Below are 54,643 nucleotides of genomic sequence, written 5' to 3'. Positions count from 1 at the left end.
GATGCCTGGAAAGCGGGCCCGTCCGGTTCGGAGGGAGGCCGCGCGGAAAAGGACCAGCACACCTGGCACCTCGCCGCGCGGCCGACCCTACCCAGACCGAGAAGGGGCTGGCGGGACTCGATGAGGTCCGCCGCTACCCCTCCTGGAGCCGCTGGGTCACCCTCTGCACGGCACCCGCCCCGCGGCGTTGGCCGGGCGGGTGCCGTGCGTTCTGTGGCTGGTCAACGGCCTCTACTGGTGAGCTCGCGTATTCAACTGTCGTCAGTTCGCCGTGGTGTCCAGCCGGATGGTGACCGTAGGTGGCCACCGGCGGCGTACCGGCTCCCCGTGGCACCGGTCTACGAGGCGAGCTTGGCGGTGGTGACCTGGTGGTAGCCGAGGGCGTCGGCAACGAAGGGTGCGGGCATCTCCAAGACGTGCTGACGGATGGCTGCTGCCCGGCCGGCGGTTGTCCCCACCCCTGAGACAGCCCGGTCCAGCTGCGCGAGTCCACGTCGAGCCGGACTGCCGAGCCGGTCCACGATACCGTCGAGAGCAGTGCGCACCGGTGCTGGCGCAACCGGGCGCCGATCCGCCGCGCCAGCGCGGGCGACGGCACCCGCGGCCTGCTGCTGGAGGTCTTCGGGATCGACGGACTCTGATGGGCGAGGCGGGATGCGGGCGGGGCAACGCGCCGTATCAGATGCCTGTAATGGATCTCGAAGAGACGGTAGCCTGCAACGTCGAGATGTCTGAATCGCCGGGGGACGGTCGCATGGACAGGTCCGAACTTGTTCAGGAGAAGGGCGGGGCACCGGACGGAGTGGAGCTGCCGCATGCCCGTGTGGCTGTCGGGCCGCCGCCTGCGGAGTCAGGTGACGTCGACTTCTGCGGCGACGCCCTGCTGCTGCTGACCGGGCCCTTCTATCCGGGGTCCGTGTCGCTCACGGACCGTCCCAGCTTCGCCGTTCCGGTGGACGGCGCGCTCGAGCCGGAGAAGCGCCTCACGGTGGTGCAACGGTCCCTGGATCAATTCCTGCGTGGCTCGCTCACCTTCGGCAATCCCCCCGTCAACCTGCTCACGCACCTCGCCGGCTCTGATGCGTTACACGCGCGGCTGACGACGATCGTGCAGGAGGCGACGCTGCTCCCGGTGGAACTGAACGTCACCGGCATTCTGTTCCCGGACGGCTACGGCTCGGTGGCCGTGCACATGCGCATCGCCGACGGGTGGTCCGAGGTACGGCGGGAGCGGCTCATCGACGGCTTCGGGCCGAAGGGCCGCGACGATGTCACCGCGCGCATCAGGGACGAGCTGCTGCCAGCCCTTACCGCGATGTCCGACCGATGCCGACAGGGGCCGCCGTGTCCCACGGTCCTGCCTTATTTCAACCTTGCCTACGCGGGTAGCACCAGCCACCCGGCTCCAGGCCGGGCGATGCTCTCCGATTCCCTACGGCACCTGATCTACCCCCGCTCCGCCGAGCCGATCCCCTCCGAATCGACGTGGCCGGAAGAGTTCTTCTACCCCGGGTACGCCTTCTTCCTGTTGGCCTCCCGGAACCCTCACGACACGCTCGGCCAGCTTGAGCACCTGCTAGGTCAGCTGAACGTGCACTACGCCCGGCTGGAACACTCCGCCAACGCCGCGGAACGGATCATCCGCGAATCGGCCCTGGACGAAGACCCCGAATTGCTCATCAGGCTGGAACGACGGCTGCGTGCCGACTATCAGGCGTTAGTGCGGCCCACGTTCAGCTACGACTTCCACGTCCTCAAGTTGCGTGACAGCGTACTGAAGGCGTGGGAGACCGAAAAGGTGCGCGAGCGTACTGACACCCTGCTCGAAATGGCGCGGCACGCGGTGGAACGGAAGCTGGAGCACGAGCAGCTGCGCCGGGTAACGCGAGTCAACCTGGCCGTGACGATCGTGGCTATCCTGAGTTTCGTCCAGTGCGTGGACGCGGCGGCCAGCCTGTGGTCGAGGTTCTTCGGGTAAAGGGGGAGATCATGCCGGTGGACGTGCAGATCTGTGTCGCGGACGGGCTGATCTACGACGGTCTCGACTACGCCGACCGGATCGAGCAACGACTGACCCGGGCCAGCCTGAGCTGTGGCCGCCTGAACCTGCTGGCCGAGGCGGCCGATCCGGCCGCGCGCTTGCCCCGACCGACCCTGGCGTATGTGTTCACCGGAGGCCAGACCTCGGTGCACTCGGACGCCGAGTGGATGCGCGCGACCATCGCGCTGGTGCGGGAGCTCATCGCGGACACGGACAAGCGCGACGGGGGTGCCGAGCCCGCAAGCCCGGGCCCCGCGGTGATCGGCGTGTGCCTTGGCTCGCAGTTGATCGCCGAGGCACTGCGTCCGGATTCGATCATCGGCACCTCGGGCATAGAGGTCGGCCTGACCCCGGTAAGCCGAGCTGGCGACAGCCACCGCAGCAGGGGCGGCGACCACGGCATTGGTGTCGTGCCGTCGTTCCACTATCAGGCAATCAGTCCGCAGATCGAGGAGGTCGACGGGGTGCGCATTGAGTACCGCAACGAGCACACCCCCGTCCAAGCACTGAGCTTCGGCGAGCGGGTCTTCGGATGCCAGTTCCATCCCGAGTTGACGCCGGACGACGTACACCGCCTGATCGACTTCAACAAGGACGTCATCACTGACTGGAACGGGGACACGGTGGCCGCGCACCGGTCGGTCGAGCAGTACCAGCTGCACGACGACCTCTTCGAGCGCTTGGTGATCGACCGGATCACGCGCTGAGGCCGACGGAGTACGCCGCCGCTCGACGGGGCGGAAAGAGGCTCGACGTCGCACACGGCCACCTCGCTGCCGATGCCCCCGTCGTCAGCCGCTCGGCTATCGACCCCGCACAGTCGCCAGCTGAGGCCAAGGCCGCCGCCGACAGGCATGTCCCCCGAGGCCGGCTCCTGCCGGCAGCGGCCCGTCCCGAGCCAAGGCCGAACGGCACCTGGCAGCCGCACGACCTCATCTGGCCCCGGATGACGAGGAGTTCGTGCGCGACGGGCCTTGACCCTTGACCGTGGACACCGGTTGTCATGCGGCAGCGGCCAGCGTAGTTGATCATTGTTCGAAGGCGATCGGGCTGATCTGGCCGAGGCGGGAGTGCCTTCGCCGGGTGTTGTAGCGGGTCGCCCAGCGGAAGACCGCGAGCCGGACCTCGCGCGCCCCGGTCCACCGCTTCTTCCCCTGCAGCGTCTCCCGTTTCAGGGATGCGTTCAGCGATTCCGCGGCGGCGTTGTCCGCGCTGGTGCCCACCGCACCGCGCGACCTGACCACACCGAGGTCCTCGCAGACCTGGGCGAACTCCTTGGAGGCGTATTGCGCCCCGTTGTCGCTGTGGAAGATCGCCCCGCGCAGGCCGCCGGCGCCCCGGACCGCGGCCGCGGCCTTGAGTGCGTCGGTGACCAGCGAGGTGCGCATGTGGTCGGCGATCGACCAGCCCGCCAGTCGCTTCGAGCACAGGTCCAACACCGTTGCGAGGTAAAGGAATTGGCCGTCGCCGATGGGCAGGTAGGTTATGTCGCCCACCTACCGGGTATTCGGTGCGATCGCAGTGAAGTCGCGCCGCAGCAGGTCCGGCACCGGCGTCGCCGCCGGCTCGGGCATGGTGGTGCGGACTTTCTTGCGCAGGTGCAGCCCGACAATGTTGAACTTCTGCATGACGCGTGCCGCCCGCTTGTGGTTGACCCGCTCGCCCTCGTCACGGAGCTCGGCTGTCACGCGTGGAGCCCCGTAGGTGCCGTCGGACTCGGCGTGGATATCGGTGATGCGCCCGGCGAGCTCGGCGTCGGCCCGGGCCCGCTCCGCCCGCGCGTCCGCGCCGGCCAGCCACCGGTAGAACCTGGACCTGGAGACAGCCAGGATCCGGCACAGCCGCTTGACACCGAAGGCGCCACGATGATCGTCAACGAACTGGAAACGGCTCACCAGCTGGTCTCGCCCGCAAAATACTTCGCGGCCCTCCGCAGGATCTCCCGCTCGAGCTCGAGTTCTTTCACCCGCGCCCGCAGTTGCCGGTTCTCCTTCTCCATCGTGGTGGCCTCGCCCGCCCCGGGCCGGGTCGCCTGCTCGGCATCCCGCACCCACGTGCGGAGCGTCTCGTGGTTGACACTCAGGTCCTTGGCCACCGACGCATACGTCCCACCCGGACTGGCGTGGTACAGCGCGACGGCATCCGCCCGGAACTCAGGCGAGTACTTCGACGTCCCCAACGGGAACTCCTGTCCTCCGGATCCTCACGATCCAATGATCAGGGTGTCCACGATCAAGGGGTAACGCCCAGCGGTGCCGATCCCCAAGAGCGGGGGTGGCACCAGGATGTTGGCGGTGCCGACCGTCGCTGACAGGGTCGCGCAGACGGTGGTGGCCGGTCACCTGTCGGAGCGGGTGGAGCAGATCTTCCACCCGGACTCCTTCGGGTATCGGCCGGGCAAGTCGGCACTGGACGCCGTCGCGTCCTGCCGGGAGCGGTGCTGGCGGTTCGATTGGCTGGTCGAGTTCGACATCCGGAAGTTCTTCGACACCGTCCCGTGGGACAAGGTGGTGGCCGCGGTCGAGGCGCACACCGACGCCGGTTGGGTGGTGCTGTATGTCAAGCGGTGGCTGGCCGCGGGGCTGCGCCTGCCCGACGGGTCCACGACGGAAAGGGGAGGGCACGCCACAGGGTCCTGCGGTGTCGCCCGTCTTGGCGAACCTGTTTTTCCAGGATGGCCGAGGTCGGTCTGGAGCTGCATCCGGACAAGACCCGGATCGTGTACTGCAAGGACGACAACCGTCGGGGCCGGTTTCCGGTCACCGAGTTCACGTTCCTGGGGTTCACGTTCAGGCCGCGAGGAGCCAAGGACAAGCGCGGAGAAATGTTCACCGCGTTCCTGCCCGCGATCAGTAACCAAGCCCTAAGGAGACTGAGCAAGACAGTGCGGTCCTGGAGACTGCACCGGCGCACGGCGCAGGAGTCATCTGACCTGGCACAGACGGTCAATCCGGTGGTCAGGGGATGGATGAACTACTACGGGCGCTTCTACCGCTCAGCTCTGTATCCGCTGCTCGATCGCATCAACACCTACTTGCTGCGGTGGATCCAGAAGAAGTACCGGGTCGGGATGAAACAAGCCCTGCGACGGTTGGCCCGAGGCCACACGGTGCGCCCAAAGTACTTCGCTCACTGGACCTGGGCGGCCCCGGCAGGGGCGAGGCCCAGAACGACAAGAGCCGTATGACGGGAGACTGTCACGTACGGTGTGCGCCGTGAGGCGCTTCGTTGTATCCCCGGCGCAGTCGGGAGGAACTTGGAGGGAGGTTCTTGGGTCGCCTGACCTACCTGGAGGCGAAAGCTGAAGGGGACGACAGCATGTCAGGGAAGCGGTGGACGTCTCGGAGGCGTTCAGGGCGTGGCACCGCGAGGCCCGCGCGATATGGCCAAGGCTGGATTGCTTGAAGCCCAATCCCCAGGGTGAAAGTGACGCGCCGTCGGAATGACGCCTGTAACCGACGCTGCGCTGTGTCCGGGTGTGAACCGTGGGCCCGGGCAACCTCCACGGCGTGGAACGCCGCCCAGCGAGGGCGGTCAAGGGGATGAGTGGGCGGCCTACGTCGTGCTCGATACGTACAACGAAGACGTACCGCGGGATCGCCTACGGGGCGCGAGCCCTATGGCGACGGAGTGCCCGTAGCAGTCGCAGGAGTGACGACCTGCCAGGGAGGCCGGGAAAGCCGGGCCGCAGGGCGAAGGGGCACAGGTGATCAAGGGGTTCAGTCGGGGAGGGATGCGTAATGCAGAGCGCTGAAACCGTGCTGGGCGTCATCCGGGAGCGCGGCAGGCGCGGCCTGCCGCTGGAAAGGTTGTACCGGCAGCTGTTCAACAAGGAGTTGTTCCTGCTGGCCTACGGGCGCATCTACGCCAACAAGGGTGCGATGACGCCGGGGGTCACCAGCGAGACCGTGGACGGCATGTCCCTGGCCAAGATCGACACGATCATCGGTGCTCTGCGTGCGGAGTCGTACCGGTGGTCCCCGGCCAGGCGGGTCTACATCCCGAAGAAGATCGGGAAGCGCCCGTTAGGCATGCCGTCCTGGAGCGACAAGCTGGTCGCCGAGGTGTGCGTCTGCTGCTTGAGGCGTACGTTCAGTTCTCGGATCGCTCGCATGGTTTCCGCCCCAAGCGGGGCTGCCACACTGCGCTGACGGAGGTGGTGGAGGTATGGAAGGGGACGCACTGGTTCATCGAGGGGGACATCTCCGACTGCTTCGGGAGTCTTGATCATTCGGTCCTGCTCTCGACGCTGGCGGAGAAGATCCACGATGGCCGCTTCCTGCGGCTGATCGAGCGGATGCTCAAGGCCGGGTACTTGGAGGACTGGCGGTGGCACGACACGCTCAGCGGCGCGCCGCAGGGCGGGATCGCATCACCCGTCATGTCCAATATCTACCTGGACCGGTTCGATCGGTTCGTGGAACAGCAGTTGATACCGGGTTACGACCGGGGCAGGCGTCGGGGCAAGCACCCCGCGTATCAGGACGTCAACAACCGGATCACGAGGGCGAAGCGGCACGGCGACCGGGAGGCGGTGCGCGCGCTGCGGCGCGAGCGCCGCACCCTGCCGAGCCAGGACCCGAACGATCCCGGCTACCGGCGGCTTCGATACGTGCGGTACTGCGACGACTTCCTGCTCGGGTTCGCCGGTCCCAGGCACGAAGCCGAGGAGATCAAGGCCAGGATCCGGGCGTTCCTGCGCGACGAGCTCAAGCTGGAGCTGTCCGAACCCAAGACCCTGATCACCCACGCCACCAGCCAGGCGGCGCACTTCCTCGGCTACGAGATCAGAGCTCAGCACGCCGATACGAAGATCACCCGGAACCGTCGGGCGGTCAACGGCGCCATTGGCCTGTTCGTGCCCAGGGCTGTCATCCGGAACAGATGCGCCCGCTACATGAGCAAGGGAAAGCCCGCCCAGCGCGGGCCGCTGCTGCACGACGAGGACTCCACCATCGTCGCCAAGTACGGGTCCGAGTATCGCGGGTTCGTCCAGTACTACCTGCTCGCCCAGGATGTTTTCCGCCTGGCAGCGCTGCGCTGGGTCATGGAGACCTCGATGCTCAAGACCCTGGCCGGGAAGCACAAGTCGACCGTCGCGAAGATGGCCCGCAGATACAAGGCGTCCATCGACACCCCCGACGGCCGGCGGACCTGCTTCCAGGTCACGGTGCAGCGGGACAAGGGCAGGAAGCCGCTGGTCGCCCGCTTCGGCGGGATCCCGCTCAAACGCCAGCGCACCACCGTCATCACCGACCTCCGGCCGGTCATGGCCACCGCCCGGCGCAACGAGCTGATTCACCGGCTCCTCGCCGGGCAGTGCGAGATGTGCGAGGGATGCACCGGACTGCAAGTCCACCACGTCCGCAAACTCGCTGATCTCAACAAGCAAGGACGGCCGGAACGGCCGCCGTGGGCGCACCTGATGGCCATGCGCAAGCGCAAGACCCTCGTGGTCTGCGAACGCTGCCACCAGGACATCCACGCGGGACGGGCCACAGTCACCACCCGGAAATGACCACTGGAGAGCCGGGTGCGGTGAAAGCCGCCTGCCCGGTTCGGGAAGGGGCCGTTGGAAAAGGACCCGAGCCACGGGCACCTCGTCAGCGGCCTACTTCACTCCGTGGGAGCCCGGGGTGAGAATCCCCCGGGCGACCCGACTACTAGAACGAAAATCACACCCGAATCACCGTGAATAGACCGGCAGAGTCGCTACCCGGGGAATCATACGCACCTGTAGAAGCTTGTGACGGTGTGTCCATCTTGCCTGACGGTGAAGTGGAGTGTTTCCTTCGCAGTTACTGTTCTGCCGTCGGAGTAGGTCGCGGTCGTGAATCCGTTGAACGTCTCTTCGACCGCGCTGCCCTGGTGGGTGTTGCCATGGGCGGTGCCTTTGATGGTCCCGGTGACGGTCGGTAGCGGCGAGTCGAGCGGATGTCCGGTGAAGGAGACGTCGAGGGTGATTTGCTCGTGCCGGGTTTGGCCCGAGGTTGTCACCAAGTGGTCGGTGATGGTGACGTTCTGGGTCTGGGTGTAGGTTGGCCCGCCGTCGCAGGTCACCGGGCCATAGAAAGGGAACGTGCCGGTGTATGTTTCGGTGCTGTGCTGAGCCGGGTCTGCCAACGCGGTGTCGGCCGGGCTGACGATTCCGAAGAATACGACTGCGGCTGCCGCCGTTGCGCGGAGCACGCGGTGACGGGTGCGGTCGCCGACTCGCGAGAAACGAATGAGTGTGACGCTCAATTGTCTGACTCCTTAAAACGGTGCGCACCACGGACGCCTGGTCGCGATTCCTCAATGGCTGGCGCATCTCACGTTCATAATCGGCCCGATACCTGGAGGCTGTAATACTCCACCGGAGCGACGACCATCGGCTCAGCTGAACAGTCACCTTGATCGGGACTGACGAGAGCGACCAGCGGCAGGCGTGATGCGTGCTCATCCGGTGAGACCGAGTTCGAGTAGGGGTCGGCGGGGTGGTTGCGGTAGTGGTCGTGGGCGGCGGCGTTGTTGGTCCATCCGGCGAGGTGGGCGGGGCTGATCGCCAGGCTGCGGAAGGTGGCCAGGGCGCGGGGCAGGTTGCCGGTGCGGGTGCGGCAGGCGTGTTCGCCGAAGGTCACGTCGCGGACGAAGTGCTGGGCCTCGATGGCCCATTGGCCGCGGACGCAGCGGGCGAGGACGGCCGTGTCGGCGACGTCGGACGGGGCGGTGGTGATGTCGAGTTCGGCATCCGCGTGGATCTTTCCGTCGCCGCGTCCGGTGGTGTACCGCTCGATGAGCAGGGCCCGGGTGGCGTGCGGGAAGTTCACCTGCCCCGGCGCGAGGGGCTGCACGCGCACGATCCTGATCTCGTGGCGGCCCGAGTTGGTCTCCTCGGTGCGGTGCACGGCGATGGTCGCATTGGTGGTCTCGTTCCAGTCGAGCGCGTCCAGCTGGGCGAACAGCGCGGAGCGGTTCTCCTTGACGGGGGAAGAGGCCGAAGGCGCAGCGGCGGTGGAGGTAGTGGGCATGGTCGGCGACGGTGTGCAGGGCGTCGGCGGTGACGATCGCGCCGGTGATGTCGGCGATCAGGTCGAGGGCGGCGGTGAAGTGCAGGGTTTTGTGCGGTTTGTGGCGCATCTCCCGCTGGGCGAGCATCACGCCCGGGTCGACCTGGTAGACGCCCAGCAGGTGTAGCTGCAGGCCCTCGCTGTCGCGGGCGCCGTGCACGGTCTTGCCGTCCGCGGCCAGCGGCAGCACGGGCGGATCTTCGGCGATGCCGGCCAGAGGATCGACAGCGTGGGCCTGGACGAACGCGCCGACGGCCGCGTCCAGCGCATCCGCGTCCACCCGGGCCAGCGCACGGGTGAGAGTGGTGGCCACCGGGAGCTTGTCCGCGTCGCCATTGGGGACTTCAAGGGCGGTGAGGATGCCGGCGCCCTGGCCGCTCGCCCAGCGGATTACTCCTCGTACCGAGCGCACCCCGCACAGCATTGCGCAGGCGACTAGGGTCTGTGTGACGTCGTGATCAATCGGCTGCTCGTAAGAGGTCTTCGAGCCAGATCATCGAGGCGCGAAGTTCGAGGCCGGCGAGGTAGCTCTCGGGCATCTTGTCGAAGCGTGTGGCGATGCCGCGCCAGTCCTTGAGCCGGTTGATCAAACGCTCGACGGTGTTCCGCTCTTTGTAGAGGTCTGCGTTGTGGCTGACGGGCCTGCCTCCCCGGCTGCCCTTCTTCTTGCGGTTGGCGGCCTGGTCCTTCTTCTCTGGGATCACCGCCTTGATGTTGCGTTTCCGCAGGTAAGAGCGGTTGCCGCGGGACGAGTAGGCCCTGTCTGCCGCGACGGCACCCGGCCGGGTGCGAGGCCGGCCGGCAGGCATGCGGACGCGGATCTTCTTCAGGACATGGATGAACTGCGGGCTGTCCGCGGCCTGACCGGCGGTCAGGACGAACGACAGTGGCCGGCGCTTCCGGTCGGCGGCGAGGTGAATCTTGCTGGTCAGCCCACCACGGGACCTGCCGAGCAGGGCTTCCTTCAACCGGAGCCTGCGCCATCGCCGAACCCGTCGCTGCTCTTCTCGCTCGGGGTCGCGTCCGTCCTCCTGCCCGTTCTGTCCCGCCTCGCCGCCCCCTTTTTTTGCCGGGCCTGTTCCTCCTCGGCGGCGACTTCCTCCAGGGCGTCCATGACCTCCTTGCCGATGCGCAGCCCGGCGGCGTCATGGTGGCCGCGGACGGTCGTGGAGTCCACGCTGACCAGGGACAAGTCCGTCTTCCCTTGGCGAGCGGCCTCGGCGATCAGACCCTCCAGAAGCGCGGTGAAGACACCGGCGTTCCGCCAGACCCGAAAGCGTCCGTAGACGGTGGACCAGGGCCCGAACTCTCCCGGCATCTCACGCCACTGGGCACCGGACCGGAACCGCCAGATCACCCCCTCGAGCTGAATCCGCAACCGCTCGGGGTACGGGCCGTACTCGCCGATCGGCAGATACGGCTCTGTCGACTCCACTGATCATCAGTGAGTTGCCTGTGCGTCACAATGTCCGTTCCTGCCAGATACGCCCTCCCGACGGATCCGGAACGGCAAGATTGATCACGACATCACGTAGGCCCTAGGCGTGTATTTCTTGTCGCTCGGCATCGCGGATGGCGCGAGCGGCGTTGATGAGCCCGATGTGACTGAAGGCTTGGGGGAAGTTGCCGAGGGCCTCTGCTGTGGTGGAGTCGGTCTCCTCGGCCAGCAGGCCGAGGTCGTTGGCGTGTGCGAGGGCGGTTTCGAAGGCGTGTCGTGCACGGGTGGTGTGGCCGGTGAGGGCGAGGGCTTGGGCAAGCCAGAAGGTGCACAGCAGGAAGGTGCCTTCTTCTTCCTGTAGTTCGTCGGTGAGGTAGCGGCGGACCAGGCCGTTGTGGTCGGTCAGTTGGGTGGCGATGGCCAGCACGGTGGACTGGATACGGGGGTCGTGTGGTGGCAGGAAGCCGACGATGGGCAGCATCAGTGCGGAGGCGTCGAGGTCGTTAGTGTCGAATGCCTGGGTGAAGGAGCCCAGGTCGGGGTTCCAACCGCGTTGTTCGATGGCTTGGCGGATCTGGTCGCGCTCGTGCTGCCAGTGGGGCAGGCGTTCGTCGGCCTGTAGGGCAGGGGCCATGCTGATGGCGCGGTCCAGGGCGACCCAGCACATCAGTTTCGAGTGGAGGAAGTGTCTGCTGGGTCCGCGTCTTTCCCAGATGCCTTGATCCGGTTGGGTCCACCGCTGGGCGGCTGTCTCGGCTGCCTGGAGCAGGAAGGTGCGGGTGGCTGGGTCGAGAGGCTCATCGGGCGGAAGGGTTTGGGCGGCGGCGTCGAGGAGTTCGCCGTAGACGTCGAGTTGGCGTTGGCGCCAGGCGTCGTTGCCGATCCGAACGGGGCCGCTGTTGCGCCAGCCGGTCAGGTGAGGCAGGGGCCGCTCGCTCAGATCACGTTCTCCGCCGATGCCGTACATGATCTGCAGGTCGACGCCGCGGTCGAGTTGGGTTGCCGCGGCCCGGGCGAGGAAGCCGAAGAACCGGTTCTTCTCCTTCTCGCAGGCGGCCGTGGCCAGTGCCTGAATGGTAAAGCTGGCGTCGCGGACCCATGTGTAGCGGTAGTCCCAGTTGCGCATGCCACCCGTCTTCTCGGGCAAAGATGTGGTGGCCGCGGCGACGATGGCCCCGGTGGGAGCGAAGGTCAGGGCCCGTAGCACGCGTCCACTGTGGCTCACTTCGTCCTGCCAGGGGCCGACGTAGCCGCGGTGGAGCTTCGACCAGGAGCGCCAGCCTTCGACGGTGTCGGACATGCGACGCCGGATCCGTCCCGTCCGCCAGGCCACCGGCTCCCTTTCCCACGCCGTCCCGACGTGCAGGGCGAATCCGAGGCGGTGCCCCGCCGAGAGCGGGATTCGGCCGTGAGCCGTGGAGCCGCTCATCCGCAGGTCGACGGGGCTCGACAGCAGCAAAACATGGGCGCCCCCGTACGCCGCAAGCCCACCTGGCACGGCTGAGAGGAGTGGGTGGACGAGTCCGAACTCCGGGCGCGGCGCGTAGGCGATCTCGATGTCCACCCGCCCTTCGGTGCAGGTGATCTGCCGCAGCAGCATTCCGGGGGAAGCGGTGCCGAGCGCGTGCCCGCGTTCGCGCCGTCCCAGGGCAAGGGCATCCCGCAGGACCGCCGTGCCCCCGGTCGTGCGGAAGACCGTCTCCAGAACTAGGGTGTCCTCGACGTAACGGCGGCTGATGTCGACCGGGCCGGTGACAGGGCGGATGGACCAGTGGCCGGCGTCCTCGTCGAGGAGCCGGGCGAAGATCGCCGGGCTGTCGAACCGGGGCAGGCACAGCCAGTCCACCGAGCCGTCGGAGGTCACCAGCGCGGCCGAGCGGCAGTCGGACAGCAGGGCGTGGTCACCGATCGGTCGCGCACTCATGCGTCGCAGCCCGTCCACCTTGGGCCGGACGCGGCCCGGCCGAGACGACGTGAGCAGTCGCCTGCGCCGCAGGTCTCTCCAGGTGCCTGACGGGTGACATGGATCCCAGCCTCCCTGAACAGCGGATTCACCTCCAGCCAATCAGCACGATCGGTGGATCGCACGTGCCGGTTGCCGATGGTTGCTCCGACCGAGTGGCACGAGCTGGTGCCGCGCTCGGCGTCCGGTCGGCGTACGTCGTGTCTCCCCGCCGCCGCGTGGCCGACCCCGCGTCATCAGCGAGGTCCCGAGGCCGAATCCGGGCGGCCGAGGGCGAGGAAGCGTCGGTGGCCGTATCCCCACTGGTCGGTGACGCTGAAGGCAAGGTCTTCGGCGATCCTGTGGAGCGCTGGTCGTCCGAGCCGTGCCCAGGGAAAGAACGGGCCGCTCTGGCCCTGGAGGTTCTCGAACCGGGCGGTGCACAGCTCTTCGACGTCATGGGGGTCGACCTCGACGACGAGGAGCCCGGCGGGGGCGATGAGTCCGCCGCAGCGGCGCAGCAGGCCATGAGGGTCGCCTCCGATGCCGATGTTGCCGTCGATGAGCAGCACCGTCTGCCAGCCTCTCTCGGCCGGCAGCCGTTCGAAGACCGATCGGCACAGTGCGAGCCCGCCCTGGGCGGTGGTCAGGGCGACCGCGCGAGGTGCTATGTCGACCCCGAGGGCGAAGACTCCTCGGCTCAGGAGTGCTCTGCACATGCGGCCCGGGCCGCAGCCGACGTCGAGGACGGGGCCGATGCAGCGTGCCAGTACGGTCTTGTCGGCCACTGTGGGCTGCTCGTGCCAGCGGTGCACCGGCATCTGGATCCGGCGCCCGTCGGCCAGCCGCAGGAACACCGGTTCTCGGCCGGGTCGAAGGGCGAGCGCGTAGGGGTCCTCGTCGGCGTCGTACAGCTCGCCCTCGTCCGTTGTCACGGTGCTGCGCCATGCCCTGCGGCCGGTCGGTTCTTGTCGCCGCGGCCGGGCCGGCGCGCGCGGCGCAGTCTCATCGCGAAGGCCACGGCGGAAGCTGCGAAGAGCACGCCGGTGATCGCCAGCCATCGGCCGAGGTAGACGCTGTCGGACAGGCCGGTGTCACCGGGGTAGGGGACCGCCAGACGGAAGACGAGGGGGAACCAGACCAGCAGGAGCAGACCGGACAGGAAGGCGGGAACGCGCAGGTAGTTGATCCACGGCACCGTCGGTCCGTCGGCGGATCGGTGCCGCAGTACGGAGAGGGCCGACAGGTCGGCCAGCGAGTACAGGGGCAACAGGATGAGGTCGTGGAGGATCGCCGCACCGACGAACCAGATCGCCACTTCCCAGGGCTGGACGGCGAACAGGCGCACCATGGCGTAGCCGGTCAGGGCGAACGAGGCAATCAGGACAAGCAGGTGCAGCGGTTCGGAGCCGTACCAGCGGACGAATCGTGCCATGGTCACGCCCTGAAGGTGAGCCGGTGAACCCACTTCGTGTTGTTCACACCGGGGTTGGCCGGAACGATGATGCGGGCCGGGTAGCCGTGGTCGAGCGAGAGGTCCGCGCCGTTCACGCGGAGGGCGAGCAGCGCTCGGGGATCGTGGATCTGGTTGCCCCGGAGCACCACCCTGATGAAGGGGCCGGGGGGTTGGATGGACTCGACCAGGACGCTTGCGGCATCGGGCAGGCCGGCCAGAGCGGCGAGGTCGGCCAGCCGGAGGCCGCTCCAGTGCTGGTCCTCGGTGGACCATCCCTCCACGCAGGCGATCGGCAGTGCGGCGGCGTGCCGGGGCATCGCCAGGAGCTGCTCGCGGGTGAAGACCAGTGCCGCTCCGCGTCCGTGCACCTCCAGCCGCCAGTCGGGGCCGACGAGCGCGGGGGTGACGCCCACTTTCGCCGCCGTCTTGTTGATCTGGAAGCTGTTCGGGCCGCTGCCCGGATCGCGGTTGTGGGGCGCGAGCAGCGCTGTGCCGCGCAGCCGGCCGCCGATGCTCTGTCCGGCGGTCACGACGAGGAGGAGCAGAGATCCCGCTCCCACCATGCCCACCGCACCGCGGCGGGTCATTGTCGGCGGGGCCGGAGCGGCTGCCACCAAGCCGTCAGGATCCGGTGGTTCGGGCACGGTGTGGGCAAGGTCGGTGCGCAGTTCGGCGCCCAGGCTGCGCGAGCGCAGGGCCCGGGCCATCCGGCCGAGTCTGAGGCACACGTGGACGACGAAGGCGGCGATGAACACCCAGGCGCCGTAGAAGTGCAGGCGGTAGAACGAGCCCGGGAAGACGTAGTAGAGCTGGATGTTCAAGATGCCCGTGACGAACTCGAAAATGACGCCGCCGACCAGCATCAGCAGGGACAGCCGCTCCAGGCCGTGGGCGACGGAGCGCACCGGCAGCCATTCGAACAGCTTCGGGATCACCGACCACAACTTGGCCAGCAGCACCGGCACCAGCACCACACCCAGTGTCACGTGCACGCCCTGGAGCAACCGGTACAGCCAGTACGGATGGGTGGGCCAGCTGAAGAGGTAGAAGCCCATGACACCCTTGTCGGGAGTCTCGTCGTTGAGGGGGCTCAGCCCGGGGTTGTAGGAGGCGTAGGAGAGCAGCCCGGTGACGAACAGCATCGGAATGCCGATCAGCAGCACCAGGCCGAATACCGAGGTCAGCCAAGGCCCGCGGATCGGACTGCGCCAAAACCCGGGACGGAACGGCCCCGGGGGCGGAGGAGTCTGCTCGACCCGGCGCACGAGGGCCCTGGTACGAGCGGCCCCCTTGGTGGCCCGCGCCGCCGCGGCAGCGCGAACGCGCTCAAGGCGCCCCTGCGCGTGACCCTCGTCCGATCCCCGCCGCTGCGGGCCGCCGGAGCCCGCAGCCGGCGGCCGTCCGCCACTGTCCAACGACTGCCTCCCCTATCCCCAGACCGTCTCTCAACGTGTGGATCGAACCCCACCGCTCCGTCAGTGCCCGTCAAATCGTCAGCCACAAACTGGCACAGATCGGGTCGGCTCTCCGTGCCTGTCGTGCATGCGGGCGTCTGTCGTCAACCGAACGGTTGAATCGGCGCTCCGCACGGCTCGACGGGTCGCACGGTGGTCACATGATGGTGGGGTGCGACGCCTCAGCGCACGGCGCAGCGCCGCCACCTGGCTCGGCCGCACCGCGCTGACCAGGGAAGTGCTCTGGTTCGTCGTGATCGGCGTCGCCTCCACGGTGGCCCAGGCCATGCTGTACTGGGTTCTGCGCCAGTGGTCGCCGCCCATCCTGGCCAATTTCACCTCCCTACTTGTCGTCACCGTCCTCAACACGGAGGCCAACCGCCGGCTGACCTTTCACGGGTCCCCGGTCCGGGTCCTCCAGGCGCATCTGACCGCGGGTGGCCTGTTCGTCCTGGCGTACCTGGTCACCACAGGCGCTGTCCTGCTCTTCCGCCACTACCGGCCCACCGCCTCACCAGCAGCGGAGACCCTGGTACTTGCGCCGAGCTTCGCCCTGGTGACCGTGGTGCGCTTCACGGTCCTGCGGACGGTCGTCTTCAGACGCCGCCACCAATGACCCCCTCGTGCCCTATGCGACCGACACGCCTGCTGTTTTCGGCAGGGTGAAAAGGAGCCACTTGGGCAACGGGGATGAGAGCCACTCTGGTCCGTTCGCGAAGGTGGTGGAGCCCGCTACCTCGCCGGCCTTGAACTTCGCGCCTCGATGATCTGGCTCGAAGACCTCATACGAGCAGCCGATTGATCACGACATCACACAGACCCTAGGCCGAGCAGCATCGGCCAGGCGTGCGTGACCAGGCGAGCCGAGCGCGGATCGGGCACGGCCCGGACCGCCTCCAACAGCGATGGCCGTCGCTCGGGCGTGCACAACTCCTCAAGAACGAGGCAGCGTTGATCGGCGAGTTGGCGCGACGTGGGCAGGGTCGGGCAGGATGACATGCGGGCGCGGCCTTCACGATCATGCTGAGTGATGTCAACGTGATCATGAACGGCCGCGCCCCTCGACGTTCAACCGGCCCATGTCCCAGATCCGAGCACGCATCACGCCTGCACGTCGATAAGGACCTTGCCCACCGCTCCCTCCTCGACCGCGGTGTGCGCGTCAGCGGTGCGTTCCAGCGGGAAGCGGTGCAGCGGCAGGCCCGCCTCCTCGCCCACGCGCAGCGCCCCGTCGGCGAGGGCGGCGGTGATTGCGGCGATGGCATCCCGCTTGGCCTCGGCCGGCATGGTGTAGACGAGCACGCCCTGGAAGCGCAGGTTGCCGAAGAAGGTCTCCCAACGAGGCAGTGTCACCTGGGACCCACCGTCGTCGTAGTACGCGACGGCGGCGTTCTGGGCGGTCACCGAGACGTCGAGTCGCGCGTTCGCCGCCATGGCGACCTCCACGACGATGTCGACACCGTCCGGGGCCACCCGGCGGATCGCCTCCGCCGCGTCCTCGGCCTTGTAATCGACGACGTGGTGTGCGCCGGCGGCCTCGGCCAGACGCGCCTTGTACGGACTGCTGACGGTGGCCACCACTCTGGCCCCCGCCCAACGCGCCAGCTGGATCGCCATGTTGCCGACCGCGCCCGCGCCGCCGGCGACCAGCACCGTACGGCCGCCGAGCGCGCCGGGGCCGAGCCGGGCCGGATCGCCGTCCCGCACGGTGAGGGCGCGGTGGGCCGTCATCGCGGGGATGGGGATGCTCGCGCCGAGGTCGAGGGAGGCATTGTCGGGCAGCGGTACGGCCTGTTCCTCGGGGAGCACCACGTACTCCTGCGCCGTGCCCTCCGGGCGCTGCCAGGCGGCCTCCCAGATCCAGACGCGCTGACCGGCCCTGGCCTCGTCGACACCCTCCCCGACCGCGTCGATCACTCCGGCGCCGTCCTGGTTGGGCACCTGCTCGCCCTCACCCTGCGGCCCGGCCGTGCGCGACTTCCAGTCCGTCGGGTTCACCCCGGACACCTCGACCCGTATCCGTACCTCGCCCGGTCCCGGCTCCGGCAGGGGACGCTCGGTCAGGCGCAGCACCTCAGTGCCGCCGCCTTCCGTGTACACGATTGCTTTCATGATCTGCATAAGGTCCGGCCAAGCCGGATTCTTCCCGGCCCCGCTCAGGCCCCTGGCACGGGCCTTCACCCCGAAAAGCGGTCCGTTGTCCGGTCTCGGTTTCGGCGTCGCACGGCGGCGGTCCTTGCCGACGGCCTCGCGAGCGGCAGTGCGGACGGCGAAACTCCAGCCCGCCCTCGCCGTACGGCAGTCGGGCACGGCCCGGACCGCCTCCAACAGCGATGGCAGTCGCTCGAGCGTGCACAACTCCTCAAGAACGAGGCAGCGTTGATCGGCGAGTTGGCGCCACGTGGGCAGGGTCGGGCAGGATGGCACGCGGGCGCGGCCTTCACGATCATGCTGAGTGATGTCAACGTGATCATGAACGGCCGCGCCCCTCGACGTTCAACCGGCCCATGTCCAAGATCCGAGCACGCATCACGCCTGGCGACCAGCGGCCAGACACGGAGGCCTGGCACCCCACAGGGATGCTGTTGGCTAATTCGGGCCTGGTTGCTTCGCCCCGTCGTTATGCGGCGGGGCGGAGTGCTGGCAGGGGGCTGGTGCGGGTTCGTGCGTGGGTTGATCGGTGAGCCAGGCGTTGATGCGGATGAGGTTGACGGCGGCGCCGGTGAGCTGGTGTTGGAGGCTGGTCTTGGTGAGACCGAGGTAGCGGGATCTGCGCAGGCCGCAGGCTTGCACGGCTTGGGAGATGGTCCCCTCGACTCCGGCGCGGATCTTGTAGCGGGCCTTCCAGTCGTCGGTTTCCTGGAGTTTGCGGGCCTGCTGGAGGGCTTCGTATTCGTCGTGTGGCCGCAGGTTGATCTCCCGGCGCTGGGCTTTCGGAGAGTTGACGCATACCCGCAGCTGGGGGCAGGTGCGGCAGTCGGACGGGGAGAACCGGACCCGGATGGTCGGCAGCCCGTCTTCCGAGCGGCGCTGGTGCCACTGCGTGCTGGTCACCCCGGTCGGGCAGGTCACCTGCTGGTTGTCCCAGTCGATGGTGAAGGCATCCTGCCCGTGGGCGGTGGCGCCGCGGGCATGGGGGACGGTCACGGATTTCATCGGTCCGTGCAGTTCGATGTGATGGTCACGGCGGGCGGCGACCAGAGCGCCGGAACTGGTGTAGCCGGTGTCGACCCAGTGCTCGTCGGGCAGAAGATCCCGCCTCGCGAGGCCGGCGTGCACGACAGCGGCCATCCGCTGGTCGGCGACGGCACCGACGGTAGTGGTCACGTTCGTGACCAAGTGCACGTTCCCGGGCTCGCATCTCTCGGTGAGATGCACCTTGTAGCCGTCCCAGAAAATGTCGCGCTTGCCGCCACTGCGGGCCTCGGTGTCATACGGGGTGACCAGGCGCATCGCGCCCGGCGGCCGGTCTTTTGGGTCCCGTCGTCGCACCTCACCCTCCACCAGGTGGAAGTGCTGGACCCATACCTGCCGCAGCGTGTCAGCCTCCGGCAACTCCCGCAGTGCCGGTGGTGCGTCGTCTGCCCAGATCATGCGCAGTAGGTGCATGCCGTCCGCGCCGATCCGGCGTCCCACTTCGACACGTTTGGCCTGGGCTTTAGGGAAACGGGAGTCCTCGATCCGGGTGGCGTAGTGCTTGAACCAGTCGGGCAGGGCATGCCCGGTTAGCCAGGCCTACTCGGCGCGGGCCACCGCGTTCAGTGCCGCCCGCAAGGTCTCACCGACCTGCTCCAGCCAGTTCAGCTCACGCGCCGAGGAGAGAACGTGTGTGGAGTCGGTCCGTGCTTTCCCGCCCGAGCCGACCAGTCCACGGTCGCGGGCCGCGGCCAGGACCGCGTCCAGGATCCCGCTCCCGGCGTCCGCGCTGATCAAACGGGCCCTGAACTCCGAGAGTACCGGGAAGTCGAAGCCCGGATCGGTCAGCTCCAGCCCCAGCGCGAACTTCCAGTCGATCCTGGCCTGCACGGCCTGCACGGCGTGCACGGCCTGCACGGCCTCCGCGGCCTGCCGGTCGGTCAGCCCTTCCACGAACTGCAACACCAGCACCATCGCCAGGCGTCCCGGCGACCAAGCCCGCTTCCCCCGGGCGGGGAACAAGCCTACGAACTGCTCGTCGCTGAACAGAACACCCAGCTCATCCCGCATTCGGATCGCCAGGCTCCCCTTCGGGAAGGCCGCCCGCGCCACCCGCATCGTCTCCGCCGGGACCTCATCAGACCCGCTCGGCCGCATCGACATCGACACCCTCCCCATACGACAACGTCGGCTCCCAAGACCACAACCAGGTCTTGGGAGCCGACGTCACGCACAGGCCCGAAATTAACCAACAGCATCCTCCAGGGTGCCGGGCCTGTTCGGGAGCTGGGTCAGATGACGCGGATGTTCTCCGCTTGGGGGCCCTTCTGGCCTTGGGTGACGTCGAACTCCACGTTCTGGCCCTCCTGCAGCTCGCGGAAGCCCTGGGCGGCGATGTTGGAGTAGTGGGCGAAGACGTCCGGGCCGCCGCCCTCCTGCTCGATGAAGCCGAAGCCCTTCTCCGCGTTGAACCACTTCACAGTGCCCTTGGCCATGTCTGTCTCCTTCGAGGGGGTTAGGGCCTGCACGGTGCGGGCCCGGAGGTAATCGCCCTGGTCCGGAGAGGGCTGCACAGCAAAGCGCCCGCGGGCAAGGTGACCGCGGGTGCACGACTTCGGAACCACGATTGCTCTGTGGGTAACGCTAATCCCTCCGCTGAGGACACCGCTAGACCGAAACGCTGCCAGCCCCGTCATGCGCCGAAGCAGGTACTGCCGCGAGCCGCTGAAGGCGACCGCCTGCTTGTGGCAAGGGCCCTCTACGGCCAGGGCCCCGGGGGAGAGTCGTGTTCGCCCGATTTGATCACGGGATGCCGTGGAGGGTCAGGACGGCCTCGGGCTGGCCGTGTGCGCATCGGGCGCTGGCGATGTTGGCCCAGCCGGCCCGGTGGAGAGTGGCGCGTGCCAGGTCGCGCAGGGTGGTCATGACGGCGGGGGCGTGGTGGCGGCAGACCTGGCTGGCGTCCTCGGTGAACGTGACGTCCTTGGTCCAGTGGACGGTGTTCTCGATGATTCAGTGGCCGCGTGCCCAGGCCGCGATCTCGGTCGCGTCGGCCTGGCGGGCGGCCAGGTCGGTGACGGCGTAGACCGTCTCGGTCTGCCATTTCCTGGCGCCGATGCGGCGTCGCTTGCGGTGGATGCGCACGACCTGACGGGCGTGAGGGAACAGCAGCCCGTCGACGGTGACGACCTTGACCTCGCGGACCTCTTCGCGGCCGCGGCCGCGGGTGCGGGAGCGGTCCAGGACGGGAACCTCCCTCCACGGCAGTGTCCTCAACTGGCCTGCGAGCGTGGGCTGGTTGTTCTTCACCGACAGCAGGTAGTGGGCATCGCGTTGCTCGACGAGGTAGCGGGCATGGTCCTTCTGGGCGTGCAGCGCGTCCACGGTGATCACGGCGTCGGTGAGGCCTGCCTGGTCGATCTGGTCGAGCAACGGGGCGAATTCGGGGATCTCGTTGGTCTTGGCGCCGATCTCAGGCAGCGCAGCGGTGAGGGTGTCGTCGTGGCGTACGGCGGTCATGACGAACACACGGCTGCCGTCAGCGCGGACCGCTCCGCGCAGGCACTTGCCGTCCACCGCGAACGCCCGGCGGCGCGGCGGCCTGTCGGCAATCGCGGTCAGGGAATTGTGCCCGGCGCCGGGCATCGCGCACACCCCCACCGCGAGCAGCGTGGACAGCCGGTAGCGCACGCCGCGCGGGTTGCGCGGATCGGGCACCCGGGCGAGAGCCTCGAGCAGGCCCGTCAGCACCGCCACCGGTGGCGAGGAGACGGACGAGGGCGCGGCATCCGGCACGACGGACGTGAGAGATGATGGAGCAACGAGCACGGCAACCTTGCAGATCATGAAGCGTCGACAACTCCATGATCACAAGGGGCTGTGCTCGCTCCGAGTCCTGGGCCGATCCGGCGTCACATGATCAACCCGGACCAACAGGACTCTCCCCGAGGCCCTGGGCGCCCTCCGCCTGGTCGGCAAGACGAACATCACCTCCGCACTGCGGCACAACGCCCGCGACACCTGCCGACCGCTCGCCCTGCTCGGGCTCGCATGATCACGAACTGGACATCACTACACTGAGGTCTTCTCGGCAACGTGATAGTTGCGGTGTGTGACGGGGTGCGGGTGCCCGCTCGCGGCCTAGTTCTGCGGTGCCAGGGTGCGTAGGACGTCGAACTCGTTGCCCTCGGGGTCTGCCATGACCACCCAGTTTCGGTCTGAGCCCTGGCCCACATCCGTCTTGGTGGCGCCGAGTCCGAGCAATCTGGTCACCTCGTCCTCGGTGCTGCCGTCGATCGGGCTGACGTCGAGGTGAAGCCGGTTCTTCACGGTCTTGCCCTCGGGCACCTGGATGAACAGCAGGGTGGGTGGCATCTGGCGGGCCCGAACATCCTCGACGGTCGGCACCCAGGAGCCGATCTCGACCTTGCCCTCGCTCCGGTCGATCACCTTGAAGTCCAGGACCTCGCACCAGAAGGCCGCGAGCCTCTCCGGATCGTGGCAGTCAACGGCCAACTCGGTGAACCTACTTGTCATGACTCTCCCAGATAGTGCGGACGGGGCTCAGAGTATGCCGCCCGTCCGACAGATCCGAGATCTTCCTGACTAGGGACATCAGACGGGCTTGACCCGGCATCAGATACGCGAGAAGCCCCTGGTAGGAACAGGTCTGCGAAGAACAGGTTCCGGGTACCGAGAGGCTTCACGCGTTGGCCAGTATCACCTACACCGGCGTGCTCAATGTCAGCCGGGCCACTGCTGAGGCCCTCGCGAAGCTGCTGCTCGAACACCGCGAGCGTCTCGGGACCCGCAAGGGCGCCCGCGCCCTGGGGCCGTTCAAACAGAGCGTGTTGATCCTGCGCTGGTTCCTGGACGGTACCCGGCTGACTCAACTCGCCCGCGACAACCGGATCTCCGTCCCGACGGCCTACCGCTACCTCCACGAAGGGCTGACCGTGCTCGCCGACCACGCCCCGGACCTGTCACCGCACTGGAGCGCGCGGCCGTGGCCGGCTTTACACACCTCAACCTCGACGGCACCGTCATCCGTACCGATCGCGTCACCGCCCCCGGCCCGAACAAGGCCGACCTGTGGTGGTCGGGCAAGCACAAGCACCACGGCGGCAACGTCCAGGTCATTTCCGCACCCGACGGCTGGCCGCTCTGGGTCTCGCCGGTCCGGCCCGGCCGCGAGCACGACACCACCTGCGCCCGTACCCACGGCCTGATCGCCGCCCTGAACCGGCTCGCCGACACCCTCGACATCCCCACCCTGACCGACCTCGGCTACCAGAACGCCGGGGCCGGCCTCCGCCACCCGGTCAAAAAACCCAAGGGCGGCGAACTCACCGACGACGCCAAGGCGTTCAACTCCGTCATCCGAGGCGTCCACGGCGTGGCCGAACGCGCCAACGCCCTGCTCAAGGTGACCTTCAAGGCTCTGCGCAGGGTCAGCCTCGACCCCAAGGCGATCACCCGGATCACCCGCGCCGCCCTCGTCCTGCTCCAGATGGAACACGGCCGCACCAGCTGAACGAAGATCACGAACCGTCACGAGACGTTACCGAGAAGGGCTCACTTTGCCGAGGCCTTGGGGCCTGGGCCGACTCGTGCTCGTACAACTCGACCCGGGTCGACTACAAGATGTGCTGACCAGTCGCCGGTAGTGAAAGCGCCCTCGCTGCCTGCCTCTTTCAGGCAGCGAGGGCTTTCGCGCACTTGCGATAACCCGCTTAGGGCTCGCAGAGAATCAACATGCGGGCGAGAGGCCTGACTGACCTGTGAGGTCAAGTCTCAGAACCCACAAGTTAATTGTCTGCGAGCCCTTACGGCCACTTCAAAAACGGCCGCTAAGAAACGGCCACCGGAGGTTTTTCCCCCGCGAGGGCGGGAGGGTACCGGCGGTGCGTCGTCAGCGGACGGTGACGGTCACGGTCTTCGACGCGGTCTTGCCGTCCACGGCGCGCAGGACCTCCACGCCCTTGTGCTTGAACTCGTCGGTGAGCTTGTATCCGCTCTTCTTGACGGTGGTGGTCGCCGGCAGCGACACCCACTTGGCGCCATCCTTCACCTGGAGCGTGACCGTGCTGCCCTCCTTCAGACCGGCGGTCCGGCCGGTGAAGGTGATGCTCTTGCCCGGCTTGGCATGGGTGGTGCTCGCGGAGAGGGTGATGGACGCCTTCGGGTTCGGCGCCTTGGCCGGGGCGGCGACGGCGGCCGTCGCGCCGCCCACGACGAGGGCGGCGGAGACGAGGGAAACGGCGACTGTACGAGCCTTCACAACAAACTCCTTGGTCAAGGATGATTTTTCGACAAGGACCCTTTGAATTCCCTGTCCAATAAGTCAGAGAAAACCGGAATCCTCGGGGCCTTGCCTTGCGGCGGACCCGACTATACAGACATGACCTGGGAGCCGGCGGTTCCACTGTCCGCTGAATCCTCGGAATTAATAGCGCAGGCACAGGAAACGTGCCACATACAAGCACCCCGAGCTGCAATTATTGGAAAGGCCTGTGGAAAAAACCGGCCCATGACATGGAGGTGCCCCGCACCCTGTGAGTGCGGACGCCCCTTACCGAACTACGCGACACCTTCTCCCGCATCGACACGTTCAGCGAGGACCTGGCCGAGCGGTACCAGGCGTTGGAGCGGCGCTCGCTGCTGATGGGCAGGATCATTGACCCGGCCTTCCAGGAGGCTGTGGACGAGGACCCCGTTGACGACGGGTACAGCGTCGAGAACATCATCTATGCCTTGCGGAAGGAGTTCACTCCCCGCCCATCCCGGCAGGAGGTGGACGAGCTGATCGCGTTCCTGTCGAGTCCAGTCGTGGCCGCGCTGGACTCCACCAAGGATCGCCACAAGCTGATCGACTCACCCCGGAACCTAGCGCTACGCCTGGCCGGCCTGGGCGGCACGATTGCCATGGGCTGAGACGACGGCCACTCGGATTGCTCGCCCTGGCGACCGGGATGCCAGCACAGTCAGCTGTCCACCTCGAAGCCCGTGAGGTCGTCGATGCCCTGCGGTTAACCCCGTCTCATACGAAGCCCCCCGCTTCAAACAGGTCGGGTATGACTACCGCGTGGTGAGCATCGTTCCTCGGCCTGCCTGACATCCAGAGTTGACATCAACGACCCTGGACAGGCGCGGATCTCACCAACCGCCAACGGACGTTGCAGAGGAGCTGAACCTCATGTGCCGGGCCGAGTGATCGAACTCCTAAAGCGGCTGTCGGCCCTTCCGGCCCGGCGCTGTCTGGTCTCCGGCCACGCGCCGTCCACCGCCGACCTCAAGCACTTCGACCGGCGGCGGCATCTCCTCCCTCCACCCCGGCCTGCCGCATCATCCGCTGGCGCCGACTGCTCGACCTTGCACTTTGACAGCACTCCTTCAGGTCAACTACAGCGTCCTCATATTCACGGCCGACAGGCTCTCAGCAGTTGCCCAAGCAATGAGGAGAGCCGTCATGAACGACTACGACCCGACAAGCCACTCGCCGGCCGGGTCAGCCCCGGCGACCATGGCCGTGCAAGCACGCCAGCCAAGCGTACGGCGGTTGCTGTCGAAGAAGCGGGGTGGCTGGATCCTAGCCGCCGGGCTGACGTGTGCGATGGCCGGACTCGCCGGTGCCGGCACGTCCGCCGCGGCGGATTTCTCATCGTCCGCGTCGTCCGTCACAGCCACGTCTACACCGAACGCAACGCCCAGCCTGCCCGCGGGCGGCGGGCCTGTGTCCGGACCGGCCACCGGGGGTGCGACCGGCATCGTCGACACCACGTCCACATCGGGCTTCACCATGTCGACGGCAACGGGGGTGGAGGTGACCGTCGACGAGACGTCCTCCACGAAAACCCACGGCGCCCCGGCGAGCGCCGTGAAGAAGGGCGCGAGCGTCCTCGTCCTGGGAACGGTCGACAGCGCGACCATCACGGCTACGCAGGTCATCGTGCAACGCGGGGGCGACGGCGGAGCTGCGGCTGCCGAGGCGGCAGGGGTGATCCCCTTCCAGAAGGGAACGCCGTCACCGGTCAAGTCGGTCGGTCAGATCCCGGACTACACCGAGGGAGAGGGGACGATCCTCAGCGGGACGACGGCGTACAAGGCGGTGAAGGCCGCGCAGGCTGTCGTCCCCGGAGGCATCAACGACCGTGTGGTGCAGCTGAGCGACGGCGAGTACGAGGTCCACAACATCAGCGTCAACTGGCCGCACCACGTCTTCGTCAGCAAGGACTTCAAGGTCCTCGGCTACGAGTAGCCGCCGCGAAAGAACGCCGGTGCCCATGGCCGGCTCGGGTTGCCCCTGGAGACGTGTCGCCAGGGGCAACCTGCCTTCGGGAGCAACCTGCCGCGGCGGTGATCCGTGTCGGCCGGGCCGAGCTACCGAGTTGTGCCCGCATCTTCTCAGCGCTTGTCAGCCATCAGACGAACGGGTTGTCGCGTTCGTCGCCCGGCTCGTACTGGTCCAAGTCCTTGGAGTCGAACTCGTAGACGTTCCGGCTGCGGAAGTGGTCTTCGAACAGCCCCTTGCGACGGGTCTCGTCGCTCAGGTCATACCGCTCCCACCCGATCCGAGGAGAGAGCCATACGGCCTTGTTCTCCTCACCACGCCGCTCGTGCAACAGCACCAGGTACATGGCCAGCGCGGCCCCCGAGAGCTCCATGATCCACCCGTTGGTCCGGAGCCCGGCGGGAAGCTGGACGTACAGGTGGTCCAACTTCTCCGCCTTCGAGAGACGCTTCATCGCGGGGCCGGGCGCCTGGTAGGACCGTCCGGTTCCGGCGTCGCTGAGCAGATGGATCGCGGACGATGCGCCCTGGCGGTGGTGAAGGCGCACGAAGGCCTCGTCATCCAGCCAGCGCAGGGCTTGCTGGATGCGCCGGGCGCCCGCACCGTCAGGATCGTCGAAGCCGAGCAGGCGGGCCCACTGATGGGCGGGGTAGTCGAAGCGCGGGGAGTCCTCGTTCCGTGACAGCCACAGCATCGACAGGAACAGCTTCAGCCGCGCGGCGCCGCCACCCCGCAGCAGATGGGGCCAACGGCGGAGGATCCTCCTCCGGCGCATCGCGGGCAACGAAGCGATACCGGACGGCAGCGCTGCGCGCGCCGCCCGCGCGCACTTTTGCTTGCTCCGCAGCACTTCGCTGCTCAATTACCGGATCCATTGCAGGCTGCGAAAAGACTGGCACGTTCTCACACCCTGTACTCGCGCGGTTCGACGCGCTCCGCCTCAACTGGTGGAGAGACAGTATTCCGAGGGTGCGGTATTCGAGGGCCGAGAGCATCCGTCCTCTTGCGGGCGCCGTACTCTCAAGAGTCGGGGGAAGGGCGGGTCACGGCGTCAGTGCCGGTCCGGGACCCTTGGGCGCGGACCGGCACACGCGGGTCGATCGATCCCGTCAGTGGCCGTGGTCGCCGTCGTGGTCGCCGTCGTCGTGGTCGCCGTGGCCGACGATCGTCCACGGGCGCATCAGGTCGTCGTCTTCGTGTTCGAGAATGTGGCAGTGGTGGATGTAGGTCGCCGGGAACTCGGTGCCGCTGCCCGGAATCGACGCGATCGTACGCGTCGGCGGGGTGAATTCCTGAATGATGATTCTGGTCACCGTCTCCGGATAGGATTTGAACGTGTCCTTGTTGGACCGTGCTTCGTCCGGGTCCGGCGGAATCGGTGGACCGGTGAAATAGTTCTCCAACACCGGCAGGTCCTTCGGTTTGCGGCCACCGTCAATCCACTTTTCGTAATCCGCCTGGTAGGCGGCTGCGTCGATCGGCTGCCTGTCCAGCACCTGGAAGTTGACGAGGTGGACGTGCATCGGGTGGGCGTCGTGATTGGGATTGATGTACTCCCAGATCTCGGTCGAGCCTTCCTTGATGAAGTCCTGGGACGGCGCCTCGAACGGCACCGCGTTGAACGTCATGGTCCTGAAGAGCTTGTGCTGGTACGTAACCCATTGCCGGCGACGGGTGTGCGGTTTCGGCTTGACAGGTGCGACCGTCGGCAGCCTGAGGTTCTTGGGCGGCCTCGTCCTGTCCGCGCCTTCGGACAATGGTTTGGTGACCTGGAACTCCATGAGTTCCCGGATTTCCGGTCCCTGGCCCGGCATGCCGGGGTAGTGGACCGGCGCGTGGTAGTTCGTCAGTCTGACGTTCGTGCCCATGGGCACCTGACTGAAGTCGACGATCAGGTCGTATCGCTCGGCCGGCGAGATCAGGAAGTTCAGCATTTGCAACGGGGGACGGAAGCCGCCGTCGGTGCCGATCAGCCAGAACGGCAGTGTGACCTCGGGCAGTGCGTCCCTGGGATAAGCGTCGAACCTCAGCCGCCAGAAACGCTCGTTCGAAGCGTTGAGAAAGCGCAGCCGGTAGCGTCGCGGCTCGACGGTCAGGTAGGGGTGCACCTTCCCGTTGACGACCGGGGTGTCCTCGCCTTCCCTCAGGGCCATGGTGTAGGCGAGCGTGCCGTCCGCGTTGAAGGTCCGGTCCTGCAGGATGAGGGGGACCTCGAATTCGCCTCGCGGCAGCCCGAGCCGCTCGTCGGCGGGGTCACGAATGACCCAGAGACCGGCGAGGCCCGCGTAGACGTTGAGGCTGGTCATCCCCATGCCGTGATCGTGATACCAGAGCATGCACGAACGGTCGTGGTTGGTGTACCCGTAGATCGCCTCGTTGCGCTTGACCCGGCCCGGTTCCAGGGTGGTGTAGTCCGCGGCGTGGATGCCGTCCGGGCTGAACGACTGCATCGGCATGCCGTCGGACTGTGGCGCTGTGAAACCGCCGTGCTGGTGTACGACGTTCCACACGTTGACGTTCGAGGGAAAAGGCAGCACGGGCTTGTAGGGAGGCGGAGGGGTCGGGGTGAGCTCGTCGCACCCGCTGCGAATGGCGTCGATCACGAACTGGAACAGGTGGGTGGTCGGCAGCTCGTTGCGGTATTTGACGACCGTCGGGTGGTCCGTGGTCACGCTGATGGTCGGCCCGAGATAGCCCATGCCGGTCGGCTTGTGAGGATCGTGCGGGTTATCGGCCCAGTAACCCCACACGGTTGCCGGCCCGAGATCCCGGTGGAACTGCCACGAGCCCTGCCGCATCGTGATCTCGTAGTAGTCGGCGCCCGGATAGACGGAAGGATCCGAGACGGCTGTCAACGGCATGGGGAGCGGGTCGACATACCTCTTCAGCTTGGGGCTGTGCGTGATCGGCATGTCCGGACACACTGCCCCGTGAGCCGTCGCCGCATACGCCCGCGCTCCCAGACCACCCTGTGGAAGCATGGCCGCACCCCCCATGGCACCGGCCATGAGGAATTTCCTTCGCGCAAACATCATCTCCAGCCTTCCGTCACCTCACGTAACGATCAAGGGATACAGGGCTGGTTCGGAACGTTGCTGCAGCACACCGGTCCGGTCCGGGAAAGCCACTCATTGAGCTGATCTCAGCAGCAATTCGGCAGGCATCGGAATTGGAATCGAATTATTACTACCAGTCTGAATACATGTAAAACCATCTCACCCGGTGCGGCCGAACTCGTTCATCCCGTCCGCAGCCGCTCCCTCCGAACGGCGACTTCCATCCCTCCGTGAACCAGCACCATGGCGCGCCATCTGTAAGCACCCTGAATGGGTCGACAATCCACTGAACATTCTTCTGGCGCGTCACATTCGGCTGTGCGGCGGACTGCGGGTCCAAGTTTCGCCGCTTCTCTGCGCGCCAATTCAATACTGCGGCCATTTCGGGATACCAGCAGAACCTGATACCTCGGCCATGCGGGCCGCGGTCACGTTGCCGAGGTGGTCGGCCAACCGGTGGGCGGCTTCGAGAGCGGGCCTGGCCGACGCCCGTGAGGGGGGCCGATGCAAGGCCGGTCCAGTTCCCCCGTAACCCAACAGGTGCAGGCGCGGTTCGCCCGCGGATCGGGTGCGATCGGGTGCGATCGGGTGCGATCGGGTGCGATCGGTGGCGATGCGGCCGCGTCGGCCGCGGAGCCGGAGTGGCGCGAGGTCGGACGGGGCGGAGCGGAAACCAGTGCACCGGATGATCGCGCCTGGATGGCGAGCGAGGCCCCGTCGGCCCATGCGACCGCATCGGGCAGGAAGCACCGCCTCAGCCGTTGCTTCCGCAGATGGATCACGAGGCTTTCGAAGAACCGGGCGGCGTCAGGTGGTCGCGCGGCGCAGGGGCGGGAGCCACACGATCAGTCCGGCGGCCAGGCCCAGAGCGCCGAAGACCCACCAGATGTGGTGGAAGACATCGAATGCGGTGGCGGGGGAGGGGGTGCCGACGACGGCGGCGAAGAGGCTCACGCCGAGGACGGCGCCGAGTTGGCGGAAGCTCTGGTTGATCGCCGAGCCGACGGCGAACTGGGCCGGCGGCAGTGACTGCGTGGAGGCGCCGGACTGGACGGCAGCGACATCCCGACGCCGGCTCCCGTGACCACCATGGCGGGCAGCCAGGCGACGGCCCGGTGCGGGTGGCCCGGGACGGTCAGCGCAAGGGGTCGGAGCGAAGCTGTACTCGCCTTGGGTGACTCGGGCCCAGACATAGGCTGAGCAGGCGAGGCGTTTGCGGTCACCGGTTTCGAACGTGCCGTGCTGCAACTGGGGATGCGGCTGGATGATGTCCGCAAGCCAGGTCTTCGGTGGGCTGGCCCAGTCCTTCAGGGCCTGGCGGCGGTGTTCGTAGTCGGTGGGCCGGTGATGGAGCTCGCCTTCGATGTTGTTGAGTGCGGCCTCGAAGGCGAAGGCCAGTCCTCTGTCCTTGAGGCGGTGGGTGAGGATGTTGTCGAAGCGTGCGGAGGTGCCGGGCACGACGCCGAGGAAGCGTGAGGCGTCAATGATGGAGCCCCCGCGGGCGCGCTTGACCCGACGGACCGCGGCGCCGCGGCGGAGCTGCCAGAGAGGGGGATGCCGGGGAAGGCGGACAGGTGGCGGGCGGCCCATTCGTCGCGTCCAGTCCCGAGAGGGAGGCTCGCCGCCTCTCGCGCTGCTGCTTGACGCGTAGGCCGCTGCTCAGGGCATCGGCTGGGTCAGGATACGTTCCATGCGCGCAGCTGGCGGCCGATGAGGCCAACGCCCATCGCACCGGAAGCGACGTCGCGGACCAGGGCGACCGCTTCCTTCGGCGGGTAGTCGAGTCGGCATCCGTTCAGGGTCAGGTACGCCTCTGCAGAGTGCCAGGCGAAGGCCTCGTTGGAGTGCTCGAGGCAGGGCAGTCTCACCAGTGTCTGGAGCAGTGCGGCCGCCTTGAGGTACAGGGAGCCGTAGATGTCGCGTTCCAGGGCCCGGGCGTTGACGCGGGCGACTGCGGCGTAGAGCGGGCCGTAGTCGTCGACCTGAGGATCGCCGGGCAGCAGCTCGGCGGCGTGCAGCAGGAAGGTCACATCGAGCGGGTGGAGCGGTTCGCGTTGAGTCACGCTGCGTGACCCCGCTCCTGTTGCTCGAGGCCACGCCGTGCCTCCAGGTCAGCGTCGCGCTGCTGTGCGCTGGGATCGGCGGCACTGGCTCCCTCTGCGAACGCGTCGCTGCTGCGGGCGATCGACTCCCTGAACGCGTCGAGGAAGCGCTTTTCCACGGCTGTAGCGCGGGCATAGGCGGCGGACAGGATGTATTCCTGCAGGCTAACGCCTTCCTGCCTCGCAGCGGCTTCGATCGCGGCGCGCTGGGCCGGATCGGGGAAGCGTAGGTTCATCGCTTTGGGATTCGACATGGTACCGATGGTACCGCCGATACTACGGATCGAACCAGGATCCTGTGAGCGTAGGAGGAGGGTTTCAGTGATCACGTCGAGGTAGCCCGGGCCGATCAAGCGGTGCAGCGGCCGGACGGTGTCGAGCAGCCCTGACGTCATGCGCCTAACCAGGAGACGGCTACTGGTCGGGATGGACGGCTTGGACGCCGGTGCCCTCGTACGTCTCTGGCACCAGGGTGAGCAGGAAGCATTCGGAGAGCATGCACGGCAGCCCAGGAATGTCCAGGGCGCAGCAGCTCGGTGGCGGTGACGGCCGCTGGAGCCCGTTGCGGTTCGCCGGCGGGACGTCGTGGGAGAAGACACGCAGTTTGCCGCAAGAGTCCGCGCACTACGACGACCTGCGCACCGTCGCCTACCAGTTGATGGACGCCGCGAGCCTGCAGCGCGGCCGTCTGACCAGTCTCGTCCTCAGGGGCGAGGACCTGGTCGACGCCGACCAGGTCACCCAGCAGATCAGCCTGGACACCGCCCGCGAGGACCGCCTGGTAGCCGAAGCCGCGATGGACCGCGTCCGCGCCAAATACGGAGCCGCCGCCCTCTTCTGCCGCGCGTCCTGACCCGCTGACGGCATCCCAGTCCGGTGGCATCAGCGAGATCCGCCAGCAGCCGTGCCCCGGCATGCCCGACCACCCCCGAACCATCGGCACGGACCTGGACCTTGGGACGCAACCCGATAGCCTGCACGTAGAAAGTGCCCTCCGCCTGGACCGACAGAACCCCTCAGCAAGGTTCATCGTCCCAGGTCAGGAAGGCACTTTCGCGCTTCCGCCTCACCAGCCGCCGTACCCAACCGAAACGGCGAGGTTAAGCATTTTTCGGTAGTTCTTGTTCGGCCCAGACGGTCTTGCTGCCGTCCGTTGTGCGGCGGTAACCCTGTCGCTGGCAGAGCTGGGCGACGATGGACAGACCGTGGCCGGACTCGTCGAGGCCGCGAGCCTGGCGCCGACGGGGGAGACGGTCGCTGGCATCGGAGATTTCGCAGGTCAGGACCTTGTGCCGGATCAGGCGTAGCCGGATGGGGCCTGTGGCGTGGCGGACGGCGTTGGTGACCAGTTCGCTGACGATCAGCTCCGTGGACGGCACCATCCGATCCAGCCCCCACTGGGCCAGTTGCTGGGTGGCCAAAGCCCGGGCGGTGCGGACGACGGCCGGCTCGCTGGGCAGGTCCCAGGTTGCCATCTGGCTGGGGCTCAGAGAACGCGTCCGGGCCAGGAGCAGGGTGACATCGTCGGATGGTGGCCGAGTGGGCAGCGTCTCGATCACGGAGGAGCACAGGTGTTCCAAGGACCAGTCGGGATGTGCCAGGGCGCCGCCCAGTTGCTTCATTCCGACGTCGAGGTCGTGGTCGCGGGTTTCGATCAGGCCGTCGGTGTAGAAGGCGAGCTGCGTGCCGGGGGGCAGTTCCAGTTCCGCGGCCTCGAAAGGGACCAGCCCGATGCCGAATGGGGCACCGGTGGGGAGGTCGGGGAAGGTGACCTTGCCGTGTGGAGCGGTGATCGCGGGTGGGGGGTGCCCGGCCCGTGCCATGGTGCACCGCCGGGTGACCGGGTCGTAGACGGCGTACAGACAGGTCGCGCCCACCACGGCGAGCCGGCCAAGGTCGTCGGCGTCCTCGTCTTCCTCGGTCAGCCGCCGGACCATGTCATCGATGTGGACCAGCAGTTCGTCGGGGGGCAAGTCCATCTCCGCGAGAGTGCGGACGACGGTGCGTAGCCTGCCCATGCCGGCGGCGGCGTTGATGCCGTGTCCGACCACATCGCCGACGACCAGGGCCACTCGGGCACTGGACAGCGGGATCACATCGAACCAGTCGCCCCCGACGCCGGTGTGCGCGTCGGCCGACAGGTAGCGCGAGGCCACCTCGACGGCCGCGCTGTCCCGCAAACGGTGGGGCAGCAGGTTGCGTTGGAGCGTGAGGGCCGTGGTGTGTTCGCGGGCGTACTGGCGGGCGTTGTCCAAGGCGAGTGCCGCTCGGGTGACGATTTCCTCGGCGAGGAGCAGATCGTCCTCCTGGAACGGGGTGGGTTCCTCGGTGCGGATGAACACCGCCACGCCCAGCAAGGCCCGCCGTGCGCGGATGGGCACGATCATCAGGGAGTGAATCCCGTGCTCACGGATTGTCCGCGCCCGGGCGGGATCGTGATCGAGCCATGTGCCGGGACCGGTGTCCAGCATCGGTTCCAGGTGTGAGCGGCCGGAGGACAGAACGCTGATCTGGGGGGCGTGCGGTGGGAGGAAGACCGGTTCACCGCGTGCCCACGGGGATTCCGGGATCCCTGGGTGGATCGAGGCCACGCCGGCCCGGCGGAGAACCGGGCGGCGCCCGCCCGCCGGTCCGATGCAGCGCGGAGGTTCTTCGCCGAGCGGGACCGTCTCCGCCAGGTCGACGGTGGCGTAGTCGGCCAGCAGGGGCACGGCGAGGTCGGCCAGTTCCTGGCTGGTCTGCATCACGTCCAGGGTGCTGCCGATCCGCGTGTTGGCCTCGCTGAGGATGGCCAGACGCTCGCGCGCCCGCCGGCTGCCGGTGACGTCCAGATTGATGCAGCACAGCCCGAGCGCCTGCCCGTCGGCGTCCTGGAGGCGGAAGTACGAGGCCGCGAACACGTGCTCCCGGCGCTTTTCCGCCGGTGGCCACGCCCGGTACTCGTGAACCGCGGGGATACCGCTGTCCAACACCTGCCGCATCACCACCTCGAGCGCCTCGGCCTCAACCCCGGGCAGCACATCCGTCAGGCGACGTCCGAGTCGCCGGTCACGGGGAACGCCCTGCTGGCACTCGATGGCGTCGTTGACCCACGTGCAGCGCAGTTCCCGGTCACGCACGACGACGCCAACCGGTGTGCGGGTGAGAAGCGACTCCCGCACCGATCCGCTGTTCGCCACCGAAGAGAGCGCAGCGTTGTCGGTCCCGGAGACGAGCCAGTGGACCGCTCCGCCCTGCCCCCACAACTGCGAGATCCGCAAGCTTACATTGAGCGCGCGGCCGTCGCGGTGGCGGACCGCCGCGGTGCCGGACCAGCCACCCCGGGCACGGCACTGCTCTGCGAACGCCTCCATTCGCGATGCGTTCTGGGCGAACGGCAGCACGACCGAGACGGACCGGCCCCCCACCTCCCCGGCCGAGTACCCGACAAGCTGCTGCGCGGTGTCCGTCCACCCGACCACCGTCCCATCGGCGTCGAGCATCGCAATCGCAGCCTCGGGCATCAGGCGGCGGTTGACTGTCGCGCTGAGGGTGCCCTCAAGGGCGTCGGTCATGGGATTCCTCCCATCAGGTGGATCTGCAGAATGCCCTGGAGGCGACGCGATCGCCACAGCCGTGCGGTGCCGGGGCAGCGTCCTGGCGCCCTGCGCAGGCTGCGGCACCCGGTGCCGCTTCATGGGACGCCCCTTTCCCAGCACCCCGAGCGACGTGGTCCTGATGCGTGGCCGTGAGGCCATGGGGCGTGCCCCGGGCGATAGGCCTCCTTCGCATCCGTGATCAGCGAGGTCGGCTCCACCCCTTGAGTCCCTGGCGGGGACGACCGGGTGCGACTGCCTGTCGCGTGCGGACGCTGATCAGTAGGACTCTCGATGCTAGGAGCGGACAGCAAGACAGCCACTGGGCGCAGAGTCCAACCTTTAGGTGGGAATTAGTGCTGGTGAACCAATTCATCCGGCGGCGACACGAGCCAACCTTGATCAGGTAGGGGAAGTTCGGCGTCCCGCGGTCCACGCCTCGTGTGCTGATCTCCGGCATGCTCACCGGCAGGCTCAAGGCCCGCATCGTGTCCATGGCCGCCGAACACGGCCTCGCCATCGTCGCCGTGGACCCGGCGTACACCTCCATGTGGGGCGACCAGCACTGACGCAAGCCCCTCACCAGCAAGACTCGCAACATGACTCGCCATGACGCCGCTTCGGTGGCGATGGGCGGACGCGCCCTCGGGCACCCGCTCCGGCGACGGACGGCACCGCCCCGGTATCACCAGAGTGATGGTGCTGGGCATCGGACCATCCAGGCCGACCGTGGTACCCGAGGACGCGAGGAACCCCGCCACCCCGTCACGGAGCGTGCACGCGATGCACGTCCCCGGACGAAGGGAACAAGAACGCGGGCGACCATCACATCCAACACCGCTCGGGATGCGCGCAGTTCCGGGACGTGAGTCCAAGACTCACTCCTGAACACTGTTTAGGAACGGTCAGTGCGGGTGGTCGTGGTGGTCACGGTGGTCGTGGCCCGGGGGGCGTTGTGCCAGGGCCTGGGCGCGTGTGGTGACCTCGTCCGTGGACACGGTGCGCAGGCCGGCGAGTACGTCCTCCAGGGCGGCCAGCCAGAGCCGGTAGTAGTTGTACAGCTCGCCCGGTGCTGCCGAGGCTTCCCAGGCGGCGATGCGGGCGATGAGCGCGGCCTGGAATTGCGGCCAGGTGAACGCGCCCGCCTCGTACAGGGTGACGGCCATGCCGAAGGCGCGGCTCTCCCACGGCTCGGCGAACACCAGCTCACCGTTGGAACGGGGCGGTGCGGCCGGGCCCTCGACGTCCAGCGGCGCGCTCACGGAGCCGCCACCTTGGCCACGCCGACCATCGCGTCCCTCGTCACCAGCGGCACGAGTTCCTCCTCGGTGAGGTGCCCGGTGCCGGCCGGGCGTTCGGGCAGGACCAGCCAGCGCACCTCGCTGGTGGAGTCGCGGACGGTGATCTGCACGTCGTCGCCGAGGTCGAGTCCCATCTCGGACAGCACCGCGCGGGGCTCCCTGACCACGCGTGCGCGGTAGGCGGGGTCCTTGTACCAGCTCGGCGGCAGGCCGAGCACCGGCCACGGGTAGCACGAGCACAGCGTGCAGACCACTACGTTGTGGGTGGTGGGGGTGTTCTCCACGACGACGATGTGCTCGCCCTGCTGTCCCGAGAAGCCGAGCTCCTTGATGGCGGCGGTGCCGTCCTCGAGCAGCCGCCGCTGGTACTGCGGGTCGGTCCAGGCCCTGGCGACGACCTTGGCGCCGTTGAGCGGGCCCACGTTGGTCTCGTAGTGGGTGATGATCCCATTCATCACCTTGGGGTCGATCAGGCCCCGCTCGGTGAGCAGTTGCTCGAGCGCCTCGGTGCGCAGGGCCGTGGGAAGGGTCTCGTCCGGGCCGGCATTGGTGGGGGTCATGCGGTGGTCTCCAGGTAGCTTTCGTACATTTCCACGGTGAGGGCGAAGGGTTCGGCGTCGGCGCCCCACAGTTCGCGTGAGTCGAACCGCACCGAGTAGACGTGCTGCGGGTTCTCGCCCAGGAAGTGCGCGTTGGTGTCCGGCAGCACGGCGGCGGGCTGGATGACCTCCACGACTCCGACGTGCCCACGGATGTAGCCCGGCAGCCGGGTGTGTCCGGGTACGGACATGTTCTTGGCGCGCACGCGCCGGCCGACGCCGAAGGCGGGGGCGGCGTCCACGGAGCGCAGCGAGCCCTCGGCGGTGGGTGCGTAGTGGGGTCGGTCGGGCTCGGGGACCGGCGGCTCCTCCACCTGCTCCCCGCGCAGATTGCGGGCCCGGGCCTCGATGGCGCCCGGCGCCAGGATCGCGCGTTCGGTGAGCATCAGCTCACCTGCGTTGAGCCAGCGCCCGTAGTAGCCCTCGTCCAGGTAGGCGGCCCGGTCCAGGCGCTCCAGCGCGTGCCGGAAGGCGTCCGTGTTGATGCCGCCGCAGGCAATGCGGCTGGAGAGAATCGCCAGTGCGAATGCCTTGCGCTGCCAGTCTTCCTCGAAGACGGGCTCATCGCGTCTCGGTGGATGAACGGGGCCCCATCCCTGGGTGCCCCCCATGTCGGCAATACCCTCCATGACACAACCTCTCATTCACCCGCAATGACGGACATATTTACCCGAATCATATTTGGCTGATGTCTCCGGCGTGCTGCCTCTGTGGCGGAAGATGCAGGACCGGTTCGAGCGGCCCGGCACGAGCGGAAGGTACGCCCCGGCCATCGACGCGCCATCGGGCCAGCCGGAGCCGGCAGCCGCCGACCGGCCGTCGGGGATGAACAGCGGGCGCCCAGGAGCGGCGGGATGAAGGGCATCGCGGTGAGCACCGCCTGATCCGACTGTTTCGGTGGGAAAGCGGGCCCGGTTCGGTACCGTCCCTCCGGGCTTCCGGCGCATGCCGCTGCGCTCGCCGGCAGCCGTACGCCAACGACCGCCGTGGACGAACTCACCCGGTCCGTCTGCCCGCGAAGGTCCGTTCATCTCGGCGGCAGCGGTCCCTGAGGGCGGCCCGGGCGCTGGGCGGACCACTCCGGTTGCGCCTTGGCCGCGCGGACCGCAGTCTGCCCCCATGGACCACACCCCGGAAGCAAGCGTGCGGCCCATCCTGGTGACGGGTGCTGCGGGCAGGGTCGGCGCCGTCGGCCGGACCGTGGCCGAAGGCCTTCGGCGACGGGGCTTTGAGGTGCGGGCCCTGGTGCGCCGGGATGACGATCGTGCCGAGGCCCTGCGCGCGGCCGGCGCCGAAGTCGTGGTCGGAGACCTGACGTGCGCCCGTGATGTCACCGACGCCATGGACGGCTGTGGACGGGTGTATTTCGGCATGGCCGTGTCGGCGCAGTATCTGCTGGCCGCCGTGACGACGGCGGCCGTCGCGCGCGGCTACGGGGGGCTGGAAGCGTTCGTGAACATGTCGCAGCTGACGGTCTCCGAGATGGACGTCACCAGCACGTCCGAGTCGCATCAGCATCGGCAGCAGTGGCTGGTCGAGCAGGTTCTCGACTGGTCGGGCCTGCCCGTGGTCCAGGTCAGGCCCACCGTCTTCATGGAGAATCCGCTCTTCCAGGTCGCGTTTTCCCCGATCGCGCAGGACGGCACCATCAGATGGCCCTTCGGCCGGGCGAAGACCTCCCCGATCGCGGCCGGTGACGTGGCCGCGGCCGTCGAGGAGATCCTGGCCGATCCGGCCCGGCACGTCGGCCGGATCTATGAGCTGACCGGCCCCAGATCACAAGACATCGCCGCCATGGCCGCGGAGATTTCCGCGGCTCTGGGCCGCACGGTCGGCTACATCGACGTCCCCTTGCAGGAATGGCTCGACAACGATCTCGGAGCACTGGAACTGCCGGATCACGTCTTCCAGCACATCTCCACCATGGCTCGCCTGCACGCGGCCGGCCGCTACGACCGCCAGGCGGACGGCATGGAAGAGGTCACCGGGCGGCCCGCTGCAGGAGTAGCCGACTTCGTCCGCAAGAACCCTGAGCTGTTCACCCGCTGAAGCCGCTTGCCGCCCGGGCCGCCGAGGCTCACCGACGGGGCTGCCAGGGCGGATTGGCCATGCTGCGGCGGTGCACAGCCGGGCCACGCCCTCGAGCCGGGCGGCGGCTGCGACGGCCTCGGCGACCGCGGGGGCCACCCGTGGGCCGAAGGGGGAGCGGATGACGTGGCCGGGACGCAGGGGAGCAACCTGTCTGCCGTCGACCTGGTGCAGCTGTGGCGCCAAGGACTGCGGTCGTTTGCCGTGGACATCCCAGCCTTGGCGACGCCGGGTTCGGATGGACGACCTTCGAGGGCGACGTCGGGTTCATGTCGGCGACCTTCGAGGGCGACGCCTGGTTCAGATCGGCGACCTTTAAGCGGAACGCCTCGTTCGAGTCGGTGACCTTTAAGAGCAGGGCTCAGTTCGGGTCGGTGGTCTGCGAGGGTGACGCCCAGTTCGAGTTCGCGACCTTCGAGAGGATTGCCTGGTTCGAGTCGGTGACCTTTAACTGGTGGTTTCAGAATGAGTTCTAACGGCTTGGGTGCAGGCGCGGCCTGGAGTGGGCCATCCACGGGTCGTGCCATCGCGGGATATGGGCGCGCTGTTCACCCTCGCGCTGACACGTCAGCGGCACTCGCTATCGTCCGTGCCATGACCTCAAGTGATCACCTGCTTGACCTGATCCAGACCACCCCGGAGATCGATCTGCTGCTGCGGTCATCGTTCGGCTTCGACATCCATCGGAAGCACAATGGCGATGGCTTGAAGCTTGCCTCGGGTGCGCCGCTGGAGGCGATCGCCGGGGAGTTCGCTGGTGGGGCGTACTTCCTGTGTGCCGAGCAGAACGGTCGCCGGCCGGTGGTGTTCGCGAGTTCCGAAGGGGAAGGCGGGCTGCTCGCTGATGACCTGGCGGATGCGCTGGAGATCATCATCGGGCTGGAGTGGCGGGACTGCCTCTCATTCTCGGGCGGTGGCGATGTGGAGGTCATGCAGATCTCCGCTCAACACCTTGAACGGTCCCGTGCCAAGTACAACCCGGATATCGACAATGAAGCTGCCCAGGTGGCCGCAGCCTTGTCGCTACGTATCGTGCCTGTCACTTACCTCGTCACCCGGTTGCACGCAGCCGCCTCGAAGACCGAACCGGACTACGTTGTGACCGACGACGATGGGCAGGCGTTCGACCCACCGTTCGGCGAGCACGTGGAGCCTCGCCATGGCGGCTGGCGCTGAACCCGACCGGCCGCTGCCGCCTGTCGCATCGACACCGGCATCTCGGCCAATATCTGACGATGCGTCGGGCAGACTGTCCGACGTGTCTGCCGACCTAGTTCCCGACGATCTCTGGGAGCGCATAGCTCCGCTTCTCCCAGCTCGGCCTGCCCGCCGCCATCGCCAGCCCGGACGACTGCCGGTATCGGACCGCGTCGCACTGGGGGGCATCATCTACGTGCTGCGCAAAGGAGTGGCCTGGCGCGATGTGCCCATCCAGGTCGTTGGCTGTTCAGGGGTGACCGCGTGGCGTCGGCTCCGCGACTGGACTGAGGCTGGCGTCTGGCCTCGCTTGCACGAGGTCCTCCTCGCCGAGCTGCGAGTGGCGGGTCTCCTGGAGATGGACGACTCGGCGATCGACGGCTCGCACGTCAGGGCGCTGAAAGGGGGGCTCACACTGGACCTTCGCCGGTCGACCGGGGCCGGCCGGGCAGCAAGCATCACCTGATCGTCGACCGGCACGGCACCCCCCTCGCCGTCACACTGACCGGCGGCAACCGCCACGACGTCACACAGCTCCTGCCACTCTTGGACGCGATCCCACCAATCCGGGGCCTACGCGGACGCCCGCGCACACGGCCACGCAGACTGTTCGCCGACCGGGGCTACGACTTCGACAAGTACCGCCGCCTGCTGTGGAAGCGTGGGGTCAAGCCGCTCATCGCCCGTCGCGGCGTCGCCCACGGCTCGGGCCTGGGCAAGACCCGCTGGGTGGTCGAGCGGACCTTCGCCTGGCTCCACCAGTTCAAGCGCCTGCGCATCCGCTACGAGATACGCGCCGACCTCCACCAAGCCCTGCTCCAACTCGCGTGCAGCATCATCTGCTTGAGACGACTCAGAACCTCATTCTGAAACGATCAGTAAGAGCAGGGCCCAGTTCGAGTCGGCGACCTTCGAAGCTGAGGCCTCATTCGCGTCGGCGACCTTCAAGAGCAGCGCCTCGTTTACGGCGGCGGCCTTCAAGGGCACCGCCTGGTTCAGATCGGCGACCTTCTGGATGGTGGCCTGGTTCGCATCGGCGGTCTTCGATGGTGATGCCCACTTCGAGTCGACGACCTTCGAGAACGAGGCCGAGTTCGAGTCGGCAACCTTTAAGAGCGGCGCCTGGTTCGCTTCGGTGACCTGCAAGGGCAGAGCGTGGTTCGTGTCGGTGGTCTTCGAGAGCGACGCCGTGTTCGAGTCGGCGACCTTGGAAAGCGCCTGGTTCGAGTCGGTGGCCTTTAAGGGCACCGCCTGGTTCGAGTCGGCGGTCCTCGAGGGCGGCGCCTCGTTCGGGTCGGCCACCTTCGAGAAGGTCGCCTGGTTCAAATCGGTGGCCTTCAAGAGCGCCGCCTGGTTCGGGTCGGCAGCCTTCAAGGACGACGCCCTATTCGTAGGGGCGGTTTTCGAGCGATCGGCCAATCTCGGGCCGTTGGTGTGCGCCGGGCGGGTGGTGCTGTCCGGCGCGGTTTTCGGGGGCCCGGTGACTCTCTCGTTCGCCGCACGCCGCTTGGAATGCCGGCGAACCCGCTGGTCGTCAACGGCCGAAATACGTCTGCGCTATGCCACGGTGGACTTCGGCCATGCGGTCTTCGAATACCCCCTCACGATCGCAGCGGAGACTGATCCGTTCGTTCTCCCCGACGGACAATCAGTGGAGGAACAAGCTCTTGCAGACACACCCGACGCCGAGGTGCGGCTGGCCTCACTGCGCGGGGTGGACGCGGCCCACCTAGTTGTCGCCGACGTCGACCTGTCGGGGTGTCTATTCACTGGGACCGTGCATCTGGACCAGCTCCGGTTGGAGGGCAACTGCTCCTTCAGCGGGGTCCCGCCCCGCACGCACTGGCGGCGCTGGCGCCCGGTGCGGTTCACCCAGCGCCGCACCCTCGCCGAGGAACACCACTGGCGCGCGAACCAGCCGACAGCAGTCCCAGGCTGGAACGCGGCGGTATTCGGCGCCGGACACGCTGGGCCAGCGCAGCTGGCGCCGGTGTACCGGGCGCTGCGCAAGGCGTTCGAGGACGGAAAGAACGAGCCTGGCGCCGCCGATTTCTACTACGGCGAGATGGAGATGCGCCGCCACGACCGCACCGGCACCACCCGCGCCGAACGCGGCCTGCTGTGGGGCTACTGGCTGCTCTCCGGCTACGGCCTGCGCGCCTCCCGAGCCATGGGCTGGCTCGCTGCCGCCATGCTCGTCACCATTGTGCTGCTGATGGGCTTCGGCCTCCCCCAGGACTCCCCGAAGCAGGAAGCGACCGGCATCGTGCCGCCCGGCGGAGGCAGGGTCACCTTCGAGATAGATAGAGACGACCCGCAGAACCCGACCGGGAACAGGTTCACGGGCGAGCGCTTCGACAAGGCCCTGAACGTCACCCTGAACTCGGTGGTGTTCCGTTCCAGCGGACAGGATCTGACCACCGCCGGCACCTACATCGAGATGACCTCCCGTCTGCTGGAGCCCACTCTCCTCGCCCTGGCCGCCCTCGCCGTACGAGGCCGCATCAAACGCTGATCACCGCCGCGAACCACCACACGACAGCTGCTACGGCGTCACCGTCGACCAAGCCCTCGCCGGACACCGCGAACTAGTCACCCTCGTCCGCGCCGATGTGCCCGACGAGGTCGTGACCGAACTGGAGCTGGGGCGGTGAAGGCGCCACTTCAGGTCCGGCCGGCCAGCTTCCCGCCCGTGGGCTTCAGCACGGCTCCGCCTGTGCGCGCTTGGGCGGCCTGGTGCGGCCCGTGCGGGCGTGACGGGCTCGCCCTTCTGGTAGGCCGGTCCTCGAGGCTCGACCGGCCCGGCTGGGACACCTGCATGGCGGCCGCGCGCGCCCACATCGCCAAACACAAGGAAGGCGGACGACTGTGATCCAGCCTGGCGACCGAATCGACGTCGTGCTCGACGTCGTCGCGGAGGACGACACGTACAGGGTGGTGATGTCCGGCGTGCCCCGGCCCGACGAGCCTCTGTGCCATGTGGCCCGTAGTGGCCGACTGTCGCCGGACGAGCGTGCCCGGTCACGAGCGCAGGTGGGCAAGTAGTTCGTCCTCGGCGGGGTATGGCCGCTCCTCGGGGAGGAGTCGGGCCGCGGAGTCCAGGTCGCCGTTGTCGACGAGCGGGTCAGTTGTGTCGTGGCAGTACGGCCGGTGCTTGCGGCCGCTTCCCCACGATCGCTGCCGGGGTGGTGGTGAGTTGACCGCCGAGGGCTTGCCAGTGCCGTCTGCCGACGTGTCCCAAGGCCATACCCGACGACGGTACCCGCCGAGGATCCGCATCGCGATCATGCTCGTCCGCTCTCGGCGGCACCGACCCCGCCGGCCGCAAAGAGCAGGGCAGCTTGATCCGCCGCGACAGCACCTGGTGGAACAGACACGCCGTCGTTGCGGGTCATGCGTGCGGCAGAGGCTGCTCCGTCCAAACGGTCTTGCCGTCGTGGGTGTAGCGGGTGCCCCACCGCTCCGTGAGCTGCGCGACCAGGAAGAGCCCGCGTCCGCCCTCGTCCGTGCTGAGGGCGCGTCGGAGGTGAGGGGAAGTGTGGCTGGTGTCGGACACCTCACAGATCAGGCAGTGCGTACGGATGAGGCGCAGGGTGACGGGGCCGGCCGCGTACCGGTAGGTGTTGGTGACGAGCTCGCTGGCGACCAGCTCGGTGGTGAAGGCCAGTTCCGTCAGCCCCCATTCGGTCAGTTTCGCCGTGGTCAGCTGCCTGGCACGGGCAGCGGCGGTCGCTTCCAGGGGCAGCTGCCATGTGGCGACATCCTGTGGTGGTAGCACCCGGGTACGGGCGATGAGCAGCGCGATGTCGTCGGTGGGGAGGTGCTCCTTCGGTAGCAGCGCTTCGACCACGGCGTGGCAGGTGTTGTCCAGAGGATCGGCGGAGTGGGTGAGACATTCGTGCAGGTGCTTCAGCGCGGCGTCGATGTCGCCGTTGCGCGCCTCCAGAAGACCGTTGGTGTAGAGCGTGAGCAGGCTGCCCTCGGGGAGGTCGAGGTCGAACGTCTCGAACGGCAGTCCGCCCAGTCCGAGCGGTGGGCCTGCGGGCAGGTCGAGCACGGTCACCTGGCCGTCCGGCGTGGTCACCACCGGTGCCGGGTGGCCGGCGCGTGCCAGGGAGCAGTGCCGGGAGACCGGATCGTAAACCGCGTACACGCAGGTGGCCCCGAGCATCTGCTCCACTGCGGACCCGCTGCCGTCAGCGTTCGCCTCCAGCTCGGTGGCCAGCAGACTGACCAGATCGTCCAGCCGCGCCACCACCTCGTCCGGTTCCAGGTCGAGGCTGGCCAGGGTGCGCACGGCGGCGCGCAGGCGGCCCATGGAGGCCGCAGCGTGGATTCCGTGGCCGACAACGTCTCCCACGACTAGCGCGACCCGGGCCCCTGACAACGGGATCACGTCGAACCAGTCACCGCCGATGCCCGGTTCACCGCTCGCCGGGAGGTATCGGCAGGCCACCTCGACAGCCGGCAGGTCGGACGCCGCGCTCGGCAGCAGACTGCGCTGCAGAGTCAGAGCGGCGCTCTGCTGCTGGGTGAAGCGGCGCGCGTTGTCGATGCAGACGGCCGCACGCGAGGAAAACTCATGGGCCACCGCGGCATCGTCGTCCTCGAAAGGCTCCGAATGGCGCACTCGCCACAGGCTCGCTACGCCCAGTACCAGGCCGCGAGCCACCAAGGGCACCACGATCAGCGAATGAACGCCGAGACCCAGGGCGATCTCGATGCGCCGCCGGTCCATGGCGTACGACTCGGGGCGGAGAGGCAGCAGCCGGTCGAGAATCGGGCGACGCTCGGCCAAGCACCGCGCCTGCGGAGATTCCGGAAGGAGCGGGACCACCTCGCCCTCCTGGTACGGGACCCGGCGTTCTGGGGGCGAGAGGGCTACTCGGAGCAGCGAACCTGTCACACCGGGGGGTGGTTCGTCACCAAGTGTCACTGGCTTCAGAAGGTCCACCGAGCAGTAGTCGGCCAGGCCGTGGACGGCCACCTCGGCCAGTTCCCGGGCCGTCTGTGTCACATCCAGTGAGGTTCCGATCCGGGCGCTTGCCTCGTTCAGCAGGGCGAGCCTGCGTTGGGCCCGGTGGCGGTCGGTCACGTCCTCGATCGTCTCGGCCACGCCGAGAACCCGGCCCGAGGGGTCTTCCATCCGGAACGCCGAGACGGACACAATCCGTTCCCGACCCGGATCGTGGCGTGCCCGGGCTGACTGCTCCGTGAAGATCAACGGCTCGCCGGTCTCCAGGACGTGCCGTACCCGCTCCTCGGCCGGACCTGCGTCCTCGTCGACCATGAATTCGCGAGAGCGACGGCCCACCGGCGCCTCGGCCGGGACACCGCTTGCCTTTTCGACCGCACGGTTGACCCGAATCACTCTCCTGTCCGGGCCGTAAGTGACCAGACCGATCGGGGACCGGCGGTACAGGCCGTCCAGCAGCGCACGGTCCCGCTGCCAGGCAATGACCTCCGCGGCGGGGGCTCCGATCAGGACCCACTCCTGACCGTCCCCGTCCCGAGTGATCGCGCGGGCCCGGAAACCCATCTCCACACGCCGTCCGTCGCGGTGTCGGACGGGCAGGACCCCGAACCAGCCCCCCGTCCTCATGGCGTCTACGACGACGGACCGCACGACAGGCAGGTCACGGGCGTCTACCAGGAGGTCCTGCCACGCCCGTCCGATCACTTCCCTGGCCGGATAGCCCAGCAACTCCTGTGCACGTGGGCTCCAGCCGACCACGGTGCCTTGATCGTCGACCATAGCCGTGGCGCCGCGCCCGAGGGCGAACGGATCCTCAGGACTCTCGCTGAAATGCATCGACGGCGTCCCCATAGCCACCACCTTGCCTACATGACTCCGATGTTCCTCCCCGCGGTCTCCGTCCGCGACTCTCCCGTTCCTCTCGGCCCGGCGGTCCGGCAGGAGTGACATGGCGACGCTCAGCGCGTGCAACGAATGGGGGTGGCCACGCTCGTTGCCTCAGCAGGACGACTCGGCCGTGGCACCGCGCCAACGACGATCAATGCCATGGCCGATCGGGCTGGACCAAGGCTGGTTCGGCTTCTTCTCCGATACTTCCGGCGCCGACGCGATGCCCGTCGGGCAGGACGCCCCCCAGTTGGTTTCGAACGGGGTACTTAGCTTGACCCCCGTCCCGGCCAGCCCGTACCGCCCCTCCCTGGGGGCGACCCGCAACATCGTCCAGACGTGGCTGGAGGTTCCGCACAGTGTGCGCGCTTTCGCCAATCAGCGCACGGAGGACGACCGAACGTGACCGATGACCTGGTGGAATTCCTGCGCGACCGACTCGACGAAGACGACGAGACCGCTCGCAAGGCCATCGTCCGCCGGACAGGCGGAGAGGCCTGGTCATACGACCAACCCGCCCTGCGCGCGCAGAGCGGCATGGTCATCGCCGAGCGCATCGTGCCGGTCCTCGGCGAGCACATCGCCCGCCACGACCCGACACGCGTCCTGCGGCAGACTGCCGTCCTCCGCGACAGGGTCGATCTGTGGTCCCGGATGGTCGGCAGCCACGCACGGGCCTGCCTGCGCGCCGTCGCCGCAATCTGGGATGACCATCCCGACTACCGCGAGGAGTGGAGATCATGACCACTACCGCGAGGAGTGGAGATCATGACCACTGAACGCGTCACCGTCCGTGTCCTACTGCGGTTCGGCGACCAGGTCGAGATCGTCGCCAACGTCCCACCAGCGTAGGGCGCTGAGCCGGAGCGCTACCCGGGCGCGGCATCGTTGCCACCATCGGCGTCCGGATCCATGATCTGCCGGGCGTGCGGCTGACCGCCGAGGCTGGCGAGGACGGCCGACTGTCGAGGTGGCAGCTCGCCTGACCGGCGTCAGCTTGCCCGACGTGTCACTGTGCGGCCTTCGCTAAATCGACCGACTCGTAGATCGGGAATACGGCGTGCAGGCCGGTGAGGGCGAAGATGCGGCGGATCTGCTGGCTTGCGATGACCAGCCTTACCTCTCCACCGTGGCCGTGGAGGCGTGTCCGGATGGCGACGAGCGCACCCAGGCCGGTTGAGTCCATGAACCGCACGCCCAGCAGATCGATGATGATTTGGAGGCGGCCCTCTGTGATTCGGTCGACGACGTGGTCACGGATCTGTGGCGCGGTGTACACGTCCGCCTCGCCGTGGACCTCCACTACGGTCCAGTCGTTCTCTTCGTGGTGGCTGATGCCGAATTCGGGTTCCATGACCGGGCTAACCGGAATGCCTTGGGGCGAGGTTGTGGCCCGTACCCGCCGCACTTTCGTTCTGCATATGCACGAACGGCTGGCCAAAGGATCAACGGTCGGCGAACGGCTGGCCAAGGGTTCACCCCTTGGGAGGAACGACAGCGACGCCGCCCGCCGGTAGTTTCACGGCACCTCGAGGCCGTTGCTCCGCGTGCATGGGTCGAGGCCCGCGCCCCCGTCTGCCTCTTCTCCGTCCTCCGAGGCAGACGGGGGTTGCCATCACTCCGGCCGCGCTCGCCCGCCCAAAGGCGCATTCCTCCGAATATCGCTGTTACCCCGAGTAGCAGAAGAAAGCATTCTGTAACGAAGCGGCCACCATTCCTTCACAGTGGACTCACAGCCTCCACACTCCCGCCAGACTGGGCGACTTGCCGCCCCCCTTGCCGAAGTCATATTCGGGAGACTCATGAACAACACCGCACACCCCGGCTGGGTGGCCCACGCCCCCGCCGAACCCCCCGGCTGGGTCAAGGCCCTCGCCATCGCCGCCGGCAGCGCGGCCGCCCTGTGGGCCACCTGGTGCAGCGTCATCGCCCTCATCGGCGGCATCATGCCCCTGGTCGGCTACCGCACGGACGGCGACGTGCTCACCTTCCTGCTGATGCTCTTCATCGGCGAGCCGATCCTTATCGCGCTCGCCTACTGGACGGTCAGGCTCATCACGCTGCCGGCCACACGCGCGGCGGCCCGCCGCGCAAACCGCGCCGAGCAGTAGCCCGGCCCTCGGACGGGCCCCACCAGCCCAGCCTCCCCCAACCCCCGGCTGGTGGGGCCCTTACCGTCCCTGCCGTACGCCAGCCACCCCGATCGCCGGTCCGATAACGGCTGGGCGGCACGGTTCCGACAGCCCCTGCTCGCACGAGAGTTGGGGCCGCTGGCCGGAGCCGGACGACTGCTCCGGCCGCGCGCACCGCTGGTACCGCTCCACCGTCACCCAGGCCCTCGCAGGCCGTCGCGGCTACCGCAAGGCCGCCGACTGAGCCGCCCACCAGCCCGTCCCCGGATGGGTGAACAGCGCATCCTCCAAGTGGCTCGACACGCCCCAAGGTGCCTCGCCCGGCTCGCCACCCATGCAACAGTGGCCCCACTCAGCACACAGGTTGGCTTCCGCCAGGCCCGCCTCGTCATCCTCACCGCGAGGCGGGCCCGCCAGGCGCCACCCAGCAGTCAGGCCCACCACCCAGGCACGGCCACACTTCGGGACCACCGCCGTGCCACTCGATGAGCTCCGTCTCGGCCACGTCCAGCTCATCCCCAGCCACCAGCCCGGCGTGGTGCAGGAACACCGTCAAGTCGTGCAGTGAGTACGCCATGCCCAGGACCCGGTCATCGACGACTACGCGGCGGCCGCCCGATCCGGAGGGCGCCGCCACGATCACGCAGCACTCCGCCATGAACTCAGCTTCCACCCGCAAGAACCTGACCGCATTCCGAGGCCCGATCGCGAGAGGCGGGGGAAGAGGCCCACCCAGCTACCACGAGGAACGACAGCCATGGCCCTTGAGCGCGTTACTGTCCGCGTCGATCTGCTACTCGGCGACCAGGCCGAGATCGTCGGCCACGCCCCGCCCGCAGTGAGCGCCAAGCCGGAGCGCTACCCGGCCGCCGAGATCGCCGCCGCCCTCGGCGTCCCGGTCTGTGAACTGCCGGGCGCGTGGCTGACCGCCGAGGTCGGCGATCACGGTCGACTGCTCGGCTGGCAGTTCGCCTGACCACCACGTCGTCGCGCCGAACCCGACATCCGTCGGACCCACCAGCCCCCGCCTCGCCCGCACCCTCAACGGGCGAGGCGGGCCACTTCCCGCAGACGGGGCAGTCGACGACCAGCGCCCCCGGCTCGGCCATCCCCAGACCCGGTGTTCAATCGACCGCATGAGCCAGCCGCTCGACCCGCACGACGGACACCCCGTCCAGATCGAGCAGCAACGTCGTATCGTTGATCAAGCCCGTGGCTCCTGCATGATCGTTCTGCGTCGAGAACAGAAATGATCACGCAGGCCCACGGGCGCTCTGCGTCCAGGGGACGATCACCACCACGACGGTCACACACCGTGACACCACGTCAGTAACCGAGACGAGGCGCACCGCTCAACTTCGAAGACCCACAAATCTCCGGTTCTGATGTCACCTGTTTTCTAACGACACTTCAGCAGCGATTCACTTACCTTCGTCTTCCTGATCCCCACCTGACGGCTCTACCGCCGCCTTTTCCACATCGCTCACCACGACGGTCGTCAACCAACGCAGCATGTGGCGGTGTTCAGGACACAATCCCGAGCGAAATAGGCGGCTGCCCAGCGCAGGATCTCGCGCTCCAGCTGCCACTCCTTCTCCGCCTTCAGTAGCCGGGCGTTCTCCGCCCGCAACCGGGCCAGTTCCTCAGCCGGACTCCCGCCGGCCTCGCGGCGCTCGGGCAGTGCCTGGGACTCGTTTTCCTTGGGTCCCCACGGTCCGGCCAGGCCCCTCGTCCGCCACCACCTTGGTGACGACGGCCGAGACCTTCTGCCGCCCGGCCCGCTCCCGGGCAAGGCCCGACGCGACCGCGCCCGCCGTCACCACATCAGCCAGCACACCACTCATCCACGCCATGACCACCACCCACGTCTCGACGACCACTACGCCGCCGGAGCGGGTTGCGCCGCAGGCGCCACCACCGCACCGCCACACGACGTGCCCTCATCACCGCCGACACCCCCTCGCGAGAGGAGTGACGGCTCCCAACACCAGTGTCCTACGCCCGGGGATCCGCGCCCCCAAGGGCGGCTGCCACGCGCCGCCTGCTTGTGGTGCAGCTGGCCGACCGGCCACGTCTCGAGGGCCGCGGAATGTCCGGCGGCAGGATGCAGGGGCAGCCGTTTCGGGGCACCGTGGAGTGGGGGCGGGGCCGGTTTCCGGCTGATTCTTGCCGAGCACCGTTCCAGTCGAAGGAATCGTGATGTCCGTAGCCACAGACTTGCTCGTTCCGGCACTGCGCGAGGTCCGCGAGACCAAGGCCGCGCTGGCCGACCGCTTCAAGGCTCACCTCGCCGTCACGCCCTCCGGTGAGCACCGGGAGGTCCTGGAGCGCCGCCTCGGTGACGCGCGGGGCCACGTGTACCGCATCGACGAACGCCTGGAGACGTTGCGGCCCCGTGGGCGGGCGCAGAGTGTTCTCGGGGATGCCTGGCAGCTCACCGGGCAGGCCGCCAGGCTGCCCTTCGACGTGGCCATGTCCATCCCGAGCGCCGTGTTCAGCAGCCGGGCGGCGGCAACCGAGCACCAGCTGCTGAAGAACGCCGAGGACGAGTACGCGGTCACCGCGCTGGCCCTGGCCGTCTGCCGGGCCGCCGAGCGCATCGCCCAGGAGGCCGAGGACGCCGTCAGCTCGGAGCTGCTCAGCTCCATCCGGCGGGACGACGAGGAGACGCTGGAGGAGCTCGCCGACAGTCTCGACCAGCACGCCAAAGCCGAGGTGGCGGCCGCCGTCGAGACCACTGACGGCCTGGGTGTCGGCGGCGCAGCTCAGGCGGTGCGCGAGTGGAGCAGCTGGCTGCGGGAGACGGCCGAACGCATGCCAGGCGCGGACCGGCTCCAGGGTGCACCACGCGGAGCCCTCATCACCGAGGACGAATTGCCGATCGCCGACTACCGCAGGCTCGGCACCAAGATGATCATCGACCGGCTTCCGCACCTGACGCAAACGGACCTGGCCACGGTGGGAGCCTACGAGCGTTCCCACGCGGGCCGCCCCGCGGTCCTGAGCCGAATCGCCGACCTGCTCGGGCCCGTGCCCTGGCTCGGCTACGACAGCATGACCGCGGAGGAGATCCTCAAGCGGCTCGCTGAGGCCGAAGCGCACCACGCCCGGCGGGTGCTGGACTACGAGCGCCGTCATCAGGCGCGCTCCACCATCCTCAGGGCCGCCGAACGGGCCGCCGAACGGGCCGCCGAACGCGTGCCCGCCTGACCGGCCCGAGTTCGGCGAAGCCTTGTCCCGCGCCCCCTGGTCGAGGCCGCGGTCACGCCCTCGGGCTCACGCGGTCGGCCGCGAGGCTCGGGGGCGTTGGCGCTGGTAGGTCCACAGCTCATCCACGAGGGTGAAGCCGACGGAGCCGAAGAGCCGGGCGGCAGCTTCGCTCTCGGAGATGCGGGACGGGATGTCGTCGACGACGAGCGCGACCTCCGTGGCACCCTGCTCCGCCAGCAAGGCCAGAGCCTGGCCGAGCAGCTTTCGTGCCAGGCCGCGGCGGCGGTGGGTGGGCAGGGTCTCGACCCAGTAGACGATCGCGGTGCGGTCGAGTCCGAAGCCGACCACGGCTTCTGCGACCGGCTCGGTCGCCTCGCGGACCATCAGCCGGTGGCCCGGGGGGAACTCGCAAGGGAAGACGTCGGCGATCAGCTTGACCGGCTCGGACTCGGCCGGTAGCGCGCAGTGCATGTAGGAGCCCTGGCGGCGGCCGGTGAACCCGGCCCGCAGCAGAGCCTCGTGGGTGGCGGCGCGGCGGGTGCGGGGCAGCCCGCCCGGCCCCAGGGGACCTGGCGGAGCGCCGACGAACGCCTCGATCTGCGGGCAGCCGGTGAGCTCGGCGAGCGCATGACCCAGAAGTGCAGTCAGGACGGGCGGGTCCTCGTGGGCCTGGACCCAGCAGATCAGGCCGCTTTGCACGTCGGCCCACAACAGGTATGCGACGATGCCGCGGGGGCGGTCCTCGGCGTCGGCCAGGACGCTGATCCGCGGACGGGCCGGTGCTGCCCAGCCAGCCAGGGCATCAGGATCGTGCCACGCCGCGGCCAGCTTCTCCGGGGTACAGCACTGCTGTCCCGGCAGCCGGTCGGCATTGATCAGTTCGCACACTCCCGCTTCGTCCTCGGGGCGATACGGGCGTACCGTCGCGCTGGTGTCGGGGCTGGGCGAAAAGGCCATGGTGTCGGTCCGCGCAGGTGCTGACGTTCTTACCGGCTTCTTTCAGCGTCCTCCGTTCTGCCCGCGCTGTCACGGGTGCGCGGAGATCCGGCGGAACCAGCCTGCCCGGCTGCGGCCAGCAGCGACCGCACCTGGTCGATGACCGGCTGGTGAACGGGGAGCGTCAGGTGGCCGACACCGGGCACGAGCACGTTGCGGGCCTTCAGGTCGGGATGATCGATACGGCCCCTGGCGGCAGGGACCACCAACTCGTCCAGGTCGCTGTAGAAGGCCACGAACCGGGTACGGCATCCCGTGGCCGGCTCGGCGAGCTCGGTCAGCACCTCGCTGCCCGGCCGTAGCTGGCGCAGCAGCGGGTGCGGCGGGGCCAGCAGGGCCGTCGCACTCCCGCCGTGCGGCGTCGCAAGCGTGACCACCAGCGGTACGTACGCGTCGCCGCCGAGCCGCTGCACGTAGTAGCGGGCGATCAGCCCGCCCAGGCTGTACCCGATCAGGACCACGGCCTGCCCCACAGTATGGGCATGCGCCGACTCCACCTGGTCGCCCAGCACCCGGGCAGCCGTGCGGATGTCCGGGCTGAGCGCGTTGTAGCTGACCGGGACGAAGGGGCCCGCGCCGCAGCCGTCCAGCCCCCGCTGCAGAGACGAGACGACCCATTCACGGTCGGCCAGGCCGTGCACCAGCAGCACGGGGATCCCCGCCTCGGTCGGGAGCGGTTCATCCCCGTCTGTCGACCGCGCGGGCCGGGCGTGATCGAGCCGTCCGGTCAGCTGCCCGACGTTCTCTACGGCAATGTCGAGCGGGAGCCGGGCCAGGCGTACCACTGCCCTACCGACCTCAGCACCGACGCCGCGTACCGGCGACAGCCCCGGGACCGACAACTGCGTCCTGAAGGGAGTGCCCGTAGCCGTTCACCTCCTACATAGACCCTGCTTTGCCCAATCTATTCCATAAGAAACGCTGCGCGCGCCGACCCGATTCCCTACCGCCGCCGCGGTTGCCAGGGCGGTCGGCATTGTTCAGGCGGTACCGCGGCGCGGCCCTGGGCAGGGCAGCTGACTGTGCTCCGGCGTCGTCTCGGTGCAGAGAGTGTGGGACACGCCGACCCGGCTGCCTCAACAGCCCGGCTGTTTCCGCCCTCTAGGCTCGGGCAGGTGACGCTGGCAGACGGAACATACCGGCTGGGACCGTCCACCGGCCGCCTCCTGCTCAAGACCGGCCGCGCCGGGCTGGGACGCAAAGCGGGGCACGACCTCACCATCGAGGCCACCCGATGGTCCGGTCAGGCGGTGGTGACCGTCGCCGACCCCGACAGGTCGTCGGTGAGCGTGACGGTCGAGACAGGCTCGCTGGAAGTGCGGGAGGGAACGGGCGGGCTGAAGCCGCTCACAGACACCGACCGGGCCGAGATCAAACGGACCCTGGCGGACAAGGCGCTGCTGCACACCGCAGAACACCCCACGATCACCTTCCGTTCCACCTGGATCACCGGAACACCGCAGGTCTTCGAGATCGCCGGAGAGCTCACCATCAAGGGCCGAACCCACCCCGTGACGGTCCACGGGAAGGGCAACGGCGACGGACTCCTGCGCGGCTGGGCGACCGTCACGCAGTCCACCTGGGGAATCAAGCCCTACACCGCGTTCCTGGGCGCGCTGCGGCTGGCCGACGACGTCCGGATCGAGTTCGACATGGCTCGGCTCGAACCGGCAGACGGGCCCGCATAGCCCCGCCTGGCCGGGGACACGCAGGAGGCGGCGGCCGGTTTGTGAGTCCTTGGATGGTCATCCTCGCAATCCCTGGTCGCGGAGGCCGGTGCCATGGCGCGGGCCAGCGTCTCGAGCGTGGGCAGAGCCGCGGCCAGCCCGGCAAGCTGCTCGGCAGTCAGCGTGCCGAGTTGCTCGGTCAGCCGCCTAAATCAAGCGACGTTGGGCCTACAGGAAGGTCAGCTGCTTGGGCGCGTCGGGGTCGTCTGGCGGCTGCCAGGTGGAGGGCGGTGCGTCGGGTGCGTTCCGGTTGGTGCGCAGCCACCACGCGAACTGCCAGTTGCGGCAGGTCCGGTACCTCCACTGGCCCCGCCGGGGGGCGTCGGCGGGTATCGAGTGCTCGCCCCATCCGGTGATGGGGCGGGCATTGTCGAGGGTCACCGTGAGGCCGCGCACGAGGGCGGGGCCTTCCCACTGGTGGCCCTCGGCGTACTCGAAGGCCAGGTGCGCGTTCGCCGCCCAGTCCCACGGGTGCGAGAGGGCGCACAGGTACCAGGCCAGCGGCGGGTTCTCCGCCGGCAGGATGACGTTTTGGCGGGGGGCCTTTGAGTTGAAGCTTCCCCTTGATCGCGGACACCTGGAGACTGGGACGTGTGAGCCCAGAGGAAGCAGTGCCAGGTGGGTAGCAAGTACACGAAGCGGTACTCGGAGGAGTTCAAGCGGGACGCGATCGCGCTCGTGGCGTCTTCGGGCCGGACGGTGACCGAGGTCGCCCGGGAACTGGGCATCAGCTCGGAGAGTCTGCGGGGCTGGGTGAAGAAGGCGAACGGCACCGGGCAGACCGGCGCGGGGACGTCGGTGGCCGCCGGTAGCGGGCTGGACGCGGCTGAGCGGGAGGAACTCAAGCGGCTGCGCAAGCTCGCCGCCGACCAGGCCAAGACGATCGAGATCCTGAAAAAAGGTGTGCCACGAACGCGGGAGGCTGCTTGCGGTAGTTGAGTAGCTGAACGCGGTGCTGCACGAGAGATGAAGGATTTTCGGCCCTTCGGAG

Annotated in this window: 45 protein-coding genes and 10 pseudogenes; 25 read left to right on the top strand and 30 right to left on the bottom strand. The window is 68.0% G+C overall.

What is annotated here, in order from left to right:
* The first annotated feature begins 691 nt into the window (after positions 1-691).
* Positions 692-1,978: a hypothetical protein gene (locus tag ACFYXB_RS37110; RefSeq protein WP_389589419.1), complete on the top strand. Its 1,287-nt coding sequence runs from the start codon at positions 692-694 to the stop codon at positions 1,976-1,978.
* An 11-nt stretch (positions 1,979-1,989) separates the two neighbouring features.
* A complete protein-coding gene (locus ACFYXB_RS37105; protein ID WP_389589418.1) occupies positions 1,990-2,748 on the top strand; it encodes a type 1 glutamine amidotransferase in 759 nt (252 codons plus the stop codon).
* A 321-nt stretch (positions 2,749-3,069) separates the two neighbouring features.
* On the opposite strand, the pseudogene ACFYXB_RS37100 reads toward ACFYXB_RS37105, so the two are convergent.
* A pseudogene (locus tag ACFYXB_RS37100) lies at positions 3,070-4,220 on the bottom strand (IS3 family transposase).
* Positions 4,221-4,326: 106 nt separating this feature from the next.
* On the opposite strand from ACFYXB_RS37100, the pseudogene ACFYXB_RS37095 reads away from it, so the two are divergent.
* The 3 genes and pseudogenes from ACFYXB_RS37095 to ACFYXB_RS37085 all read left to right on the top strand — a co-directional run.
* Positions 4,327-4,578 (top strand): annotated as a pseudogene (locus ACFYXB_RS37095) (reverse transcriptase domain-containing protein); the annotation flags it as partial.
* Between the two features lie 137 nt (positions 4,579-4,715).
* Positions 4,716-5,228: a group II intron maturase-specific domain-containing protein gene (locus ACFYXB_RS37090; protein ID WP_389589417.1), complete on the top strand. Its 513-nt coding sequence runs from the start codon at positions 4,716-4,718 to the stop codon at positions 5,226-5,228.
* Positions 5,229-5,781: 553 nt separating this feature from the next.
* Positions 5,782-7,559, top strand: a pseudogene (locus ACFYXB_RS37085) (reverse transcriptase domain-containing protein).
* 206 nt (positions 7,560-7,765) lie between these two features.
* Here the strand turns inward: ACFYXB_RS37085 and ACFYXB_RS37080 are convergent.
* Both ACFYXB_RS37080 and ACFYXB_RS37075 read right to left on the bottom strand, forming a co-directional pair.
* The gene (locus tag ACFYXB_RS37080; protein WP_389589416.1) at positions 7,766-8,284 is read right to left on the bottom strand and encodes a hypothetical protein; all 519 of its coding nucleotides are present in this window, start codon (positions 8,282-8,284) and stop codon (positions 7,766-7,768) included.
* A gap of 74 nt (positions 8,285-8,358) precedes the next feature.
* Positions 8,359-9,051 carry a hypothetical protein gene (locus ACFYXB_RS37075; RefSeq protein WP_389589415.1) on the bottom strand — a complete coding sequence of 231 codons (693 nt, stop codon included), beginning with the start codon at positions 9,049-9,051 and terminating at the stop codon, positions 8,359-8,361.
* On the opposite strand from ACFYXB_RS37075, the gene ACFYXB_RS37070 reads away from it, so the two are divergent.
* Positions 9,050-9,217 (top strand): hypothetical protein, encoded by a 168-nt coding sequence (locus tag ACFYXB_RS37070; RefSeq protein WP_389589414.1) that lies wholly within the window; start codon positions 9,050-9,052, stop codon positions 9,215-9,217. The two genes, ACFYXB_RS37075 and ACFYXB_RS37070, sit on opposite strands and share 2 nt — an antisense overlap.
* 171 nt (positions 9,218-9,388) lie before the next feature.
* On the opposite strand, the pseudogene ACFYXB_RS37065 reads toward ACFYXB_RS37070, so the two are convergent.
* From ACFYXB_RS37065 to ACFYXB_RS37040, 6 genes and pseudogenes are all read right to left on the bottom strand, one after another.
* Positions 9,389-9,514 (bottom strand): annotated as a pseudogene (locus ACFYXB_RS37065) (hypothetical protein); the annotation flags it as partial.
* A gap of 34 nt (positions 9,515-9,548) precedes the next feature.
* Positions 9,549-10,554: pseudogene (locus ACFYXB_RS37060) on the bottom strand (IS5 family transposase).
* A 74-nt stretch (positions 10,555-10,628) separates the two neighbouring features.
* Positions 10,629-12,452, bottom strand: coding sequence for a glycoside hydrolase family 15 protein (locus ACFYXB_RS37055; RefSeq protein ID WP_389589413.1), 1,824 nt, complete (start codon positions 12,450-12,452; stop codon positions 10,629-10,631).
* A gap of 275 nt (positions 12,453-12,727) precedes the next feature.
* The gene (locus ACFYXB_RS37050; protein ID WP_389589412.1) at positions 12,728-13,405 is read right to left on the bottom strand and encodes a class I SAM-dependent methyltransferase; all 678 of its coding nucleotides are present in this window, start codon (positions 13,403-13,405) and stop codon (positions 12,728-12,730) included.
* Entirely contained in the window at positions 13,402-13,905 is a 504-nt protein-coding gene (locus tag ACFYXB_RS37045; protein ID WP_389589421.1) for a hypothetical protein, read from the bottom strand. The genes ACFYXB_RS37050 and ACFYXB_RS37045 overlap by 4 nt, the downstream gene beginning before the upstream one ends.
* A gap of 2 nt (positions 13,906-13,907) precedes the next feature.
* The gene (locus tag ACFYXB_RS37040; RefSeq protein ID WP_389589411.1) at positions 13,908-15,089 is read right to left on the bottom strand and encodes a molybdopterin-dependent oxidoreductase; all 1,182 of its coding nucleotides are present in this window, start codon (positions 15,087-15,089) and stop codon (positions 13,908-13,910) included.
* 463 nt (positions 15,090-15,552) lie between these two features.
* On the opposite strand from ACFYXB_RS37040, the gene ACFYXB_RS37035 reads away from it, so the two are divergent.
* Positions 15,553-15,996 carry a GtrA family protein gene (locus ACFYXB_RS37035; RefSeq protein ID WP_389589410.1) on the top strand — a complete coding sequence of 148 codons (444 nt, stop codon included), beginning with the start codon at positions 15,553-15,555 and terminating at the stop codon, positions 15,994-15,996.
* 485 nt (positions 15,997-16,481) lie between these two features.
* Here the strand turns inward: ACFYXB_RS37035 and ACFYXB_RS37030 are convergent, their stop codons facing one another.
* The 5 genes and pseudogenes from ACFYXB_RS37030 to ACFYXB_RS37010 form a co-directional block, all read right to left on the bottom strand.
* Positions 16,482-17,492: an NADPH:quinone reductase gene (locus tag ACFYXB_RS37030; protein WP_389589409.1), complete on the bottom strand. Its 1,011-nt coding sequence runs from the start codon at positions 17,490-17,492 to the stop codon at positions 16,482-16,484.
* Between the two features lie 508 nt (positions 17,493-18,000).
* A pseudogene (locus ACFYXB_RS37025) lies at positions 18,001-19,679 on the bottom strand (IS1182 family transposase).
* A 128-nt stretch (positions 19,680-19,807) separates the two neighbouring features.
* Entirely contained in the window at positions 19,808-20,011 is a 204-nt protein-coding gene (locus tag ACFYXB_RS37020; protein ID WP_389589408.1) for a cold-shock protein, read from the bottom strand.
* A gap of 307 nt (positions 20,012-20,318) precedes the next feature.
* Positions 20,319-21,344: pseudogene (locus ACFYXB_RS37015) on the bottom strand (ISAs1 family transposase).
* 312 nt (positions 21,345-21,656) lie between these two features.
* On the bottom strand, positions 21,657-22,052 hold the full coding sequence (locus ACFYXB_RS37010) for a VOC family protein (RefSeq protein ID WP_266360597.1): 396 nt from the start codon (positions 22,050-22,052) through the stop codon (positions 21,657-21,659).
* A gap of 173 nt (positions 22,053-22,225) precedes the next feature.
* Here ACFYXB_RS37010 and ACFYXB_RS37005 point away from each other — a divergent pair.
* Positions 22,226-23,049: pseudogene (locus ACFYXB_RS37005) on the top strand (transposase family protein).
* Between the two features lie 378 nt (positions 23,050-23,427).
* On the opposite strand, the gene ACFYXB_RS37000 reads toward ACFYXB_RS37005, so the two are convergent.
* Positions 23,428-23,796, bottom strand: coding sequence for a hypothetical protein (locus tag ACFYXB_RS37000; RefSeq protein ID WP_389589407.1), 369 nt, complete (start codon positions 23,794-23,796; stop codon positions 23,428-23,430).
* A 278-nt stretch (positions 23,797-24,074) separates the two neighbouring features.
* On the opposite strand from ACFYXB_RS37000, the gene ACFYXB_RS36995 reads away from it, so the two are divergent.
* Positions 24,075-24,449, top strand: a complete 375-nt coding sequence (locus ACFYXB_RS36995; RefSeq protein ID WP_389589406.1) for a hypothetical protein — start codon at positions 24,075-24,077, stop codon at positions 24,447-24,449.
* Between the two features lie 535 nt (positions 24,450-24,984).
* Positions 24,985-25,773 carry a hypothetical protein gene (locus tag ACFYXB_RS36990; RefSeq protein WP_389589405.1) on the top strand — a complete coding sequence of 263 codons (789 nt, stop codon included), beginning with the start codon at positions 24,985-24,987 and terminating at the stop codon, positions 25,771-25,773.
* 163 nt (positions 25,774-25,936) lie between these two features.
* Here the strand turns inward: ACFYXB_RS36990 and ACFYXB_RS36985 are convergent, their stop codons facing one another.
* The 5 genes from ACFYXB_RS36985 to ACFYXB_RS36965 all read right to left on the bottom strand — a co-directional run bounded on the left by ACFYXB_RS36985 (position 25,937) and on the right by ACFYXB_RS36965 (position 31,200).
* Positions 25,937-26,668, bottom strand: a complete 732-nt coding sequence (locus ACFYXB_RS36985; protein WP_389589404.1) for a hypothetical protein — start codon at positions 26,666-26,668, stop codon at positions 25,937-25,939.
* A 247-nt stretch (positions 26,669-26,915) separates the two neighbouring features.
* A complete protein-coding gene (locus ACFYXB_RS36980; RefSeq protein ID WP_389589403.1) occupies positions 26,916-28,718 on the bottom strand; it encodes a multicopper oxidase family protein in 1,803 nt (600 codons plus the stop codon).
* Positions 28,719-29,669: 951 nt separating this feature from the next.
* A complete protein-coding gene (locus tag ACFYXB_RS36975) occupies positions 29,670-30,320 on the bottom strand; it encodes a hypothetical protein (protein WP_389589402.1) in 651 nt (216 codons plus the stop codon).
* A gap of 218 nt (positions 30,321-30,538) precedes the next feature.
* Positions 30,539-30,925 carry a fic family toxin-antitoxin system, toxin component gene (locus tag ACFYXB_RS36970; protein ID WP_389589401.1) on the bottom strand — a complete coding sequence of 129 codons (387 nt, stop codon included), beginning with the start codon at positions 30,923-30,925 and terminating at the stop codon, positions 30,539-30,541.
* Complete coding sequence (locus tag ACFYXB_RS36965) at positions 30,922-31,200, bottom strand: DUF1778 domain-containing protein (RefSeq protein WP_389589420.1); 279 nt, start codon at positions 31,198-31,200, stop codon at positions 30,922-30,924. The genes ACFYXB_RS36970 and ACFYXB_RS36965 overlap by 4 nt, the downstream gene beginning before the upstream one ends.
* 260 nt (positions 31,201-31,460) lie before the next feature.
* Between ACFYXB_RS36965 and ACFYXB_RS36960 the strand changes: the two genes are divergently transcribed.
* Positions 31,461-31,817, top strand: coding sequence for a hypothetical protein (locus ACFYXB_RS36960; RefSeq protein ID WP_389589400.1), 357 nt, complete (start codon positions 31,461-31,463; stop codon positions 31,815-31,817).
* Positions 31,818-32,064: 247 nt separating this feature from the next.
* On the opposite strand, the gene ACFYXB_RS36955 is transcribed toward ACFYXB_RS36960, so the two are convergent.
* The gene (locus ACFYXB_RS36955; protein ID WP_389589399.1) at positions 32,065-34,518 is read right to left on the bottom strand and encodes a SpoIIE family protein phosphatase; all 2,454 of its coding nucleotides are present in this window, start codon (positions 34,516-34,518) and stop codon (positions 32,065-32,067) included.
* 461 nt (positions 34,519-34,979) lie between these two features.
* Here ACFYXB_RS36955 and ACFYXB_RS36950 point away from each other — a divergent pair.
* A pseudogene (locus ACFYXB_RS36950) lies at positions 34,980-35,408 on the top strand (IS200/IS605 family accessory protein TnpB-related protein); the annotation flags it as partial.
* 36 nt (positions 35,409-35,444) lie between these two features.
* On the opposite strand, the gene ACFYXB_RS36945 reads toward ACFYXB_RS36950, so the two are convergent.
* From ACFYXB_RS36945 to nthB, 3 genes are read right to left on the bottom strand one after another with little or no spacing between them, the layout of a single operon-like run.
* Entirely contained in the window at positions 35,445-35,801 is a 357-nt protein-coding gene (locus ACFYXB_RS36945) for a nitrile hydratase accessory protein (protein WP_389589398.1), read from the bottom strand.
* The gene (gene nthA / locus ACFYXB_RS36940) at positions 35,798-36,400 is read right to left on the bottom strand and encodes a nitrile hydratase subunit alpha (RefSeq protein WP_389589397.1); all 603 of its coding nucleotides are present in this window, start codon (positions 36,398-36,400) and stop codon (positions 35,798-35,800) included. The genes ACFYXB_RS36945 and nthA overlap by 4 nt, the downstream gene beginning before the upstream one ends.
* Positions 36,397-37,068 (bottom strand): nitrile hydratase subunit beta, encoded by a 672-nt coding sequence (gene nthB, locus ACFYXB_RS36935; RefSeq protein ID WP_389589396.1) that lies wholly within the window; start codon positions 37,066-37,068, stop codon positions 36,397-36,399. The genes nthA and nthB overlap by 4 nt, the downstream gene beginning before the upstream one ends.
* 490 nt (positions 37,069-37,558) lie before the next feature.
* Here nthB and ACFYXB_RS36930 point away from each other — a divergent pair, with 490 nt between their 5' ends.
* From ACFYXB_RS36930 to ACFYXB_RS36900, 7 genes and pseudogenes are all read left to right on the top strand, one after another.
* Positions 37,559-38,488, top strand: coding sequence for an NAD(P)H-binding protein (locus ACFYXB_RS36930; RefSeq protein ID WP_389589395.1), 930 nt, complete (start codon positions 37,559-37,561; stop codon positions 38,486-38,488).
* Between the two features lie 215 nt (positions 38,489-38,703).
* Positions 38,704-39,003, top strand: a complete 300-nt coding sequence (locus ACFYXB_RS36925; RefSeq protein ID WP_389589394.1) for a pentapeptide repeat-containing protein — start codon at positions 38,704-38,706, stop codon at positions 39,001-39,003.
* A 118-nt stretch (positions 39,004-39,121) separates the two neighbouring features.
* The gene (locus tag ACFYXB_RS36920) at positions 39,122-39,703 is read left to right on the top strand and encodes a hypothetical protein (protein WP_389589393.1); all 582 of its coding nucleotides are present in this window, start codon (positions 39,122-39,124) and stop codon (positions 39,701-39,703) included.
* Positions 39,704-39,785: 82 nt separating this feature from the next.
* Positions 39,786-40,594, top strand: a protein-coding gene (locus tag ACFYXB_RS36915) for an IS5 family transposase (protein WP_389589392.1) whose coding sequence is annotated in 2 segments (ribosomal slippage) — positions 39,786-40,125 and positions 40,125-40,594 — 810 coding nt in all. Because the reading frame shifts where the segments join, the coding sequence is not laid out codon by codon here.
* A 145-nt stretch (positions 40,595-40,739) separates the two neighbouring features.
* Positions 40,740-40,829: pseudogene (locus ACFYXB_RS36910) on the top strand (hypothetical protein); the annotation flags it as partial.
* Between the two features lie 546 nt (positions 40,830-41,375).
* The gene (locus tag ACFYXB_RS36905; RefSeq protein WP_389589422.1) at positions 41,376-42,239 is read left to right on the top strand and encodes a hypothetical protein; all 864 of its coding nucleotides are present in this window, start codon (positions 41,376-41,378) and stop codon (positions 42,237-42,239) included.
* Positions 42,240-42,592: 353 nt separating this feature from the next.
* On the top strand, positions 42,593-42,769 hold the full coding sequence (locus ACFYXB_RS36900; protein WP_389589391.1) for a hypothetical protein: 177 nt from the start codon (positions 42,593-42,595) through the stop codon (positions 42,767-42,769).
* A 346-nt stretch (positions 42,770-43,115) separates the two neighbouring features.
* Here the strand turns inward: ACFYXB_RS36900 and ACFYXB_RS36895 are convergent, their stop codons facing one another.
* Positions 43,116-45,551 (bottom strand): SpoIIE family protein phosphatase, encoded by a 2,436-nt coding sequence (locus ACFYXB_RS36895; protein WP_389589390.1) that lies wholly within the window; start codon positions 45,549-45,551, stop codon positions 43,116-43,118.
* Between the two features lie 438 nt (positions 45,552-45,989).
* Here ACFYXB_RS36895 and ACFYXB_RS36890 point away from each other — a divergent pair, with 438 nt between their 5' ends.
* The gene (locus tag ACFYXB_RS36890; protein WP_389589389.1) at positions 45,990-46,331 is read left to right on the top strand and encodes a DUF6221 family protein; all 342 of its coding nucleotides are present in this window, start codon (positions 45,990-45,992) and stop codon (positions 46,329-46,331) included.
* A gap of 265 nt (positions 46,332-46,596) precedes the next feature.
* Here the strand turns inward: ACFYXB_RS36890 and ACFYXB_RS36885 are convergent, their stop codons facing one another.
* Positions 46,597-46,941 carry an STAS domain-containing protein gene (locus tag ACFYXB_RS36885; RefSeq protein WP_389589388.1) on the bottom strand — a complete coding sequence of 115 codons (345 nt, stop codon included), beginning with the start codon at positions 46,939-46,941 and terminating at the stop codon, positions 46,597-46,599.
* A 448-nt stretch (positions 46,942-47,389) separates the two neighbouring features.
* Here ACFYXB_RS36885 and ACFYXB_RS36880 point away from each other — a divergent pair, with 448 nt between their 5' ends.
* On the top strand, positions 47,390-47,698 hold the full coding sequence (locus ACFYXB_RS36880; protein ID WP_389589387.1) for a hypothetical protein: 309 nt from the start codon (positions 47,390-47,392) through the stop codon (positions 47,696-47,698).
* 415 nt (positions 47,699-48,113) lie between these two features.
* On the opposite strand, the gene ACFYXB_RS36875 is transcribed toward ACFYXB_RS36880, so the two are convergent.
* Positions 48,114-48,392: a hypothetical protein gene (locus ACFYXB_RS36875; protein ID WP_389589386.1), complete on the bottom strand. Its 279-nt coding sequence runs from the start codon at positions 48,390-48,392 to the stop codon at positions 48,114-48,116.
* An 84-nt stretch (positions 48,393-48,476) separates the two neighbouring features.
* Here ACFYXB_RS36875 and ACFYXB_RS36870 point away from each other — a divergent pair, with 84 nt between their 5' ends.
* Positions 48,477-48,695: a hypothetical protein gene (locus ACFYXB_RS36870; protein ID WP_389589385.1), complete on the top strand. Its 219-nt coding sequence runs from the start codon at positions 48,477-48,479 to the stop codon at positions 48,693-48,695.
* A gap of 1,223 nt (positions 48,696-49,918) precedes the next feature.
* Positions 49,919-50,929, top strand: coding sequence for a hypothetical protein (locus ACFYXB_RS36865; RefSeq protein ID WP_389589384.1), 1,011 nt, complete (start codon positions 49,919-49,921; stop codon positions 50,927-50,929).
* A 66-nt stretch (positions 50,930-50,995) separates the two neighbouring features.
* Here the strand turns inward: ACFYXB_RS36865 and ACFYXB_RS36860 are convergent, their stop codons facing one another.
* Positions 50,996-51,886, bottom strand: a complete 891-nt coding sequence (locus tag ACFYXB_RS36860) for a GNAT family N-acetyltransferase (RefSeq protein ID WP_389589383.1) — start codon at positions 51,884-51,886, stop codon at positions 50,996-50,998.
* Between the two features lie 29 nt (positions 51,887-51,915).
* The gene (locus ACFYXB_RS36855) at positions 51,916-52,710 is read right to left on the bottom strand and encodes an esterase/lipase family protein (RefSeq protein WP_389589382.1); all 795 of its coding nucleotides are present in this window, start codon (positions 52,708-52,710) and stop codon (positions 51,916-51,918) included.
* A 330-nt stretch (positions 52,711-53,040) separates the two neighbouring features.
* Between ACFYXB_RS36855 and ACFYXB_RS36850 the strand changes: the two genes are divergently transcribed.
* Positions 53,041-53,613 carry a YceI family protein gene (locus ACFYXB_RS36850; protein ID WP_389589381.1) on the top strand — a complete coding sequence of 191 codons (573 nt, stop codon included), beginning with the start codon at positions 53,041-53,043 and terminating at the stop codon, positions 53,611-53,613.
* 207 nt (positions 53,614-53,820) lie between these two features.
* On the opposite strand, the gene ACFYXB_RS36845 is transcribed toward ACFYXB_RS36850, so the two are convergent.
* Positions 53,821-54,048 (bottom strand): hypothetical protein, encoded by a 228-nt coding sequence (locus tag ACFYXB_RS36845; protein ID WP_389589380.1) that lies wholly within the window; start codon positions 54,046-54,048, stop codon positions 53,821-53,823.
* Positions 54,049-54,270: 222 nt separating this feature from the next.
* On the opposite strand from ACFYXB_RS36845, the gene ACFYXB_RS36840 reads away from it, so the two are divergent.
* Positions 54,271-54,591: a transposase gene (locus tag ACFYXB_RS36840; RefSeq protein ID WP_389589379.1), complete on the top strand. Its 321-nt coding sequence runs from the start codon at positions 54,271-54,273 to the stop codon at positions 54,589-54,591.
* Positions 54,592-54,643 lie beyond the last annotated feature (52 nt).

The sequence above is a fragment of the Streptomyces sp. NPDC002619 genome (assembly GCF_042889305.1).
Lineage (GTDB): Bacteria > Actinomycetota > Actinomycetes > Streptomycetales > Streptomycetaceae > Streptomyces.
Note: the sequence above shows the minus strand (reverse complement) of the source record. Positions and strands in the feature narration are given on the sequence as shown.

Excerpts from the sequence above, each read along its gene's own strand:
- ACFYXB_RS37110 (WP_389589419.1), top strand. The coding sequence starts at position 692 with ATGGATCTCGAAGAGACGGTAGCCTGCAACGTCGAGATGTCTGAATCG.
- ACFYXB_RS37105 (WP_389589418.1), top strand. The coding sequence starts at position 1,990 with ATGCCGGTGGACGTGCAGATCTGTGTCGCGGACGGGCTGATCTACGAC.
- ACFYXB_RS37090 (WP_389589417.1), top strand. The coding sequence starts at position 4,716 with ATGGCCGAGGTCGGTCTGGAGCTGCATCCGGACAAGACCCGGATCGTG.
- ACFYXB_RS37070 (WP_389589414.1), top strand. The coding sequence starts at position 9,050 with ATGGTCGGCGACGGTGTGCAGGGCGTCGGCGGTGACGATCGCGCCGGT.
- ACFYXB_RS37075 (WP_389589415.1), bottom strand. The coding sequence starts at position 9,051 with ATGCCCACTACCTCCACCGCCGCTGCGCCTTCGGCCTCTTCCCCCGTC.
- ACFYXB_RS37055 (WP_389589413.1), bottom strand. The coding sequence starts at position 12,452 with ATGAGTGCGCGACCGATCGGTGACCACGCCCTGCTGTCCGACTGCCGC.
- ACFYXB_RS37045 (WP_389589421.1), bottom strand. The coding sequence starts at position 13,905 with ATGGCACGATTCGTCCGCTGGTACGGCTCCGAACCGCTGCACCTGCTT.
- ACFYXB_RS37030 (WP_389589409.1), bottom strand. The coding sequence starts at position 17,492 with ATGAAAGCAATCGTGTACACGGAAGGCGGCGGCACTGAGGTGCTGCGC.
- ACFYXB_RS37020 (WP_389589408.1), bottom strand. The coding sequence starts at position 20,011 with ATGGCCAAGGGCACTGTGAAGTGGTTCAACGCGGAGAAGGGCTTCGGC.
- ACFYXB_RS37010 (WP_266360597.1), bottom strand. The coding sequence starts at position 22,052 with ATGACAAGTAGGTTCACCGAGTTGGCCGTTGACTGCCACGATCCGGAG.
- ACFYXB_RS36990 (WP_389589405.1), top strand. The coding sequence starts at position 24,985 with ATGAACGACTACGACCCGACAAGCCACTCGCCGGCCGGGTCAGCCCCG.
- ACFYXB_RS36980 (WP_389589403.1), bottom strand. The coding sequence starts at position 28,718 with ATGCCGATCACGCACAGCCCCAAGCTGAAGAGGTATGTCGACCCGCTC.
- ACFYXB_RS36965 (WP_389589420.1), bottom strand. The coding sequence starts at position 31,200 with ATGAACCTACGCTTCCCCGATCCGGCCCAGCGCGCCGCGATCGAAGCC.
- ACFYXB_RS36960 (WP_389589400.1), top strand. The coding sequence starts at position 31,461 with ATGCACGGCAGCCCAGGAATGTCCAGGGCGCAGCAGCTCGGTGGCGGT.
- ACFYXB_RS36955 (WP_389589399.1), bottom strand. The coding sequence starts at position 34,518 with ATGACCGACGCCCTTGAGGGCACCCTCAGCGCGACAGTCAACCGCCGC.
- nthA (WP_389589397.1), bottom strand. The coding sequence starts at position 36,400 with ATGACCCCCACCAATGCCGGCCCGGACGAGACCCTTCCCACGGCCCTG.
- nthB (WP_389589396.1), bottom strand. The coding sequence starts at position 37,068 with ATGGAGGGTATTGCCGACATGGGGGGCACCCAGGGATGGGGCCCCGTT.
- ACFYXB_RS36930 (WP_389589395.1), top strand. The coding sequence starts at position 37,559 with ATGGACCACACCCCGGAAGCAAGCGTGCGGCCCATCCTGGTGACGGGT.
- ACFYXB_RS36920 (WP_389589393.1), top strand. The coding sequence starts at position 39,122 with ATGACCTCAAGTGATCACCTGCTTGACCTGATCCAGACCACCCCGGAG.
- ACFYXB_RS36895 (WP_389589390.1), bottom strand. The coding sequence starts at position 45,551 with ATGGGGACGCCGTCGATGCATTTCAGCGAGAGTCCTGAGGATCCGTTC.
- ACFYXB_RS36885 (WP_389589388.1), bottom strand. The coding sequence starts at position 46,941 with ATGGAACCCGAATTCGGCATCAGCCACCACGAAGAGAACGACTGGACC.
- ACFYXB_RS36880 (WP_389589387.1), top strand. The coding sequence starts at position 47,390 with ATGAACAACACCGCACACCCCGGCTGGGTGGCCCACGCCCCCGCCGAA.
- ACFYXB_RS36870 (WP_389589385.1), top strand. The coding sequence starts at position 48,477 with ATGGCCCTTGAGCGCGTTACTGTCCGCGTCGATCTGCTACTCGGCGAC.
- ACFYXB_RS36865 (WP_389589384.1), top strand. The coding sequence starts at position 49,919 with ATGTCCGTAGCCACAGACTTGCTCGTTCCGGCACTGCGCGAGGTCCGC.
- ACFYXB_RS36860 (WP_389589383.1), bottom strand. The coding sequence starts at position 51,886 with ATGGCCTTTTCGCCCAGCCCCGACACCAGCGCGACGGTACGCCCGTAT.